This window comes from Glycomyces sp. NPDC050141, from assembly GCF_055586545.1.
Genome location: NZ_JBVJHZ010000022.1, coordinates 1 through 56,006 on the forward strand (window position 1 = coordinate 1; position 56,006 = coordinate 56,006).

Annotated in this window: 51 protein-coding genes, 1 pseudogene and 1 riboswitch (1 of these 53 running past the window's edge); of the genes and pseudogenes, 14 read left to right on the plus strand and 38 right to left on the minus strand. The window is 70.6% G+C overall.

Annotated elements, in window-relative coordinates; translation table 11 throughout:
• Positions 1 to 154: 154 nt before the first annotated feature.
• From ACZ60M_RS14510 to ACZ60M_RS14525, 4 genes are all read right to left on the minus strand, one after another.
• Entirely contained in the window at positions 155 to 913 is a 759-nt protein-coding gene (locus ACZ60M_RS14510) for a MerR family transcriptional regulator (RefSeq protein WP_465418203.1), read from the minus strand.
• A gap of 251 nt (positions 914 to 1,164) precedes the next feature.
• A complete protein-coding gene (locus ACZ60M_RS14515) occupies positions 1,165 to 1,911 on the minus strand; it encodes a succinate dehydrogenase/fumarate reductase iron-sulfur subunit (RefSeq protein ID WP_465418205.1) in 747 nt (248 codons plus the stop codon).
• Entirely contained in the window at positions 1,908 to 3,845 is a 1,938-nt protein-coding gene (locus ACZ60M_RS14520) for a fumarate reductase/succinate dehydrogenase flavoprotein subunit (RefSeq protein ID WP_465418207.1), read from the minus strand. The genes ACZ60M_RS14515 and ACZ60M_RS14520 overlap by 4 nt, the downstream gene beginning before the upstream one ends.
• Before the next feature lies 1 nt (position 3,846).
• Positions 3,847 to 4,584, minus strand: a complete 738-nt coding sequence (locus ACZ60M_RS14525; protein ID WP_465418209.1) for a succinate dehydrogenase cytochrome b subunit — start codon at positions 4,582 to 4,584, stop codon at positions 3,847 to 3,849.
• A gap of 77 nt (positions 4,585 to 4,661) precedes the next feature.
• On the opposite strand from ACZ60M_RS14525, the gene ACZ60M_RS14530 reads away from it, so the two are divergent.
• On the plus strand, positions 4,662 to 5,588 hold the full coding sequence (locus ACZ60M_RS14530; RefSeq protein WP_465418211.1) for a LysR family transcriptional regulator: 927 nt from the start codon (positions 4,662 to 4,664) through the stop codon (positions 5,586 to 5,588).
• On the opposite strand, the gene ACZ60M_RS14535 is transcribed toward ACZ60M_RS14530, so the two are convergent.
• A complete protein-coding gene (locus ACZ60M_RS14535; RefSeq protein WP_465418213.1) occupies positions 5,589 to 5,957 on the minus strand; it encodes an ankyrin repeat domain-containing protein in 369 nt (122 codons plus the stop codon).
• A gap of 256 nt (positions 5,958 to 6,213) precedes the next feature.
• On the opposite strand from ACZ60M_RS14535, the gene ACZ60M_RS14540 reads away from it, so the two are divergent.
• Positions 6,214 to 6,432 carry a hypothetical protein gene (locus ACZ60M_RS14540; protein WP_465418214.1) on the plus strand — a complete coding sequence of 73 codons (219 nt, stop codon included), beginning with the start codon at positions 6,214 to 6,216 and terminating at the stop codon, positions 6,430 to 6,432.
• On the opposite strand, the gene ACZ60M_RS14545 is transcribed toward ACZ60M_RS14540, so the two are convergent.
• The 16 genes and pseudogenes from ACZ60M_RS14545 to ACZ60M_RS14620 form a co-directional block, all read right to left on the minus strand.
• Positions 6,418 to 7,569 (minus strand): chorismate-binding protein, encoded by a 1,152-nt coding sequence (locus ACZ60M_RS14545; RefSeq protein WP_465418216.1) that lies wholly within the window; start codon positions 7,567 to 7,569, stop codon positions 6,418 to 6,420. The genes ACZ60M_RS14540 and ACZ60M_RS14545 overlap by 15 nt on opposite strands.
• 71 nt (positions 7,570 to 7,640) lie before the next feature.
• On the minus strand, positions 7,641 to 9,302 hold the full coding sequence (locus ACZ60M_RS14550; RefSeq protein ID WP_465418218.1) for a VWA domain-containing protein: 1,662 nt from the start codon (positions 9,300 to 9,302) through the stop codon (positions 7,641 to 7,643).
• Between the two features lie 90 nt (positions 9,303 to 9,392).
• Positions 9,393 to 12,245, minus strand: coding sequence for an aminomethyl-transferring glycine dehydrogenase (gene gcvP / locus ACZ60M_RS14555; RefSeq protein ID WP_465418220.1), 2,853 nt, complete (start codon positions 12,243 to 12,245; stop codon positions 9,393 to 9,395).
• Between the two features lie 77 nt (positions 12,246 to 12,322).
• Positions 12,323 to 12,423: riboswitch (glycine riboswitch) on the minus strand.
• 21 nt (positions 12,424 to 12,444) lie between these two features.
• Positions 12,445 to 13,002, minus strand: coding sequence for a MerR family transcriptional regulator (locus ACZ60M_RS14560; protein WP_465418222.1), 558 nt, complete (start codon positions 13,000 to 13,002; stop codon positions 12,445 to 12,447).
• Between the two features lie 113 nt (positions 13,003 to 13,115).
• Positions 13,116 to 13,571 (minus strand): annotated as a pseudogene (locus ACZ60M_RS14565) (bifunctional nuclease family protein); the annotation flags it as partial.
• Between the two features lie 129 nt (positions 13,572 to 13,700).
• Positions 13,701 to 14,138 carry an FHA domain-containing protein gene (locus ACZ60M_RS14570; RefSeq protein WP_270123406.1) on the minus strand — a complete coding sequence of 146 codons (438 nt, stop codon included), beginning with the start codon at positions 14,136 to 14,138 and terminating at the stop codon, positions 13,701 to 13,703.
• Positions 14,139 to 14,172: 34 nt separating this feature from the next.
• Positions 14,173 to 14,550: a glycine cleavage system protein GcvH gene (gene gcvH, locus ACZ60M_RS14575; protein WP_465418224.1), complete on the minus strand. Its 378-nt coding sequence runs from the start codon at positions 14,548 to 14,550 to the stop codon at positions 14,173 to 14,175.
• Positions 14,551 to 14,667: 117 nt separating this feature from the next.
• Entirely contained in the window at positions 14,668 to 15,276 is a 609-nt protein-coding gene (locus ACZ60M_RS14580) for a CDP-alcohol phosphatidyltransferase family protein (protein WP_465418226.1), read from the minus strand.
• A gap of 339 nt (positions 15,277 to 15,615) precedes the next feature.
• Entirely contained in the window at positions 15,616 to 16,227 is a 612-nt protein-coding gene (locus ACZ60M_RS14585; RefSeq protein ID WP_465418228.1) for a hypothetical protein, read from the minus strand.
• A gap of 1 nt (position 16,228) precedes the next feature.
• A complete protein-coding gene (locus tag ACZ60M_RS14590; protein WP_465418230.1) occupies positions 16,229 to 17,149 on the minus strand; it encodes a carbohydrate ABC transporter permease in 921 nt (306 codons plus the stop codon).
• On the minus strand, positions 17,146 to 18,135 hold the full coding sequence (locus ACZ60M_RS14595; RefSeq protein WP_465418231.1) for a carbohydrate ABC transporter permease: 990 nt from the start codon (positions 18,133 to 18,135) through the stop codon (positions 17,146 to 17,148). Before ACZ60M_RS14595 ends, ACZ60M_RS14590 begins: the two co-directional genes overlap by 4 nt.
• 23 nt (positions 18,136 to 18,158) lie before the next feature.
• Entirely contained in the window at positions 18,159 to 19,454 is a 1,296-nt protein-coding gene (locus ACZ60M_RS14600; protein WP_465418233.1) for an ABC transporter substrate-binding protein, read from the minus strand.
• Between the two features lie 78 nt (positions 19,455 to 19,532).
• Positions 19,533 to 20,930, minus strand: a complete 1,398-nt coding sequence (locus ACZ60M_RS14605; protein WP_465418333.1) for a rhamnulokinase — start codon at positions 20,928 to 20,930, stop codon at positions 19,533 to 19,535.
• Positions 20,931 to 20,974: 44 nt separating this feature from the next.
• Positions 20,975 to 22,999, minus strand: a complete 2,025-nt coding sequence (locus ACZ60M_RS14610) for a bifunctional aldolase/short-chain dehydrogenase (protein WP_465418235.1) — start codon at positions 22,997 to 22,999, stop codon at positions 20,975 to 20,977.
• Positions 23,000 to 23,002: 3 nt separating this feature from the next.
• On the minus strand, positions 23,003 to 24,172 hold the full coding sequence (gene rhaI / locus ACZ60M_RS14615; protein ID WP_465418237.1) for an L-rhamnose isomerase: 1,170 nt from the start codon (positions 24,170 to 24,172) through the stop codon (positions 23,003 to 23,005).
• A complete protein-coding gene (locus ACZ60M_RS14620) occupies positions 24,169 to 24,537 on the minus strand; it encodes an L-rhamnose mutarotase (RefSeq protein ID WP_465418335.1) in 369 nt (122 codons plus the stop codon). Before ACZ60M_RS14620 ends, rhaI begins: the two co-directional genes overlap by 4 nt.
• A gap of 308 nt (positions 24,538 to 24,845) precedes the next feature.
• Between ACZ60M_RS14620 and ACZ60M_RS14625 the strand changes: the two genes are divergently transcribed.
• Positions 24,846 to 25,853 carry a LacI family DNA-binding transcriptional regulator gene (locus ACZ60M_RS14625; protein ID WP_465418239.1) on the plus strand — a complete coding sequence of 336 codons (1,008 nt, stop codon included), beginning with the start codon at positions 24,846 to 24,848 and terminating at the stop codon, positions 25,851 to 25,853.
• 123 nt (positions 25,854 to 25,976) lie between these two features.
• Positions 25,977 to 27,482, plus strand: coding sequence for an arabinosylfuranosidase ArfA (arfA, locus tag ACZ60M_RS14630; RefSeq protein WP_465418240.1), 1,506 nt, complete (start codon positions 25,977 to 25,979; stop codon positions 27,480 to 27,482).
• A gap of 54 nt (positions 27,483 to 27,536) precedes the next feature.
• Here arfA and ACZ60M_RS14635 read toward each other — a convergent pair whose 3' ends face one another.
• The 5 genes from ACZ60M_RS14635 to ACZ60M_RS14655 all read right to left on the minus strand — a co-directional run bounded on the left by ACZ60M_RS14635 (position 27,537) and on the right by ACZ60M_RS14655 (position 33,646).
• On the minus strand, positions 27,537 to 28,610 hold the full coding sequence (locus tag ACZ60M_RS14635; RefSeq protein ID WP_465418242.1) for a 3-deoxy-7-phosphoheptulonate synthase: 1,074 nt from the start codon (positions 28,608 to 28,610) through the stop codon (positions 27,537 to 27,539).
• A gap of 256 nt (positions 28,611 to 28,866) precedes the next feature.
• Positions 28,867 to 29,505, minus strand: a complete 639-nt coding sequence (locus ACZ60M_RS14640) for a maleylpyruvate isomerase N-terminal domain-containing protein (RefSeq protein ID WP_465418244.1) — start codon at positions 29,503 to 29,505, stop codon at positions 28,867 to 28,869.
• A gap of 12 nt (positions 29,506 to 29,517) precedes the next feature.
• Complete coding sequence (locus tag ACZ60M_RS14645; RefSeq protein ID WP_465418245.1) at positions 29,518 to 30,483, minus strand: coiled-coil domain-containing protein; 966 nt, start codon at positions 30,481 to 30,483, stop codon at positions 29,518 to 29,520.
• 57 nt (positions 30,484 to 30,540) lie between these two features.
• On the minus strand, positions 30,541 to 31,320 hold the full coding sequence (locus ACZ60M_RS14650; RefSeq protein WP_465418247.1) for an exodeoxyribonuclease III: 780 nt from the start codon (positions 31,318 to 31,320) through the stop codon (positions 30,541 to 30,543).
• A gap of 55 nt (positions 31,321 to 31,375) precedes the next feature.
• Positions 31,376 to 33,646, minus strand: coding sequence for a hypothetical protein (locus ACZ60M_RS14655; protein WP_465418248.1), 2,271 nt, complete (start codon positions 33,644 to 33,646; stop codon positions 31,376 to 31,378).
• Positions 33,647 to 33,760: 114 nt separating this feature from the next.
• On the opposite strand from ACZ60M_RS14655, the gene ACZ60M_RS14660 reads away from it, so the two are divergent.
• From ACZ60M_RS14660 to arfB, 4 genes are read left to right on the plus strand one after another with little or no spacing between them, the layout of a single operon-like run.
• On the plus strand, positions 33,761 to 34,558 hold the full coding sequence (locus tag ACZ60M_RS14660; RefSeq protein ID WP_465418249.1) for an exodeoxyribonuclease III: 798 nt from the start codon (positions 33,761 to 33,763) through the stop codon (positions 34,556 to 34,558).
• Between the two features lie 36 nt (positions 34,559 to 34,594).
• Positions 34,595 to 37,087 carry a DEAD/DEAH box helicase gene (locus ACZ60M_RS14665; protein ID WP_465418250.1) on the plus strand — a complete coding sequence of 831 codons (2,493 nt, stop codon included), beginning with the start codon at positions 34,595 to 34,597 and terminating at the stop codon, positions 37,085 to 37,087.
• A gap of 41 nt (positions 37,088 to 37,128) precedes the next feature.
• On the plus strand, positions 37,129 to 38,172 hold the full coding sequence (locus ACZ60M_RS14670; protein ID WP_465418252.1) for a phosphotransferase: 1,044 nt from the start codon (positions 37,129 to 37,131) through the stop codon (positions 38,170 to 38,172).
• A gap of 9 nt (positions 38,173 to 38,181) precedes the next feature.
• On the plus strand, positions 38,182 to 38,601 hold the full coding sequence (arfB, locus tag ACZ60M_RS14675) for an alternative ribosome rescue aminoacyl-tRNA hydrolase ArfB (RefSeq protein WP_465418254.1): 420 nt from the start codon (positions 38,182 to 38,184) through the stop codon (positions 38,599 to 38,601).
• Here arfB and ACZ60M_RS14680 read toward each other — a convergent pair.
• From ACZ60M_RS14680 to ACZ60M_RS14695, 4 genes are read right to left on the minus strand one after another with little or no spacing between them, the layout of a single operon-like run.
• Positions 38,598 to 39,572 carry a glycoside hydrolase family 43 protein gene (locus ACZ60M_RS14680; protein WP_465418256.1) on the minus strand — a complete coding sequence of 325 codons (975 nt, stop codon included), beginning with the start codon at positions 39,570 to 39,572 and terminating at the stop codon, positions 38,598 to 38,600. The genes arfB and ACZ60M_RS14680 overlap by 4 nt on opposite strands.
• A gap of 10 nt (positions 39,573 to 39,582) precedes the next feature.
• Positions 39,583 to 40,194, minus strand: coding sequence for an IMPACT family protein (locus tag ACZ60M_RS14685; RefSeq protein WP_465418258.1), 612 nt, complete (start codon positions 40,192 to 40,194; stop codon positions 39,583 to 39,585).
• Positions 40,194 to 40,841 (minus strand): response regulator, encoded by a 648-nt coding sequence (locus ACZ60M_RS14690; protein ID WP_465418260.1) that lies wholly within the window; start codon positions 40,839 to 40,841, stop codon positions 40,194 to 40,196. Before ACZ60M_RS14690 ends, ACZ60M_RS14685 begins: the two co-directional genes overlap by 1 nt.
• Before the next feature lie 26 nt (positions 40,842 to 40,867).
• Positions 40,868 to 41,248 carry a CBU_0592 family membrane protein gene (locus tag ACZ60M_RS14695; protein ID WP_465418262.1) on the minus strand — a complete coding sequence of 127 codons (381 nt, stop codon included), beginning with the start codon at positions 41,246 to 41,248 and terminating at the stop codon, positions 40,868 to 40,870.
• A gap of 393 nt (positions 41,249 to 41,641) precedes the next feature.
• Here ACZ60M_RS14695 and ACZ60M_RS14700 point away from each other — a divergent pair, with 393 nt between their 5' ends.
• The 4 genes from ACZ60M_RS14700 (at position 41,642) to ACZ60M_RS14715 (ending at position 45,378) form a co-directional block, all read left to right on the plus strand.
• Positions 41,642 to 42,580, plus strand: a complete 939-nt coding sequence (locus tag ACZ60M_RS14700; RefSeq protein ID WP_465418264.1) for a LysR family transcriptional regulator — start codon at positions 41,642 to 41,644, stop codon at positions 42,578 to 42,580.
• Between the two features lie 93 nt (positions 42,581 to 42,673).
• Complete coding sequence (locus ACZ60M_RS14705; protein WP_465418266.1) at positions 42,674 to 44,017, plus strand: UDP-N-acetylglucosamine 1-carboxyvinyltransferase; 1,344 nt, start codon at positions 42,674 to 42,676, stop codon at positions 44,015 to 44,017.
• A 45-nt stretch (positions 44,018 to 44,062) separates the two neighbouring features.
• Entirely contained in the window at positions 44,063 to 44,626 is a 564-nt protein-coding gene (locus tag ACZ60M_RS14710; RefSeq protein WP_465418268.1) for a hypothetical protein, read from the plus strand.
• 191 nt (positions 44,627 to 44,817) lie between these two features.
• The gene (locus tag ACZ60M_RS14715; RefSeq protein WP_465418270.1) at positions 44,818 to 45,378 is read left to right on the plus strand and encodes a PadR family transcriptional regulator; all 561 of its coding nucleotides are present in this window, start codon (positions 44,818 to 44,820) and stop codon (positions 45,376 to 45,378) included.
• A 3-nt stretch (positions 45,379 to 45,381) separates the two neighbouring features.
• On the opposite strand, the gene ACZ60M_RS14720 is transcribed toward ACZ60M_RS14715, so the two are convergent.
• Positions 45,382 to 46,746 carry an Hsp70 family protein gene (locus ACZ60M_RS14720; RefSeq protein WP_465418272.1) on the minus strand — a complete coding sequence of 455 codons (1,365 nt, stop codon included), beginning with the start codon at positions 46,744 to 46,746 and terminating at the stop codon, positions 45,382 to 45,384.
• Positions 46,747 to 47,260: 514 nt separating this feature from the next.
• Between ACZ60M_RS14720 and ACZ60M_RS14725 the strand changes: the two genes are divergently transcribed.
• A complete protein-coding gene (locus tag ACZ60M_RS14725; RefSeq protein WP_465418273.1) occupies positions 47,261 to 47,602 on the plus strand; it encodes an RNA polymerase-binding protein RbpA in 342 nt (113 codons plus the stop codon).
• 55 nt (positions 47,603 to 47,657) lie between these two features.
• Here ACZ60M_RS14725 and ACZ60M_RS14730 read toward each other — a convergent pair whose 3' ends face one another.
• The 7 genes from ACZ60M_RS14730 to ACZ60M_RS14760 all read right to left on the minus strand — a co-directional run bounded on the left by ACZ60M_RS14730 (position 47,658) and on the right by ACZ60M_RS14760 (position 55,076).
• Entirely contained in the window at positions 47,658 to 48,173 is a 516-nt protein-coding gene (locus ACZ60M_RS14730; RefSeq protein WP_465418275.1) for an FxsA family protein, read from the minus strand.
• Entirely contained in the window at positions 48,170 to 48,961 is a 792-nt protein-coding gene (locus tag ACZ60M_RS14735; RefSeq protein ID WP_465418277.1) for a polyprenol monophosphomannose synthase, read from the minus strand. Before ACZ60M_RS14735 ends, ACZ60M_RS14730 begins: the two co-directional genes overlap by 4 nt.
• 13 nt (positions 48,962 to 48,974) lie before the next feature.
• Entirely contained in the window at positions 48,975 to 50,627 is a 1,653-nt protein-coding gene (gene lnt / locus ACZ60M_RS14740; protein WP_465418337.1) for an apolipoprotein N-acyltransferase, read from the minus strand.
• Between the two features lie 499 nt (positions 50,628 to 51,126).
• Positions 51,127 to 52,710 (minus strand): amidohydrolase, encoded by a 1,584-nt coding sequence (locus ACZ60M_RS14745; RefSeq protein WP_465418279.1) that lies wholly within the window; start codon positions 52,708 to 52,710, stop codon positions 51,127 to 51,129.
• Positions 52,711 to 52,723: 13 nt separating this feature from the next.
• Positions 52,724 to 53,479: an amino acid ABC transporter ATP-binding protein gene (locus tag ACZ60M_RS14750; RefSeq protein WP_465418281.1), complete on the minus strand. Its 756-nt coding sequence runs from the start codon at positions 53,477 to 53,479 to the stop codon at positions 52,724 to 52,726.
• Positions 53,476 to 54,258 carry an amino acid ABC transporter permease gene (locus ACZ60M_RS14755; protein ID WP_465418339.1) on the minus strand — a complete coding sequence of 261 codons (783 nt, stop codon included), beginning with the start codon at positions 54,256 to 54,258 and terminating at the stop codon, positions 53,476 to 53,478. Before ACZ60M_RS14755 ends, ACZ60M_RS14750 begins: the two co-directional genes overlap by 4 nt.
• Before the next feature lie 32 nt (positions 54,259 to 54,290).
• Positions 54,291 to 55,076: a transporter substrate-binding domain-containing protein gene (locus ACZ60M_RS14760; protein ID WP_465418283.1), complete on the minus strand. Its 786-nt coding sequence runs from the start codon at positions 55,074 to 55,076 to the stop codon at positions 54,291 to 54,293.
• A 158-nt stretch (positions 55,077 to 55,234) separates the two neighbouring features.
• On the opposite strand from ACZ60M_RS14760, the gene ACZ60M_RS14765 reads away from it, so the two are divergent.
• Positions 55,235 to 56,006, plus strand: partial view of a 5'-3' exonuclease gene (locus tag ACZ60M_RS14765; RefSeq protein WP_465418284.1) — the 5' portion only. It continues 125 nt past the right edge of the window; the window shows 772 of its 897 coding nt (coding positions 1-772); its start codon is at positions 55,235 to 55,237; its stop codon lies beyond the right edge, outside the window.

A 56,006-nucleotide genomic window follows, 5' to 3' on the forward strand; every position in this document is an offset into this window, starting at 1 on the left:
ACAACGCCGGGGTGCGGGGACAATTCCCCTTGGGGGGGGGTCAGCGCAAGATTTTGAAAACATGGGGGGGGGGTGCTTGTTTCTCCCCCCCCCCCCCCCCCCCCCCCCCCCCCGCGGGGGCCCCCCCCCCCCCCCCCCCCCCCCTCCACGCGGGTTAGAGGTTCGCGGCGGCGTAGGCGTCCATTGCCGCTCGCATGTAGGCGGCGAAGCCGTCGGCGACCTGGTCGTAGGTGTCTTTGAAGCGGGGGTCGTCGGTGTAGAGGGCACCGAGTCCCTTGTAGGCCTCGGCGGTGGGTTCTGAGCCCCAGTGCTTGGCGATGAGCCAGTAGTGGTCGACGACGACCTCTTGGACGGCGTCGTCGTCGGCGGCGCGGCCTGCGTCGCGAAGCGCGTTGAGGCGGGTGTTGATGTCGTTGAACCGCTCGGGGATCGCACGGCGCTCTTCAGGGGTGAGTTCCTGGAGGGCGGTCCAGGCGCGTTCGACGACGGCCTGGCCCCAGCGGCGGCGGGCCTCGTCGCGGTACTGGGCCTCGGTGGCGGGGTCGAGTCCGCCGAACCAGGTTTCGGGCGCCATGGGCTGGCCTCCTTCGAGTTGTCGGATGGTCGCCTCGAGGGTGGCCGCGAGGCGGTCGAGGCGGGAGCGTTCGGTGTCGATCTCGGCGGCGTGGCGTTTGAGCGCGTCGACGGGTTCGAGGCCGCCGCCGAGGATCTCCCCTACGGTGTCCAGGCGCAGGCCGAGGCGTTTGAGCAGGAGGATCTGCTGCAGGCGCAGCAGTTCGGGCCTGCCGTAGCGGCGCTGTGCGCCCCGGTCGTGGTCGGCCGGGGCGAGCAGGCCGATGGCGTCGTAGTGGCGCAGGGTGCGCGCCGAGACGCCGGCCAGGCGGGCGACCTCGGCGGTCGTCCAAGTGTCCATGCCGCTCCTTCGTTCGCAGTGCGGTTACGACGGTATTGGCTGACGCTGCGTCAACCGCAAGGTTTCTGAAGAGAGACGCGGGTCACGCGTGCGTGCCGCGACTTGGGCGCGCCCGGGTCGTTGTTTACATGGGGCGGCATTACCCATTCACGTGGGGCGTATTTCCCCCTGGGGTCTCCCCGCTCACGCGGGGCAGGAGAAACGGGAAGCCCCCCGGCGCATGCGCCGGGGGGCTTCTTTCGCGTCTGGTGCTAGGCGGCGCGGATGGCGGCCTTGCGGAAGTCGCGGTTGAGCTTGCCGATGACGTCGAGCCCGATCTCCTTGGGGCACGCGGCGGCGCATTCGCCGGTGTTGGTGCACCCGCCGAAGCCGGCCTCGTCGTGGGCGGCGACCATGCCGAGGACGCGCGTGGCGCGTTCGGGCTGGCCTTGGGGCATGAGGCCCAGGTGGGTGACCTTGGCGCCCATGAAGAGCATGCCCGAGCCGTTGGGGCAGGCGGCGACGCACGCGCCGCAGCCGATGCACGCGGCGGCGGAGAACGCGGCGTCGGCGTCCTGCTTGGCGATCGGGACGGCGTGGGCGTCCGGGGCGGTCCCGGTCGGCGCGGAGATGTACCCGCCGGCCTGGATGATCCGGTCGAACGCGCTGCGGTCGACGACGAGGTCCTTGATGACCGGGAACGCCCCGGCCCGCCAGGGCTCGACGTCGATGGAGTCGCCGTCCTTGAACTTGCGCATGTGCAGCTGGCAGGTGGTGGTGGCGGCCTGCGGGCCGTGCGGCTGGCCGTCGATCACGAGCGAGCAGGCGCCGCAGATGCCTTCGCGGCAGTCGTGGTCGAACGCGACCGGGTCTTCGCCCTCGGTGATGAGGCGCTCGTTGAGCACGTCGAGCATCTCCAGGAAGGACGCGTCCTCGGAGACCTCGTCGATCTCGTAGGACACCATCTTGCCCTCGGCTTGGGCGTCGCTCTGGCGCCAGATTCGCAGAGACAGCTTCACTTGTAGCTCCGTTGGGTGGGCTTGACGTATTCGAATGCGAGGGCTTCCTTGTGGAGGACGGGCGCGTCCTCCCCGAACTCCCAGGCGGCGACGTAGGAGAAGTTGTCGTCGTCGCGCTTGGCTTCGCCGTCCTCGGTCTGGGACTCGGCGCGGAAGTGCCCGCCGCACGACTCGGTGCGGTGGAGGGCGTCGATGCACATGAGCTCGCCGAGCTCGATGAAGTCGGCGACGCGGCCGGCCTTCTCGAGTTCCTGGTTGAGCTGCTCGTTCGTGCCGGTGACCTTGACGCGGCGCCAGAACTCGTCCTTGAGGCCGCGGATGAGGCCGATGGCCTTGCGCAGGCCCTCGTCGGTGCGCTCCATGCCGCAGTACTCCCACATGATCTTGCCGAGCTCGCGGTGGAAGGAGTCGACGGTGCGGTCGCCGTCGTTGTTCAGGAAGAACTCGATGCGGTCGTCGACGGCCTTGCGGGCGGCGACGACTTCCTCGTGGGACTCGTCGACCTTCGCGAACGGGCCGTCGGCGAGGTAGTCGGAGATCGTGTTCGGCAGGACGAAGTAGCCGTCGGAGAGGCCCTGCATGAGCGCCGAGGCGCCCAGGCGGTTGGCGCCGTGGTCGGAGAAGTTCGCCTCGCCGGTCACGAACAGGCCGGGGATGTTCGAGGAGAGGTCGTAGTCGACCCACAGGCCGCCCATCGTGTAGTGCACGGCCGGGTAGATGCGCATGGGCCGCTCGTACGGGTTCTCCCCGGTGATGCGCTCGTACATGTCGAACAGGTTGCCGTACTTGGCTTCCACGGCCTTGCGGCCGAGGCGCTCGATCGCGGCGGCGAAGTCGAGGTAGACGCCGAGGCCGCCGGGGCCGACCCCGTGGCCCTCGTCGCACACGATCTTCGCGGCGCGGGAGGCGATGTCGCGGGGCACGAGGTTGCCGAAGGCCGGGTAGCGGCGCTCCAGGTAGTAGTCGCGCTCGTCCTCGGGGATGTCGGCGGGGTGGCGGTCGTCGCCCTTCTTCTTCGGCACCCACACGCGGCCGTCGTTGCGCAGCGACTCGGACATGAGCGTCAGCTTCGACTGGTGCTCGCCGGACTGCGGGATGCAGGTCGGGTGGATCTGCGTGTAGCAGGGGTTGGCGAAGTAGGCGCCCTTGCGGTGTGCGCGCCACCCGGCGGTGACGTTGCAGCCCATGGCGTTCGTCGACAGGAAGTAGACGTTGCCGTACCCGCCGGTGGCCAGGACGACCGCGTCGGCCAGCTCGGTGGAGATCTCGCCGGTGACGAGGTCGCGCACGACGATGCCGCGGGCCTTGCCGTCGACGATGACCAGTTCGAGCATCTCGTGGCGGGTGTGCAGGTCCACCGTCCCGGCCGCGACCTGGCGCTGCAGGGCCTGGTAGGCGCCCAGCAGCAGCTGCTGGCCGGTCTGGCCGCGCGCGTAGAACGTGCGCGAGACCTGCGCGCCGCCGAAGGAGCGGTTGTCGAGCAGGCCGCCGTACTCGCGGGCGAACGGGACGCCCTGGGCGACGCACTGGTCGATGATCTCGGTGGAGACCTCGGCGAGGCGGTGCACGTTCGACTCGCGGGAGCGGAAGTCGCCGCCCTTGACGGTGTCGTAGAACAGGCGGTGGACGCTGTCGCCGTCGTTGCGGTAGTTCTTGGCGGCGTTGATGCCGCCCTGCGCGGCGATGGAGTGCGCGCGGCGCGAGGAGTCCTGGAAGCAGTAGTTCGCGACCCGGTAGCCGAGCTCGCCGAGGGTCGCGGCCGCCGAGGCGCCGGCGAGGCCGGTGCCGACGACGATGACGCGCAGCTTGCGGCGGTTGGCCGGGTTCACCAGGCGCCCGGAGAAGCGGCGCTGCTCCCAGCGGTCGGCGATGGGCCCGGCGGGGGCCTTGGCGTCCGCGACGGGTTCGCCGTCGCGGTAGAAGTCAGTGCTCATATCAGCTCACCAGTCCGAACGTGACCGACAGGGGAACGATGGCGAACCCCAGGACGATAATGAGGGCGACGGCGAGGCCGACCGCCTGGGTGCGCTTGCGCCACTTCGAGTCCGGGCCCGCGATGGTCTGCACGGCCGACCAGATGCCGTGGCGCAGGTGGAAGAAGAGCGCGAACAGCGCCAGCAGGTAGAACACGGTGACCGGCCAGCGCTCGGGGCTGAACGTGGCGACGACCGCGCCGTAGGCGTCGGGGACGTCCTTGACGGGGTTGACCGTGCGGAACGTCAGGTCGAGGAGGTGCCAGATGATGAAGAAGAAGACGACGACGGCGCCCCAGCGCATGGTGGCGACCGCGTGGCGGGACTCGCCCTTGGCGGGCTTCTTCGACTTGTAGCGCACGGGGCGGGCGGCCAGGGCGCGGCGGGTGAGCACGACGGCCGACCAGATGTGGACGACGGCGCAGACGATGAGGCCGATGCGCAGGACCCACAGGATGCTCTCCTCGGGCACCAGCGGCTGGCCGAGGGTGCGCAGGCCGTGCGCGTACTCGTTCATCTCCTCGCGGCCCTCGAAGACGTGCAGGTTCCCGGCCATGTGGACGCCGAGGAAGAGCACGAGGAGGATGCCGGAGACGGCCATGGCGATCTTGAGGCCGATGTTGGAGCGCCAGGGGGCCTGGGGCGCTCGGGGGCGTTTGACCGGCCTCGCGGCGGGTCGGTTCTGCAGATCCGTAGACACGTCCAGAGGCTAGACGCGATACGGGTCACGGGTCCAATTCATGGCGTGGCCCTGTTTGATGCCGTTAGGTTATGGAGATGCGCCCGCAGCAACTCCAGGCCTTCCTCGCTGTCGCACAAACACGACATTTCACTCATGCGGCCGAAGAACTCGGTGTGACACAACCGTCATTGAGCAAGCAGATCCAAGCGCTCGAAACCGAACTCGGCGCGCCGCTGTTCACCCGCGCGCGCGGCCGCATCGAACTGACCGACGCGGGCCAGACGCTCCTGCCGCACGCACGCCGCATCACGGCGGCGGTGACGGCGGCCCGCTCGGACATCGACGACGTGCTCGCCGTCCGCGCCGGGCACCTGCGTCTGGGCGCGACCCCGTCCCTGTGCTCGTGGCTGATCGCGCCACTATTGACGCGGTATCTGGAGGCGCACCCGGGGGTGACGGTGACGCTCACCGAGGACGGGTCCGGGCCGCTCACGGACCGCCTGACGGCCGGGGACCTCGACCTGGCGTTCACGGTCGGCGGCACCGCCACCGACGCCGGACTCAGCGTGCAGCCGCTGCTGTCGGAAGCGCTCGTGGTGGCCTCGGCCGCGCACCTGCCGCCGTTGACACGGCAGGGCTTCATCGGGCTCCCGCAGTTGCGGGAGCAGGCGTTCGTGCTGCCCGCGCACGGCTACGACCTGCGGGACCTGACGATCGCGACCTGCGAGAAGGCGGGGTTCACGCCGCGCACCGGCGTGGACGGCGGCGCGACCGACGCGGTCGCGTCGCTCGTGGAGGCGGGGCTGGGGATCGCGCTGCTCCCGGCGATGATCGCGGCCGGGCGCCCGGGCCTGCGGGCCACGCCGATCGCGCCGCCGGGCGCGAGCCGCACGATCGCGCTGGCGGCGCGGCGGGAGGCGCCGCTGACGAAGGCGGCGGGGGCGTTCGCGGCGTCGCTGGAGGCGCACCTGACGGACCTGCACGCCTGGGGGCGTCTGCCGCAGGGCATGCAGGCCCTCTGATTACTTGAAGGTGTCCCGGTCGAACATGGCGGCGATCTGGCGGGCCGAGGGGGTCCCGGCGTCGGGGTCGGCTCCGGCGTCCAGGAGCACGGTGACGACGTCCTTGTAGTCCTTGAAGACCGCTCCGGCGAGCGGGGACTGCTCGCGGTCGTTGCGTTTCTCGGCGTCGGCGCCCGCTTTGAGCAGGGCGCGGGCGGTGTCGGCGTGGCCGTGGTAGGCGGCCAGCATCAGCAGGGAGTCGCCCGAGCCGTTCACCAGGTCGACCGGGAGCCCGGTTTCGACGAAGCGGAGCAGGCGTTCGGTCTCGCCGGTGCGGGCCAGGTCGAAGGCGGCTTCGGCTATGTCGTTGAATTCCTCGTCATCGCTCACGCCGCACAGTTTTTCACACCCGGACGGGTGACGTTCGGGTTCGGCCGGGGGCCTCCGCAATGGACCGCTCCCAGTGGAGTTCACCCGGGCAGGTGTCGGGTCGGGTATTGACACGGCTGCGCGGGCGTGGGAAAGATTGATGCGGGCCCGCGCGGGCGCTTCGCTGACACGAGTCCGCCGCGGTTCCTTCTAACGGTGGGACACAAACGGTGAGGACTCGGGCATGAACGAGCCGAAAATCCTAGGGCAGTTCCAATTGGAACATCGCACTATCCAAGTGAGCGGCGACGAGGGCAATGCCGGGACCGTGTGGCTGCGCCGCGTCCATCCCGATCCTCCGATGGCGCTGGGCTGCGTGGTCGAGCTGGACTCCTCGACGCCGCGGCTGCGCCTGTACCGGGCCGAGTGGCCCGATGCGCTCAGGGAGCAGGCGAAGGAGCAGACGCTCGCGATCTGGCGTTCAGTGCACGACTGAGCGCAGGGCCGCGGCGACGCCGGCGGCTTTCGCTTCGGCTTCGGCCACTTCGGCTTCGGGTTCGGAGCGCCAGGTGATGCCGCCGCCGGACCACACGTGGGCGTGTTCAGCGTCGAGCGCGACGGTGCGGATGGTGACGCCCAGGCGCGTCTCGTGCCCGGTGAGGTAGCCGAAGGCGCCCATGGCGGGGCCGCGGCCGACCGGTTCGAGGGCGCCGACGAGGTCGAGCATCGCGAGTTTCGGTGTGCCGGTGACCGACCCGGGCGGGCAGGTCGCGCGCAGCAGGTCGGCGAAGCCGGTACCGGGGTCGAGGTCGGCGGTGACAGTGGACTCGGCGTGCCACGTGTCGGCCCACCGGCCGATGTGGAAGAGGTCTTTGACCGCGACGGTGCCCGGGACGGCGATCTGGGCGAGGTCGTTGCGTTCGAGGTCGACGATCATGACGTGCTCGGCGCGTTCTTTGACGGAGGCGAGCAGCGCGGCCCGTCCCTCTGCTGTGGCCGGTGCGGTGCCTTTGATCGGGTGGGTCGCGGCCGTGGCCCGGTCGGCGGTGAGGAAGCACTCGGGAGACCCGGAGGCGATGAGCCAGTCGTCGCCGGAGAGGACGCCGCCCCAGACCGCGCCGGTCACGGTGGACGCCGCGTGCGCGAGCGCGGCCGGGTCGCCCGACCATGGCGCGCGGCGGTGCCCGACGACGTTGGCGACGTACACGTCGCCGCGGCCGATCGCGTCCTGCACCGAGGTGACGGCCTCCGCGTGGTCGGCCCGCGACCACGACGGCGCCCAGGCCCCGACGTGGAACGGCCCGAACGGTTCCGGTTCGCGTGCGGGGCCGTGGACGTAGGCGACGAGCGCGAGGTCCGGCACGGCCGGGACCGGCGTGGGTGCACCGTGGGCGCCGCCGACCATGACCGCACCGGCGGCGGCCGAGATCAGGACCGCGATACCGCAGACCGCGCCGTCGTCGTCGGCGTGCTCGCTGCCGTCGAGGTGGCGGGCCCGGAACGCGGCCGCGAGCTCGGCGGGGTCGCCGCCGTCGCCGATGCGCCATTCGAGCCGGTCGACCTCGACGAGCCGATCCCGGCACGCCGCGGGCACGCCCGGCGGGGCGGGGCGGACGGCGCGGAAGTTCGGCATGATCCAAGTATCGCCGCGCCCGGGCCCGCCGAACCCGACCGTGTGGCTCACCTCACCAGGCAGCGCGCGGTCTAGCCGCCGATGGCGTCCAGGACGCCGCCCGCGTCCGGCCCGGTGATGAACGCGCCCCCGGTCGCCTCCGCGAGCACGGTGAGGTTCACCGGGTCGGTCTGGCCGAACCCGACCGTGTACACCACCGTCGGCGCCGCCAGCTCGGCCGCGGTCTCCTCGGCGGTCCCGTCGCTCACCTCGTCCTGCGACGCGTTGGTCAACACGACGATCACGCTCAGCGCCCCGTCGGTCGCCTCGCCGTTCATGTACGCGCTCGCCGCCACGAGGGTGTCGTACAGCGGCGACCCGCCGTCGTAGTTGTTCTCCGAGACGTCGTACAGGTCGGTCTCGACGCTCTCGCGCCCCTCGGCGGACAGCTCGGTCAACCCCGTCACCTCGCGGTACGGCGCGTCGTCGCCGGCGCCGACCCCGTACTCCCACACCCCGACCCGGTACGTCGACTCCATCGCGCCCACGGTCGCCACGGCCGCGCGCACCGCCGCGTCCCCGGCCGTCAGGTCCTCACCGTCATACGTGACGCTCTCCTGGACGGTCGAAGAGGAACGATCGACCAGGAACAGCACGTGCAGGTCCTCGCGACCGACCTGCCAGGTCCGGACCGCCTCACCGACGGTCTCCGGGCTCGTCTGCGCCAGCGCCGCGGCCGGGTCGTCCACCGAACCGAGCTGGGCGTCCTCGAACTCCCCCGACTCGACCATGCCTGCCAGGTAGTCGCCGAACTGCCCGGCGATCGCGGCATCGGACTCGGAGACCCACCCGCCGCCGAGCACCTGATAGGTCGCCACCGCGCTCACACCCGACCCGGCCACCGTGACCGGGACGAGCGGATCGGCCGGGGCGTTCATGCCGTTGAAATCATCGACCTGGTAGCCCAGAGCGGTCACAACACGGGTCGGGTCCGGCGCTTCGACCAGCGCGCTCAACTGCTCGTCCGCGGAGTCCGTGAGCGCACCTGAACCGGTCGCGGCCTTCCACGCGGCCATCGCCTCTTCGGAGAACCCGCCCGAGCCGTCACCGGCCGCGTTCAGCATCGCCACCAGGCCCTCGGTCGACGTCCGCGGGTTCGCCGCCCCCAGCGTCACGTCCCCGGACTCGGCCGCAGCCAGGACATCGGCCCACGTCGGCGGCTCACCGCCGACCCAGCCCAGCTCCGTCGCCTTCGAGTTCGCGACCGCCAGCACCGACGACGCCTGACCGAGCACCAGCGGCTCCGCCGCCACGAACCCGGCCGTCGTCTCGTTCGACGCCAGCCACGACACCCACGCCTGCGAATCAGGCACCCACGCGATCGGCCGCGGCCCCAGCGTCACCGTGTCCCACTCCCCGCTGATCCCCCGCGACGCACTCGCCGCGGACACCTCGCGGACATCGGCGCCGATGCACTGCCCCGTGGAAGCCTCCGGCTGCGTCGCCTCCCACGCCTGCGCCGCGTCCTGCAGCGTCCCGGCCAGGCTCGGCGCGGCCGCGATCGTCACCCGGTACATCGGCCCGTCGCAACCCGACCGCATCAGCGCCACGAAACCCCACGTCAACCCCGAAGCGACGAGCACCGACACCAGCGTGATCACGATCCAGGGGGCCACCACCATGCGGTTGCCGCCCTTCTTGCGCCGCCGCCCGAGCCGGTGCGACTTCACCTTGTGCGTAGAACCGAAAACCATCTGCGTCACTCCTGGGGGGAATCGTCGGCGCCCAGTGTAAAGCCCCTGCCTCAGGCCCCGCCCACTGTGGTGAGCGGGGCCCGCGTTCGACTACTCCCCGAACGCCTCGACAGGCGGGCACGTGCACGCCAGGTTGCGGTCCCCCCACGCATTGTCGATACGCCCGACCGGCGGCCAGTACTTCGCCCCACCCGCACCGGCGGGCCACGCCGCCTCCGAACGCGAATACGCCCGACCCCACTCGTCAGCGGTCACGACCGCGGCCGTGTGCGGGGCCGCACGCAGCGCCGACGCCTCCACCGCCACGGCACCGGACGCGACCGCGTCGATCTCCGCGCGGATCGCGATCATCGCCTCGCAGAACCGGTCCAGCTCGGCCAGGTCCTCAGACTCCGTCGGCTCCACCATCAACGTCCCCGCCACCGGGAACGACATCGTCGGCGCATGGAACCCGTAATCGATCAACCGCTTCGCCACGTCCTCCACCGTCACGCCCGAGGCCTTCGTCAGCTCCCGCAGATCGAGGATGCACTCATGCGCCACCAGACCGTGCTTCCCCGCGTACAGCACCGGGTAGTGCTCCCGCAGCCGCGCCGCCACATAGTTCGCCGCCAGCACCGCCGCAGCCGTCGCCGCCGTGACCCCGTCCGGGCCCATCATCCGCAGATACATCCACGGGATCTGCAGAATCCCCGCCGAACCCCACCGCGCCTGCGACACCGGACCCACCGGCCCCGCCACCTCCGCCATCGGATCAGAAGGCAGGAACGGCACCAGGTGCTCCGCGACCGCGACCGGACCCACACCCGGACCACCGCCGCCGTGCGGAATGCAGAACGTCTTGTGCAGGTTCAGATGCGACACGTCCGCCCCGAACCGGCCCGGCTTCGCCCACCCCAGCAGCGCGTTCAGGTTCGCGCCGTCCACGTACACCTGCCCGCCCGCATCGTGGACTTTCGCGCACACCTCAACGATCGTCTCCTCGTACACGCCGTGCGTCGACGGGTACGTCACCATCAACGCCGAGAGCCGGTCCGCGTGCTGGACGAGTTTCGCGTCCAAGTCGGCGAGGTCGACGTTCCCGGCCTCGTCGCACGCGACCACGACCACGCGCATCCCCGCCAGGATCGCCGACGCCGCATTCGTGCCGTGGGCGCTGGCAGGGATGAGGCACAGGTCCCGGCCGGTGTCGCCGCGGTCGTGGTGCCAGGCACGGATGGCGAGGAGCCCGGCGAGCTCGCCCTGCGATCCGGCGTTGGGCTGGACGGAGACGGCGGCGTACCCGCACACGTCGGCCAGCCACCCCTCCAGCTGCGTGATGAGGGTCTGCCAGCCGCGGGTCTGGTCGGCGGGGGCGAGGGGGTGGACGTCGGCGAACTCGGGCCAGGTGATCGGCTCCATCTCGGCGGCGGCGTTCAGCTTCATCGTGCACGACCCGAGGGGGATCATGCCGCGGTCGAGCCCGTAGTCCTTGTCCGCCAGGCGCTTCAGGTACCGCATCATGGCGGTCTCGGAGTGGTGGGCGGTGAACACCGGGTGGGTCAGGTACGCCGATTCGCGCCGCAGCCCGGCCGGGATGCCGTCAGCGCTGGCAGTTTGGAGTGCGGCGCCGAAGGCGTCGCAGACGGTGCGCAGGTCGGTGTCGGTGGTGGTCTCGTCGCAGGCGACGGTGACCGTGTCGGCGTCGGCGCGGTAGAGGTCGACGCCGTTCGCGGCGGCCGCCGCGACGATGGCGTCGGCGCGGCCGGGCACCGTGGCGGTGACGGTGTCGAAGTAGGCGCCGGTGCGGGCGATGCCTGCGGCGTCGAGTGCGGCGGCGAGGCGCCCGGCCGAGCGGGCGGCGTGCCCCGCGATCGCTTTGAGGCCTTCGGGGCCGTGCCAGACGGCGTAGGACGCGGCGATGACGGCCGGGAGGACCTGGGCGGTGCAGATGTTGCTGGTGGCCTTCTCGCGGCGGATGTGCTGTTCGCGGGCTTGGAGGGCGAGGCGCAGCGCGGGGGCGTCGGCGGTGTCGCGGGAGACGCCGACGAGGCGGCCGGGGAGCTGGCGCTGGAGGGTGTCGCGGACGGCCATGTACCCGGCGTGGGGGCCGCCGAAGCCCATGGGCATGCCCAGGCGCTGGGTGGAGCCGACGGCGATGTCGGCGCCGAGTTCGCCGGGGGCTTTGAGGAGGGTGAGGGCGAGGAGGTCGGCGGCGACGGTGACGAGCGCGCCCTTCCCGTGGGCGGCTTCGATGACGGGGGTCCAGTCGTGGACGGTGCCGTCGGCACCGGGGTATTGGAGGAGGACGCCGAAGGCGCCGTCGGGGATCGCGGCGGGGTCGGTGAGGTCGGCGACTGCGAGGTCGATGCCGACCGGTTCGGCGCGGGTGCGCAGGACGGCGAGGGTCTGCGGGAGGACGCGGTGGTCGACGGCGAAGACGTTCCCGGCGGCCTGCCCTGCCAATTTACGGCTCGCAAGCTTCGCCGAGGGTGCGGACCGGCGGGCGAGGAGCATCGCTTCGGCGGCGGCGGTGGCTTCGTCGAGGAGGCTGGCTCCGGCGATGTCGAGGCCGGTGAGGTCGGTGCACATGGTCTGGAAGTTCAGGAGCGCTTCGAGGCGGCCTTGGGAGATCTCGGCCTGGTAGGGCGTGTACGCGGTGTACCAGGAGGGGTTCTCCAGGACGTTGCGGCGGATGACGGCGGGGGTGTGGGTGCCGTAGTAGCCCAGGCCGATCATGGCGCGGGCGGGTGTGTTCTGGGCGGCGAGTGCGGCGAGTTCGGCCTGGGCTTCGGTCTCGCTGATCGCGGCGGGGAGGTCGAGGCCGTCGCGGGAGCGGATGAGTGCGGGCATGCACGCGTCCATGAGGGCGTCGAGGCTGGGTTGGCCGACGGCCTTGAGCATGGCGTCCTGGTCGGCGGTGCTGGTGCCGATGTGGCGGGCGGCGAATGAACGGTCGGTCACGGTTCCTCCGGTGACATGGGACGACACTGGCATCCCCTCGTCTGTCACCGACCGGCTCGCGTCAGCTCCAGAGCGGCCTGACCTGGGCGGTCCTGGTACCTGAGAGTTTGAAGCGAGGGACTTGCCCCTTCGGTGCCGTGTAGCTGGTGTGGCCCACGGTCTCTCCCGCCCGGTTTTGCGGCTCTGCGGCCATGGTAGGTCAGGAGGCGGTGCGTCGGCGACCGGGCACGGTCCCGGTGTGGTGCCCCTGGGTCTGCTCGGGCGGGTGGAGGCGGGTCGGGGTCTTGACGGGGGCTTCGCCGGGGAGGGTGGCGAGGCGGCCCATGACCTCGGTGACGGTGGTGCGGACGGCGATGCCGAAGACGCCCTGGCCGCCGCGGAGGAGGTCGATGACCTCGCCTGCGGAGCGGCATTCGTAGACGGTGGAGCCGTCGGACATGAGGGTGATCTCGGCGAGGTCTTTCACGCCGCGGGAGCGCAGGGCCTCGACGGCTTTGCGGATGTTCTGGAGGGAGACGCCGGCGTCGAGGAGGCGTTTGATGACTTTGAGGACGATGATGTCGCGGAAGGAGTAGAGGCGGTTGGAGCCGGAGCCGGAGGCGCGGCGGATGGAGGGTTCGACGAGTCCGGTGCGGGCCCAGTAGTCGAGCTGGCGGTAGGAGATGCCGACGACGCGGCATGCGGCGGTGCCCCTCCAGCCGCGGATCTGGTTGGGGGGGACCGCCGTGCGGCCTGCGGGTTCACTGTGGGCGTCCATGGCTTCCTCCCCTGGATGAGTTCATCGAGGTGAGCGTAGCCGCCGGACCCTCCACCATGGGCTGAACGAGAGAAAACCTCGAACAGGTGGGGCAGGGGTAACTGGCTTTCGCCGAAGTCCTCGGGCGTGACCTCTTCGAGGAATTCGCGGAACTTCTCCACTTCGTCCTCCTGCGTGTCGGGCAGGACGACGCCGGCTTCGTCGAGGACGGCGTCGGCGCACCAGATCGGGGCCTCGGCGCGCAGGGCGAGCGCGATGGCGTCGGAGGAGCGGGAGGAGACGCGGGTGCGGCCGTCGAGGACGAGTTCGGCGAAGTAGACGGTGTCGCGCAGTTCGGTGATCTCGACGGCGGTGAGGGTGACGTCGAGGGCGTCGAGGACGTCGCGCATGAGGTCGTGGGTGAGCGGGCGCGCCAGCTGGACGTCCTGCTGCTGGTAGGCGATCGCGGCGGCCTCGACGGTGCCTATCCAGATCGGCAGGTACCGGTGGCCTTCGGCTTCCTTGAGCAGGACTACCGGTTGGTTGCTCGGGAGTTCCACGCGGACCCCGACTACGGTCATCATCCGCACCGGTTCGCCTCCATGAGGTGCCGTGTTCTGGAAAAAGGTCGGACCCGCTCCGGGGTGGCCCCGGGGCGGGTCCTCGAGACTGTCAGCCTACTCGCGGTCGGCGTCCTTGGGGCGCCGCCGGGGGCCTTGTCAGGCCGCGGTGAGTTTGGGGCCGGAGACGAACACGAGGCGGAACTTGCCGATCTGGACTTCGTCGCCGTTGCCCAGGCCTGCGGTCTCCACGCGTTCGCGGTTGACGTACGTGCCGTTCAGGGAGCCGACGTCGCGGACGGTGAATCCGGCCGCGTCGCGGTGGAACTCGGCGTGGCGCCGCGAGACGGTCACGTCGTCGAGGAAGATATCGGAGTCGGGGTGCCGCCCGGAGGTGGTCACCTCCTGGTTGAGCAGGAAGCGGGCGCCCGCGTTCGGTCCGCGGCGGACGAGCAGCAAAGCGGTTCCCGCGGGAAGCGAGCTCGCCAGGTTCGCGGCGTTCGTCTCCGCGTCGACCTCGCCGCTCTCCTGGAGCGCGGACAGGTTCATCGTGGCCGTAACATCCGGCGGAGGGAACTCGTCATTCGAACGCGTCATGGATTGCCACCTTCTACAAGTCTGGACCCTCTGGTCACTCAGTAAGCTTCGCATACGCACCGGCGTCGAGCAAAGCAGTGAGCGAGCCGGCATCCTCGACCTCGATGTCGAACATCCAGCCCGCCGCATAGGGGTCGCTGTTCACCAATTCCGGGGATTCCGACAATTCGCTATTGCACGAAAGAATCTTACCGGTCAACGGAGCGTACACGTCAGAGACGCTCTTGGTCGACTCGACTTCGCCGACCACGTCACCTGCCCGAACCTCGGTGCCTGCCTCCGGGAGCTGGACGAATACGACGTCGCCGAGCGCGTTCTGCGCGAACTCGGTGATGCCGATGCGGACGATGTTCGCATCGCGCTCCTCGACCCACTCGTGCTCCGCGGTGTAACGCAGTTGCTCCGGAATCACCTGGCGCTCCCCTCATGGAAACCCCGCCGTGCGGCGGGTCGGACGATCATGACCGTATCGCCCGGGCGCGGGCGCGCTGCGGCGGGGCCGCGGCTCGTGATCATGGGCTCGCGGTCCCTAGGCGGCGACGCTCGGCTGGGGGCGTCCGGTCTTCAGGAGCCCGGCGGCCTGGCGCAGGTAGACGATGGCGGCGAGCCAGTACAGGGCCAGGCCCCACCAGCCGAGGGCCCAGCCGAGGGGGGCGGCCCAGGCGTGGGCGTCGGCGACGAGTCCGGCGACGACGAGCACGGGGAAGGACATGAACAGCATCGCGGTGGCGCATTTGCCGAGGAAGTGGACTTGCGGGGGGGCGAAGCCGTGCCAGCGCAGGACGATGACGATGGAGACGAGGAGTGCTTCGCGGGCGAGGACGGCGACGGTGAACGGCCACGGCAGCAGGCCCAGGAAGGTGAGCATGAGCAGCGAGGAGAGGATGTAGAGCCGGTCGACGAACGGGTCGAGGAGCCGACCGAGTTTGGAGACCTGGCCCAGGCGCCGGGCGAGCTGGCCGTCGACCCAGTCGGTGCCGCCGCCGACGGCGAGGATGATCGCGGCCTGCCAGTAGTACTGGGTGGCCAGCAGGAGGTAGCAGACCAGCGGGATGCCGAGGAGGCGCACGGCGGTGACGAGGTTGGGCCACGTCCATACGCCCCAACCGGGGAGCGGCGCTGCTGCTGGTCTGTTCAAGGCGGTCCTCTCGGCGGGGCCCGCGGTCGTAGCGTCGACTGCGCGCCCTGGGTCGGTCTCCTCTCGCCCGTCGCTGCGGCGGGCGGTGTTTTGTCGTCGGTCCGGTTCGGTGGGTGTATCTGGATTCTAACCGGAGGGTCCGACACCTGTATCCCGGAATTTAGGGCCCGCCGCAAGGGCCGGGACGGGTGCGGGGAGTGGAGCGGCCGAGTTGGGGCCGGGCGCCGCTTGTCTATTGAGGATGGATTCGGGGTGCGGGCGGCCGGGAAAACGTGACAGGAAACAACCCCGGGCCGGTCCTCGCGGACCGGCTCGGGGTGTCGGGGCGTTCGCGGGCGCCTACCGGGCGTCGCGTTCGGCTTCCTGTTCGCGGGCGGTGCGGCGGCGCCGGACGGCGACGGCGGCGCCGATGAGGCAGCCGCTCATGGGCACGATGAGGAGCCACAGCGCCCAGGTGGTGGCGGCCAGGACGGCGACGCCGCCGAGGAGGATGCCGGTCCCGGACGGGTCGCTCCTAGTGTCGTCGAGGGCGCGGGTGAACAGTTGCCGCCACTGCTCCCCCGGGGTCCATGCGGCGGCGGCGCGCAGCAGGACGGTGGCGGCCAGGCCCGCGACTATGAACGTCGCGAGGGCGAATCCGGGGCGGCCGGGGACGCCTTCCTGCGCCAGCACGAGGAGGTTGAGCGCCAGGAGCAGGCCGGCGCCGACGACCGCGAGGCCGACCTGCCACGACTGGCGCCATGCGGTCCGGAAGTCCGCCCAGTAGCCGGTCCAGCCGCGCGTCTCGCCGTCGGTGTAGGCCCCGAGGTGCCGGGCCCCGGCGGCCAGCGCCGCCGGGAGCGTCACGACCGGCAGTGCCGCCAGGACCAGCCAGACGCCGGTGAGCAGGCATTCGGCCAGGAGCGCGAACCCCTCGCCGAACGCCTGCCTTCTGCGTGCCGCGGCGGCCACGCTAGCCCTTCACGCCTGAGGTCGCGATGCCCTTGATGAGGAACTTCTGGAACACCAGGAAGAACAGCACCACCGGCAGGAGCGACAGGAGGGTCATGGCCATCATGCCGCCGTAGTTGGAGACGGCCTCGGTGTTGTTGTAGGACTGCAGCAGTCGCGGCATGGGGAACTTCTCGATCTCGTGGAGGTAGATCAGGGGTCCCATGAAGTCGTTCCACGACCAGATGAACGTGAAGATCGAGGACGTCACGATCGCCGGGCGCAGCAGCGGCAGCATGATGGAGAAGAAGATCCGGAAGTGCCCGGCGCCGTCGATGGTCGCGGCCTGGTCGAGTTCGCGCGGGATGCCGCGCAGGAACTGGACGTACATGAACACGAAGAACGCGTCCAGGCCGAGGAACTTGCCGATCACGAGGGGGAAGATCGTGTTGACGACGTCCATCTCGGAGAAGATCAGGTACTGCGGGATGAGCATGACCTGGCCGGGCAGCAGGAGCGTCGCGATGACCACCGCGAACATCGCCTTGCGGCCGGGGAACTCCAGGCGGCCCAGGGCGTACGCGGTGATCGAGCACGAGGCGACGATGCCGACCACCGACATCGCGGCGATGACGAACGAGTTCCAGAAGAACCGCCACAGCGGGACCCCGGCCATGCCGTCGAACGCGGACGCGAAGTGCTCCCACGTGATGGAGGTCGGGATCGGCGAGATGCTGGTGAGGATCTCGGCGTTGGGTTTGACCGCGGCGGTCAGGACCCAGAACGCGGGGTAGAGGACGACCACGAGGACCGCCAGGAGGGCGACGTGCCAGATCACGGATCTGGCTTTGGCGCCCGCGGTGCGCTTCTTGCGCGGGATCACGCGCCCCTTCGGCGACGCTTGCGAGCCGTCAATTGGCTCAGTGGCGGTAACGGCGCTCATTTGTTGTCCTCCCCCGCGTAGTAGACGAGGTTCTTGGCGGCGCGGAACATGACGAGGGTGACCACGCCGACGGCGAGCACGAGCATCCACGCCCAAGCCGACGCGTAGCCCATGCGCAGGTCCACGAACGCCAGGGCGTAGATGCGGACGGTGTAGAACAGGGTCGACCAGGCCGGTCCGCCGGCGGTGCCGCCGATGATGAACGCGGGACCGAACAGCTGGAACGCGTGCACGGTCTCCATGAGCACGTTGAAGAAGATGACCGGCGACAGCATCGGGATCGTGATGTGCACGAACCGGTGCCATCTGCCGGCGCCGTCGACTTCGGCGGCTTCGTGGAGCTCGCCGGGTACCTGCAGGAGCCCGGCCATGAAGATGACCATCGGTGCGCCGAACGTCCACACGCTCAACAGGACGAGCATGAGGATGGACACGGACGGGTTGCCGATGAACCCGCCGCCGTCCCACCCGAACCAGGACATGATCTGGTCCTGGGGGCCGCCTCCGGCGAACAGGGCCTTCCACACGATCGCGATGCCGACGCTCATGGCGATGAGCGAGGGCATGTAGAACGCGGCCCGGTAGAAGCCGATGCCGCGCCGCGACTGCGTCAGGAGCATCGCGACCGCCAGGGACGCGATGAGCTTGAGCGGCACGGCCAGCAGCACGTACAGGAGGGTCACTTTGACGGCCCGGCCGAACATCGGGTCGTCGAACATCGCCGTGTAGTTCTCCAGGCCGATGAACTCCCCGCCCAGCAGCAGGTGGTAGTCGGTGAACGAGAGGTACAGCGACCACAGCATCGGACCGACGGTGAAGACGAGCGACCCGATGATCCAGGGGGTCATGAAGGTGTAGCCGACGAGCCGCTCGCCGCGGCGGGACACCGGGGTGCGGCGCTTGGCCGCCCCCCGGTTCCCGCGCGCGGGCGGCGCTCCGGCCTCTTCGGCCGCGGGTGGCGCGGTCGTGGAGGGAGAAGCTGACACGGTGAGGATTCCTTAAATGGGTGTTACTGCTCGTTGGCGAGGAGGGTCTCGGCCTCGGTGAAGAACAGCGCGGCGGCGTCGGCCGGGGTCATCTCGGCGTACTGGACCTGCTGGTACAGCTCGCCGAACTTGACCTCGATCGCGCCGGTCGCGGCCGGCGGGGCGGGCGGGGGCGTGGTCAGGTACTGCTCGACCGACGCCTCGTAGTCGATGACGGCCTGCGAGGCCGCGTCCAGCTCGACGTTCGCGAGCCCGGCGTTGGTGGCCGGGATGCCGCGGCTGGTGCCCAGGATCGCGATCGCCTCGGGGTCGCCGAGGAGGAAGTCGATGAGCTTCGCGGAGGCCTCGGCCTGCTCGGTCGCGGCCGAGATCACGAACTGCATGGAGGGCTTGAGGTACAGGCCCAGGTTGTTCGGGTCCAGCGACGGGGGCGCCGACAGCGCCAGCGCGCCGCCGTTCGCCTCGACGGTGGGGGCCATGCCGGGCAGGAAGTTGTCCCACCCGATCTCGGAGGCGAGCAGGTCCTGGACGAGGCCGCCCTCGACCCATTCAACGGTGGTCGCGACCGGCGGGACGTCCCCGGCGGCGTACAGGGCCGCCGTGGTCTGCCACCACTCGGCGAGCTTGGCCTGGTCGAAGTTGAGGGCCTTGCCGTCCTCGGTGTAGAACGAGCCGCCCTGCTGGCGCAGCCACAGCTCCATGAAGTGGTACTGCCCGGCCCAGTCGCCGCCGCCCCACTTGCCGTCGCCCAGACCTGCGGTCACGGTGGCGATGTCGGCCGCGTAGTTGTCCCACGAGTAGCCGGGCGCGGGCGCGGTCACGCCGTGCTGCTCGAACCAGTCCGAGCGGTAGATCAGGCCGAGGGTGTTGCCCGCGGCCGGGACGGCGACGAGCTTGCCGTCGAGCTTCGCGGTCTCCAGGAAGCCCTCGCGGAAGTCGTCGGTCTTGACGACCCCGTCCAGGGGCAGCAGCAGACCGGTCTGCCCGAACTGGCGCAGCCGCGAGTAGTCCATCTGGAACACGTCCGGAAGGTCCTTCGAGGCCATGCGGCCGGCCATCGACTCCCAGTACGCGGGGAAGTCGGCGAAGTTCGGCTTCACCTTGATGCCGGTGTTCTTCTGCTCGAACAGCGCGATCGCCTCTTTGGTGATCGTCGCGCGGGTCTCGTCGCCCCACCATTCGAAGCTGATCTCGATCGGGTCGTCGGCGGTGCCGGCCGGGCCGTCTTCACCGCAGGCGGCGGCAGCGGCGAGGACCGCGGCGGCCGAGGCGCCGGTGAGGACGGACCTGCGGCGGAGGCCGTGAGGGTTGCGCATCATCGTTGATTGCTCCTTCTTATTAGAGGGGTCCCGCCCCGGGGGGCGGGCCTTCGGGATCTATTGAGTTCGCTGCCCGCGTCAGGGGACGCGGGCGGGTTCGAGCCGCGCGGCCGCACCCGCCCAGGGCTGTTGCGGCCCTTGGGGTTCGTATCGGCGCGGACGTGCAGAATCGCGGGCGACAGCCCGCCGGGCCGCAGGCCCGGGTGCGATCAGACCCAGCGCCTGGGCCTGCACGAGGGCGTTGCCCAGGGCGGTGGCCTCGTCGGGCCCGGCCAGGACCGGACGGCCGACGGCGTCGGCCGTCAACTGGCACAGCAGCGCGTTGTTCGCGCCGCCGCCGACGATGTGGACGGTCTCGACCGGCTCCCCGGTGAGGGTTTCGAGCGAGGCGACCGCGCGGCGGTGGGCCAGCGCGAGCGAGTCGAGCACACACGCGGCCACCTCCGCGGGGGTCTCGGGAACCGGCTGCCCGGTTTCGGCGCAGTAGGCGCGGAGGCGACCGGGCATGTCGCCGGGGTCGGCGAACCGGGCGTCGTCGGGATCGACGACCGACCTGAGCCGCTCGGCCTTCGCGGCTTCGGCGAGCAGGCCCGCGAGGTCGACGTCGAGGCCCTGCGACCGCCACGTGCGGATCGACTCGTTGAGCAGCCACAGCCCGGCGACGTTGCGCAGGAACCGGATCGACCCGTCCGCGCCGCGCTCGTTCGTGAAACCCGCCTCGAGCGCTTCGGGGCCCGTGACCGGGGTGTCGCGTTCGACGCCGACGAGCGACCACGTGCCGCACGAGATGTACGCGGCGCGTTCGCCCTCGTAGGGGACGGCGGCGACGGCCGCGGCGGTGTCGTGGCTGGCGGTCGCGATCACCTGCGTGGACGCGGCGAGCCCGGTCGCTGCGGCGACCTCGGGCAGGACCGGGCCCAGGACCGTGCCCGTGGGCGTGACCGGGCCGAGCAGGCCGAGGTCGATGCCGAGCCGGTCGGCAAGGCCCTGCGACCAGTCGCCGGTGGCGAGATCGACCAGGCCCGTGGTGGACGCGTTCGTCGCCTCCCATGCAGGGACACCGGAGAGCCAGTACCCGATGAGGTCGGGGATCAGCAGCGCCTGGTGGGCATCGGTGGTTTCGGCGGTGAGCTGGAAGATCGTGTTGAACGGCTGCGGCTGGATACCGGTGGCGGCGAACAGGTCCGCGGCACCGACCTCTTCGAGCACTGCGGCTTTGGCGGCGGCGCCGCGCGGGTCCCGATAGCAGACCGGGTTCCCCGCGAGATGCCCGTCAGCGCCGATCAGGCCGTAGTCGACCGCCCACGAGTCCACACCGACCGCGACCGCACCCGGTACGGCGCGCAGGCCGTCGAGGATGCCCGACCACAGGCCCAGCACGTCCCAGTACAGGCGCCCGCGGACATTGACCGCACGGTTGGGGAACCGGGCGGCCTCGACAAGGTCGATCCGGTCGGCGCGGACACGGGCGGCCATGACGCGCCCCGAGGACGCGCCGAGGTCGACGGCGGCAAGGAGCGTCACCGCAGGAACCCCTGCGGATTGCCCGAGTCCACGGGGATGTGGACGCCGGTGGTGAGCCCGAGATCGGGGCCGACCAGCGCATAGACCGCGTCGGCTACCGAAGACGGCAGCACCTCTTTCTTCAGGAGGGTGCGCCCGGCGTAGTACTTGCCGAGTTCGGACTCCTCGACGCCGTACACGGCGGCGCGGTTGGCGCCCCACCCGGAGGCGAAGATCCCGGAGCCGCGCACCACGCCGTCGGGGTTGATCCCGTTGACGCGGATGCCGTGCTCCCCGAGCTCGGCGGCGAGCAACCGGACCTGGTGGGCCTGGTCGGCTTTTGTGGCGGAGTACGCGATGTTGTTGGGGCCCGCGAACACCGAGTTCTTCGACGCGATGTAGACGATGTCCCCGCCCAAACCCTGCGCGATCATCAACCGCGCGGCCTCGCGGCTGACCAGGAAAGAGCCCTTCGCCATCACGTCGTGCTGCAGGTCCCAGTCCGCGCCGGTCGTCTCCAGCAGCGGCTTCGACAGCGACAGCCCGGCATTGTTCACGACCAGGTCCACACCGCCGAACGCCACCGCCGCCGCACCGATCGCAGCGGCCACGGCCGCCTCGTCGGTCACGTTGCAGGCCACACCGACCGCGACATCCGCGTTCCCGATCCCGGCAGCGGCCTCCTCGGCCTTCGCCAGGTCGAGATCGGCGATCACGACACAGGCACCTTCGGCGGCGAGCCGTTCAGCGGTGGCCTTGCCGATACCCCCGGCCGCGCCGGTCACGAACGCGACCCGCCCGGCGAGCGGCTTCGGCTTCGGCAGCCGCCGGAGCTTCGCCTCCTCAAGGTCCCAGTACTCGATACGGAACTTCTCGGACTCGTCGATCGGTGCATACTGGGAGATCGCCTCCGCACCGCGCATCACGTTGATCGCGTTGACGTAGAACTCCCCCGCCACCCGAGCGGTCTTCTTGTCCGGCCCGAACGAGAACATGCCCACACCCGGCACGAGCACGATCGCCGGGTCCGCCCCGCGCATCGCGGGCGAACCCTCCACAGCGAACCGCTCATAGTAGGCGGCGTAATCCGCACGGTAGGCCGCATGCCGCTCCTGCAGGTGAGCGATAACCTCCGCAAACGGCTGCCCCGCAGCAGTTTCCAGCACGAGCGGCCGCACCTTGGTACGCAAGAAATGGTCAGGGCACGACGTACCGAGCGCCGCGAGCTCCGGCATCCGCTCCGAGGCCAGGAAATCGAGGACCACGGCGTCGTCGGTGAAATGCCCGACCTGACGCCGGTCGGTCGACACCAGACCCCGGACCACCGGAGCCAGAGCGGCCGCACGCGCAGCGCGCGCCTCAGCATCGAGGGGTTCGGTCACGCGCTGGCCGAAGGGGTCTTTGCGGCCGCGTTCGGCGATGAACGCCTCGCAGCCGGAGATGATCTCGAGGGAGTTCGCCTCGCACGCTTCGGAGGTGTCGCCCCAGGCGGTGATGCCGTGCCCGCCGAGGATGCACCCGATGGCCTGCGGGTTCGCGGCCTTGATCGCCGCGATGTCCAGGCCCAGCTGGAAACCGGGGCGCCGCCAATCGACCCACACGACGCGGTCGCCGAAGCACTCCTTGGTGAGGGCGGGGCCGTCAGCGGACGTGGCGAACGCGATCCCCGAATCCGGGTGCAGGTGGTCGACGTGCGCGGCGTCGACAAGGCCGTGCATCGCCGTGTCGATACTGGGTGCGGCACCGCCGCGGCCGTGCAGGCAGTAGTCGAACCGCGCGACCATCGCGTCCTCGGCATCGACACCCGGATAGGTGTCCACCATGGCCCGCATCCGGTCCAGCCGCAGCACCGCCAGACCGGACTCGGTCAACGTGCCGAGGTCGCCGCCGGAGCCCTTGACCCACAGCAACTCCACCGGCTCGCCCGTGACCGGGTCGGTCTCGGTGCCCTTCGCGGAGGTGTTGCCGCCCGCGAAGTTCGTGTTCCGCTTGTCCGCGCCCAGCCGGTTCGACCGGCCGATCAGCTCCTGCTTCGCGCTCATCGGCTACGCGCCCCACCCGGCGGCCTGGCCGCCCTGGCGGTCGGCCCGGATCTTCTCCGCATAGCCGGAAGCCGCGTAGGCGGCCATCGGGTCGGCGTCCAGGCCCTGCTCAGCGCGCAGTTCGGCCAGCAGCGGGCGCACGTCGGTGTTGTACGCGTCCATCAGAACCGCGTTCGCACCGAGCACATCCCCCGCGCGCTGCGCGGCGGCCAGCGCGTCGGTGTCGACCAGGAGCGCCTTCGCGGTCGCCTCCTGCACGTTCATGACCGAGCGGATCTGGCCGGGGATCTTCGGCTCGATGTTGTGGCACTGGTCGAGCATGTACGCGATGCCCGAGTCCGGGCCCACCACGCCTTGCAGCGCGAGCTCGTGCATGATCCGGAACAGCTGGAACGGGTCCGCCGAGCCGACCATGAGGTCGTCGTCGGCGTAGAACCGCGAGTTGAAGTCGAACCCGCCGAGCTTCCCTTCCCGCAGGAGCATCGCGACGATGAACTCGATGTTCGTGCCCGGCGCGTGGTGGCCGGTGTCGATGACGACCTGCGCCTTCGCACCGAGCTTGAGGCAGTGCGCGTAGGCGGTGCCCCAGTCGGGGACGTCCATCGTGTAGAACGACGGCTCGAACAGCTTGTATTCGAGGAGGAGGCGCTGGCCTGCGCCGAGGCGTGCGTAGACCTCGGCGAGGACGTCGGCGAGGCGGGCCTGGCGGTCGGCGATGGAGTCCTGGCCGGGGTAGTTGGTGCCGTCGGCGAACCAGAGCTTGAGGTCGGCCGAGCCGGTGGCGTCCATGATGTCGACGCATTCGAGGAGGTGGTCGGTGGCCTTGCGGCGCACGGCCGCGTCGGGGTGGCAGACCGATCCGAGCATGTAGTCGTCGTCTTGGAAGGTGTTGGAGTTGATGGTGCCGATCTTGACGCCGAGGTCGGCGGCGTGGGCGGCGAGCGCCTCGTAGTCGTCCACTTTGTCCCAGGGGATGTGGAGGGCGACGGACCCGGCGGCGCCGGTGTACTGGTTGACCTGGGCGGCGTCGGCGAGCTTCTCGAAGGGGTCGCGGGGGACGCCGTGCTGGGCGAAGACCTTGAAGCGGGTGCCGGAGTTGCCGAAGGCCCAGGAGGGCAGTTCGATGGTCTGGGTCGCGAGGACCTGCTTCGCGTGCTGCTTGCGGTCGCTCATTCGCCGGTTCCTTCGGTCTGCGCCAGTTGGGTTTCGAGGTTGAACACTTCGGGGAGGACGGTGAAGGCGTCGTCGGCGTTGGCGCCTCCGGTGCCTTCGAAGAAGGGGGCCATCTCGGCCTGCCAGCGGGCGTTGACCTCGGTTGCGGCCATGCCGGTGCGGGCGGCGTCGAAGTCGTCGGTCTCGAGGTAGCCGACGAGGAGGCCGTCGTCGCCGAGGAAGAGGGAGTAGTTGGTCCAGCCGGTGGCGGCGAGGGCGGCGAGCATGTCGGGCCAGACGGCGGCGTGGCGTTCGCGGTACTCGTCCAGGCGGTCGGGCCGGACGCGGAGCGTGAAGCACACGCGCGCCTTGGAAGGCGCTTGCAAGCCGTTGGTCGGGGCTGCCAAGGGGTTCCTCCTCGGAAGTGGAGCGGGAATCGGCCGCAAGATATTGAATCGATTCATGAAGGGATTTCGATAAGTTAAAACCCTCGGGCCTCAGGTTGTCAAGGCGTGACCGGCAAGAAATTCGAACACGGTTCGGTATATGCTCCTCAAGCTCCGGGTCCGCCGTTGAACCGTTTCAAAGGCGCCGCGATCGTTCGGCCCCGGAACCGCCCGCAGCGACGAGCGTCGATCCTTCGGCGCGCACCCCCGCACTACCCTGGGCTCCCGATAGCATTCGTGAGGTGACGATGACCACTACCAGCATGAAGGACGTCGCGCGCGCCGCGGGCGTGTCGGTCGGGACGGTCTCCAACGTGCTCAACCGGCCCGAGGCCGTCGCCGAGGAGACCCGCTCGCGGGTGCAGGCCGCCATCGCCGAACTCGGGTACGTCCGCAACGACTCCGCCAGGCAGCTGCGGGCCGGGCGCTCGCGCACCGTCGCCGTCGTCGTGCTGGACGTCGCCAACCCGTTCTTCACCGACGTCGTGCGCGGCGCCGAGCCGCTCATCGAGTCCGCGGGCGGCGTCGTCACGGTCTGCGACTCCGGCGAGGACGTCCGCCGCGAACGCCGCCACCTCGAGATCCTCGAGGAGCAGCGGGTCCTGGGCCTGCTCATCACCCCCGTCGACGACACCTCCGCGTCCTGGATCGAGCGGCTCTCGGGACACGACATCCCGCTGGTCCTGGTCGACCGCGGCGCCGGGCGGCACCCGCACTGCTCGGTCGCGGTCGACGACGTCCACGGCGGCCGCCTCGCCGCCCGCCACCTCGCCGACCGGGGCCACGCGCGCATCGCGTTCGTCGGAGGCCCGGCCTCGATCCCGCAGGTCGCCGACCGCCTCGCCGGGTGCCGCGAGGTGTGCGAGGAGCGCGGCGTCGCCCTGGAGGTGTTCACGACCGCCGGGCTCAACTTCGCCGCGGGCCGCGAGGCCGTCGAGCAGATGCTGGCCCTCGAGGAGCGGCCCACGGCCATGTTCTGCGCCAACGACCTCGTCGCGCTCGGCGCGCTGCAGGCGCTGACGATGCACGGCATCAAGGTCCCGCAGGAGTGCGCGATCATCGGCTACGACGACATCGACTTCGCCGCGGCCGCCGCGGTGCCGCTCTCCTCGGTCCGCCAGCCGCGCTCGCAGCTGGGCCGCACGGCCGCGCAGCTCTTGTTCGACGAGATCGCCGAGGGCGCGGGGCACACCCACCGCAACGTGGTGTTCCAGCCCGAGCTGGTCGCGCGGGCCTCGACCGCGCAGGAGCTGTGACCAGCCCCCACCCGCTCCTGTAACGGTAAAGTTCGGGTCTGGTAGCGTCTGCGCAACCGGCCCGGTGGCGTGTCGCTCCCGGCGTCGGCGTGCGAACAACCGACCCCCCGCCAGGAGGCGAACATGGCCGAGCACCACTCCGCGCGCATCGAGTTCGATCCGCGCTTCACCGTCGCCGACGTGCCCGAGCGGCTGTTCGGCTCGTTCGTCGAGCACCTGGGCCGGTGCGTCTACACCGGTATCTACGAGCCCGGGCATGCGACCGCGGACGCCGACGGCCTGCGCCAGGACGTGCTCGACCTCATCAGCGAGCTGGGCCCGACGATGGTCCGCTACCCCGGCGGGAACTTCGTCTCCGGCTACCGGTGGGAGGACGGCACGGGCCCGAAGGAGGAGCGGCCGCGCCGCCTCGACCTCGCCTGGGGCACCACCGAGACCAACCAGTTCGGGCTCGGCGAGTTCATGAAGTTCTGCCGCACCGTCGGTGTCGAGCCGAACATGGCCGTGAACCTCGGCACCCGCGGCCTGCAGGAGGCCCTGGACCTGCTCGAATACGCGAACCACCCGGGCGGGACGTACTGGTCGGACCTGCGCCGCTCGCACGGCGACGAAGAGCCGTACGGCATCAAGCTGTGGTGCCTGGGCAACGAGATGGACGGCCCCTGGCAGATCGGGCAGAAGACCGCCCACGAGTACGGCCGCACCGCCGACCAGGTCGCGCGGTCGATGCGGTACATCGACCCCGAGCTCGACCTCGTCGCGTGCGGCTCCTCGTCGCGAGGCATGCCGGAGTTCGGCGCGTGGGAGGCCGAGGTCCTGGCCCAGTCGTACGAGTCGGTGGACTACATCTCCGCGCACGCCTACTACCAGCCGCGCGACGGCGACTTCAAGTCGTTCATGGCCTCGGCGCAGGACATGGAGCTGTTCATCGACGGCGTCACCGCCACGGCGGACGCGGTCGGCGCGAAGCTGAAGACCGACAAGAAGATCAACATCTCCTTCGACGAGTGGAACGTCTGGTACCAGGACGCCCCCACGGGCGAGCGGGACGAGCCGTGGGCGGTCGCGCCGCGCCAGCTCGAGGACGTGTACTCGGCGATGGACGCGGTCGTGTTCGGGTCGCTGATGATCACGCTGCTGCGCCGCTGCGACCGCGTCACGGCCGCGTGCCTGGCGCAGCTGGTGAACGTGATCGCGCCGATCATGACCGAGCCGGACGGGCCGGCGTGGCGCCAGACCACGTTCTTCCCGTTCGCCGAGGCCTCGAAGTTCGGTCGCGGGAAGGTCCTGCGGGTCAACGCCGCGTCGCCATCGATCAGCACCGAGAAGTACGGGGACGTCGCCGCGCTCCACTCGGTGGCCGTGGCGAACGAGGACGGCACCTACACGGTGTTCGCCGTCAACCGCGACCTTGAGGCGCCGATGACGCTCGAGGTCGACCTCGGTTCGCTCGGCGGTCTCACCGATGTGTCGTGCTCGACGTTGACGGACGAGGACCCGAACGCGAAGAACACCCTGGCCGACCAGACCCGCGTGGCCCCGGTCGCCAACGGCGCGATCACGGTCAAGGACGGTGTCGCGTTCATCGAGCTGCCCGCAATGAGCTGGAACACCATCCGCATCGCCTAGGCGCGCAACGCGAAACGGGCCCGCAGCTGCAAGCTGCGGGCCCGTTGTTCGTTGTCAGGCGCGGGAGGCGCGGACGGCTGCGGCGAGCTCGTTCAGGAGCGCCTCGGTCTCGTCCCAGCCGACGCAGGCGTCGGTCACGGACTTGCCGTATTCGAGCGTGTCGAGGGGCGCGGGCTCCTGGCGGCCGGCTTCGATGAAGCTCTCGATCATGAGCCCGGCGATGCCCTGCTCCCCTGCGGCGATGCGCTCGGCGAGTTCGCGGACGACCTCGGCCTGGCGGACGTGGTCCTTCCCGGAGTTGGCGTGGCTCGCGTCCACGACCAGGCGCTGCGGCATGCCGTGCTTGGCGAGCAGCGCGAGGCCGTCGCGGACGTCCTCGGGGCTGTAGTTGGGTCCGCTGCGGCCGCCGCGCAGGATGATGTGGCAGTCGGGGTTGCCGGAGGTGGAGACGATCGAGGCGCGGCCGTCCTCGTCGACGCCGAAGAACACGTGGTCTCCGGCGGCGGCCCGGCAGCCGTCGATAGCGGAGGTCAGGTCGCCGTCGGTGGTGTTCTTGAAGCCGATGGGCATGGACAGGCCGGACGCGAGCTGGCGGTGGACCTGCGATTCGGTGGTGCGGGCGCCGATCGCGCCCCAGGAGACGGCGTCGGCGATGTGCTGGGGGCTGGTGGGTTCGAGGAACTCGCAGCCGACCGGGAGGCCGGTGTCGAGGACGTCGAGGAGGACGCGGCGGGCCAGGCGCAGGCCGAGTTCGACGTCGTGGGTACCGTCGAGGTGCGGGTCGTTGATGAGGCCCTTCCAGCCGACGGTGGTGCGGGGCTTCTCGAAGTAGACGCGCATGACGACCATGAGGGCGTCGCCGAGGTCGGCCGTGGCGGCGGCGAGGCGCTGCGCGTAGTCCTTGGCGGCGGCCGGGTCGTGCACGGAGCAGGGGCCGACGACGACGAGGAGGCGGTCGTCGGTCCCGGTGAGGACGTGCTCGACCTCGCGGCGGCTGCGCTCGACCAGGGCGGCACGCTTGTCGCCGAGCGGCAGTTCGGCGCGCAGGGCGGCGGGGGCGACGAGGGGCTGGAAGGCGGTGACGCGCAGGTCGTTGGTCTGCGGCGGCAGATCAGTGGGCGTGCTCATCGGGTGCGGTTCCCATCTCTGGTTGCGAGGCGGGTCCTGTCCACTCGTGGTCTCCCCCGGTGCCGGCCCGCCTGACGACGAAAGGCAGCGACTGGTGTCGCTGCCTTGTTGGCTCCGGGTGTGTTCTGCGGTCAGCGCGTGCGCCGCCGGGCTCCACCCGGAGCCGGCGTAAAGCGCCAATAACCACGAACAACCGTAGACATGCGCCGAACCGTAGCACACCCGCGCGGGGGCCCGCCACGGCCCGGGGCGGGTGTCACAGGCCGCTGATCGTCTCGGGGGCGCGCTCGGCGCGGGCGAGGGCGCGCACCAGGTCGGCTTGGCCGTGGCGTTTGGCGGCGAGGCGGGTGAGCATCCACGCGGCGGTGTCGAACGCGTCCTGGTCGCATTCGGGGGTGTCGATCCCGGCGGAGTAGGCGAGGTCGTCGCCGTGGACGACGAGTTCCATGATGCGGGTGCGCAGGAAGTCGTCGAGGGTCATCGCGTAGGGCCAGCGGGTGTTGCCGCTGGTCTCGGTGCCGTCCATGGCCGCCAGCGCAGTCTCCAGAGTGCTCAACGCGCTCGAGGCGTCGGCGATGACCGTTTCGGGACCGGCTGCGGCGGCTTTCTCGCCGCCGTCGCGGATGCCGGTGTTGTAGTCGTTGTCGATGTCGGCGGCGAGCCAGGCGGCGCGGTCGTAGTGGCCGAAGAGGGTCACGGTGTCCTTGCCGGCGTGGTCGGCGGCGAGTCCGGCGGTGACCGAGGTGATCTGCTGCAGCAGGTGGGTGGCGAGGCCGCCGACGGTGAAGCCCGCCAGCGCGGACGGGCCGGTCCAGGCGTTCGTGACGGCGTCGTCCCCGGCGAGGTCCAGGGCGGTGCGGGCGGCGGCGAGGTACTGGTCGCGGATGCTCGACATTCGGTTCGCTTTCTAGCGCATGGAGACGTGGACGTGGTTGGTGTGGTCGGAGGCGGGGTCGCCTCCGGCGCCGGAGTAGGAGCGCCAACCGGAGGACGGGGACCAGAACTCGCGGTACCAGATCACGTATTCGACGCCGAGGGCGTCGGCGTTGTTGACGTACCAGGAGGCGAGCTGGTCGCCGTAGGTCTTGTCGTCGCCGGAGGCGTCCTCGTTCTGGAACCCGGATTCGTCGGCGGCCCAGTCGCAGGCGCGGCCCAGCGGGTGCTCGCCGGAGCCGCCGGAGCGGTAGCAGGAGACGTAGTGGTCGAACCCGGCTTCTTTGGTCTCGTTGTACATGTGGAGGGTGCGCGGGGTGAGGCAGCCGTCGGTGGTGGGGTCGTCCTCGGTGCAGCCGGAGCTGTCGCCGCCGTAGCCTTCGGCGGCGGGGGCGCCGCCGTCGGAGCCGGGCCCGGAGGCTTCCTCGGCGCGGAGGTCTTCGAGCTGCTCTTCGAGTTCGTCGGCGGCCTTCTCGGCGTCGTTCAAGGCGTCTTCGGCGGCTTTGACCTCGTCGGCGTGCGCGGCCTGCTCGGCTTCGAGCTGGTCGAGGAGCGCCCCGGCCTCGTTCATGAGCGCGGCCCGCTCGCCGCCGAGGAACCCGGTGTAGGTCATGGCGTCGACGAGGTCGCGGGAGTTCTCGGAGGAGAGGACCGCGTTGGTGGTCTGGAGTTCGCCCTCGGTGTGGAGGTAGACCGCGTACTCGTTGAGGTCGGTGGTGAGCTCGTTGAACAGGGCCTGCGTGTCGGCGATCTGCGTTTCGAGTTCGGCGGCGCGCGCGTTGGCGGCGTCGACGGCCTCCTCGGCGTCGGCGACCTTGTCGATGGCCTCGGCCAGGTCGGCTTCGAGGGTCTTCTCGTCGGGTTCGGCCGAGGCCGGGACGGGGAAGAACGCCACGAGGGCGGCGAGGAGCACTACGGGGAGGATCTGCTTGCTGCGCACGGGTGGAGGTCTGCTTCCGGAGGGTCGGGTCGCCGCCCCGGCTGGGCGGCGGCCGGTTTACAAATCGAGGTCGACCACGAGGGGGGCGTGGTCGGAGGCGCCTTTGCCTTTGCGTTCGTTGCGGTCGACGTAGGCGTCGGTGACGGCCGCCTTGAAGGCGGGGTTGGCCAGGACGAGGTCGATGCGCAGGCCGCGGTTCTTGGGGAAGTCGAGGTTGCGGTAGTCCCAGAACGTGAACGGCTGGTCGTATTTGAGGGCCCGGGGGTAGACCTCGGCGAGCCCGGCGGCCTGCACGGCGGCGAGCGCGTCGCGTTCGTCCTGGGTGATGTGGGTGGTGCCGGTCCATTCGGCGACGTCCCAGAGGTCGTCGTCGGTGGGGCAGATGTTGTAGTCGCCGAGGGCGGCGAAGGGGAGGGCCCCGGCGGCGTCCGCGGCGGCGTCGGCGGCGAGGGCCTTGAGGAACGCGAGCTTGTACGGGAAGTGCGGGTCGGCCGTGTCGCGGCCGTTGGGGATGTACAGGGACTGGACGCGGACGGGACCGCACGTGGCGGTGATCGCCCGCGGTTCGGCCGCGTCCCCGAACTCGGGCTGGTCGGCGATGCCGCGGCGCACGTCCGCGATGCCGACGCGCGAGAGGATCGCGACGCCGTTCCAGCGGCCGGTGCCCCACGAGGCGATCTCGTACCCGGCGGCGCTGATCGCGTCGACGGGCACGTCCGCGTCGGCGCATTTGAGTTCTTGGAGGCAGACCACGTCCGGCTCGGCGGTCTCGAGCCAGCCGGTGAGCCGGTCGAGGCGGGCTTTGAGCGAGTTGATGTTCCACGTGGCCACGCGCATGGGCCTCACCCTACCCGCCGCCGGGTCCGCGGTGAGCGGACCCGGGGTGCGCGGGTCAGTTTCCGCTGGTCGGGGCCGCTTCCACAGGGTCCGGTGTGGCCGGTTCGGCACGTTCGGTGCGGGGTCCGACGGCGACGGCGAGGAGCCCGAACCCGATCGCGGTGGTGAACCCGGTGACGGCGATGCCGGAGTCGTTGACGACCGCGCCGAGGACGGCGATGGTGGCCAGGCCGATCGCGGCGGCCGCGACTTCATTCGAGCGGATCGGGGCGCGTTTGCGCCAGATGACGATCGCGCCGACGAGCGCGGCGACCGAGATCCACGTCAACGGGCGCCCGATGGTGCCGATCGCGGCGTCGGCTTTGCGGATGAGGATGTTCATGGCGGTGCCGTCCAGGACAGACCCGACGAACCGGCCCAGGTGCGTCTGGTCCTCCTGCGGGCGCAGGTAGTCCAGGAACCCGCCGATCGCGAACACCGCGAACGCGATCCCCCCGGCGAGGGCGAGCGCGCCGAGCGAGAGCCTGCGGCCCCACAGTTTCAGGCAGCAGAGGATGCCGGCGGCGACGAGCGTGAGCGTCCCGCCCATGTCGCGCCCGAGGTTCGGGGCGCCGACGATGACGACCGCGCACACCCCGATCGCGATGGGGCCCCACACGCGGGCGCGGCCCTTCCACGGCAGGAACGCCACGAGGAGGATCACGGCGGCCGCGAACACGCTGAACGCGTAGTTGCCCAGGCCCGTGAACCGCGCGCCCGCCTGGGCGGTGTACCCCATGGGGGTGTGCAGCGGCCATGTCGCACCGGAGACCTGGTCGACGGCGATGAGCAGCGCGGCGGTCCCGGCGATCACCCAGACCGGGCGCGCGCCGCTCCTAGTCCACGGCAGCGAGGCGGCAATGGTGAGGACCGCGATGCCAGCGGCGATGATCAGCCAGAACGCCAGCTGCGGGTTGCCCGCGCGCCACCAGTGCGGGATACCGGCCGCGACACCGGCCACCGGCATCGCCGCGACCGCCAGGCACACCGTGCGCGCCAGGGGGCGGAACCGGTCCTTGCCGCACAGCAGCCACACCGCCGCGGCCACGCCGATCACGCCGACACCGGACAGGACCGAATAGAAGACGAAGCTCACCGAGATGACCGACTGCGACGCGGCCGTCTCATCAATACCTTGCGCGACCGCTTCACCGCTCGTGCGGTCCGGGTCCGGCAGGACCTGGATCGGCGCGCCCGCCACCGTCGCCGGGACGTCCGCGCCCACGACCGCCAGCGCGGTCGCCGTCAGGTCCACCAGCTGCACGTACCCGTCGCGGCCAGTAGTCGCCGAGGTCAGGTCGCCCGGTTCGACACCCGCACCGGAGTACAGGACCGGGTGCAGCGCCGACGGCGCCGAAGCGTCCGCGACACCGGCGACCAGCAGCCGCCAGTCGTCCGGCAGCGCCGCCTCGACCGCGCCGACGGCGGCGTCGGCCTCGGCCGCCGCCCGGGCCCGCACCGAGTCGGGCTCCGGTTCGATCTCCCCCGCGTCGGCAGGGCCGGTCTCCTCGTCGGAGCCGACCCCGATGTCGTCCTCGCCGAGCTGGTCGTAGTCCGTGCTCGTGTCCGGGGCGTTGTCGGCAGTGTCGCCGACGACCACACCCGGGTCGACGATCACCACGTCGCACGCGGCCATCGCCTCAGGCAGCGCACTGATCTCCGGCGCCCAGAACGCGATCCGGCCCTCAGTGTCCGCAGCGGACAGCGCCGCCCCGTCCCCGATCGCCGCCACGCACGCACCCGGGTCGGGCTCCACAACCGGCTCACCGGCCGCCTCGGCCTCGGCAGCCGCGGTCTCCTGCTCGACCGCCATCTCCGCGACCGCGTCCGCGAGCGAACCGAGCCGCGCCCCGTAGTTGAACGACTCGTTCGCCTCGACCAGGGCGTCCCAGCCCTCCACCGACCAGCCGTCACCGGTGTCCACCGGCGCCTGCAGCTGCGACTGCGCCGCACACTGCGCATCCCGGGGCGCCGCACCGCCCGCGCGCTCACCGGCGCCCAGGCTCAACCAGCCCGCCTCCGGGCACGTCCACGACCCGATCGTGCGCACGCTCATCGACGCCGACGCACCCGACCCGGCCATCGCCCACAGGTTCGGCGTCACCGACTCGTCGATATCCGTCCACGCCAGACCCGGCACACCGAACACGATGACCCCGGCAGCCTCGTCCTCCTCAGCCGCCGCAGCCGCCGGAGGCAGCGCCAACGCACCGCAGACCACCGCCAGCACGGCCGCGAAACCCCGCACCCACGCACCGCGCACCCGCACGCCCGCCTCCCAAGTCATGCCAGCAGTCTATGGGGTCCCCGCGCCGTCCCCGGCCGCCTGGCCGCCTGACCTTCACCACACCCCGCCGCGCCGAAACCGCCCGACGTCACACCCCCGCGTTAGGCTGGCCCGATGCGCACCATCGCCACCGCCAACGTCAACGGAATCCGGGCCGCCGCCAAGAAAGGCATCGTCCCCTGGCTCGAACAGACCCAAGCGGACGTGGTGCTCCTCCAAGAAGTCCGCGCCGCCCACGACCAGGTCCCCGCCGAAGCCCTCGAAGCAGGCGGCTGGCACTGGCACGTCGCCCCCTCCACCGTCGCCAAAGGACGCGCCGGCGTCGCCGTCCTCACCCGGGGCGAACCCGAAGCCGTCCGCACCGGATTCGACACGGAATTCGCCGACCACGGCCGCTACGCCGAAGTCGACCTCCCCGGCCTCACCGTCGCCAGCCTCTACCTCCCCTCCGGCGAGACCGACACCCCCCGCCAGGTCGAGAAGGAACGCTTCATGACCGTCTTCGCCGAATACCTCGCCGAAGCCGCCAAGAAAGCCCAGGAAGGCGGCCGCGAACTCCTCGTCTGCGGCGACTGGAACATCGCCCACGCCGAAGCCGACCTCAAGAACTGGAAAGCCAACAAGAAGACCGCCGGATTCCTCCCGGGCGAACGCGCCTGGCTCACCGACCTCTACGGCACCGGCACCTTCGTCGACGTCGTCCGCGCCCTCCACCCCGGCACCGAAGGCCCCTACTCCTGGTGGTCCTACCGCGGCCGCGCCTTCGACAACGACGCCGGCTGGCGCATCGACCTCCACGTCGCCACCACCGGCCTCGCCGCCAAAGCCACCAAAGCCTGGGTCGACCGCGCCCCCGCCCACGACCAGCGCTGGTCCGACCACGCCCCCGTCCTGGTGACGTACGACCACTAGACCCGGCTGGCCGCCCGGCAGGGCGAAAGGGCACCATTGAACCCCGTGAGCCTCATCGACTACCTGCCGTCCTCGAACACGCCCGAACCCGACGACGTCTACACGGCCTTCGCGCAATGGGCCGAAGACTCCGGGATCGTCCTCTACGAGCACCAGGAAGAGGCCCTCCTGGCCATCTGCACCGGCCAGAACACCATCATCGCCACCCCCACCGGGTCCGGCAAGTCCCTCATCGCCGCCGCCGCGCACTTCAACGCACTCGCGAACCAGCGCACCTCGTTCTACACCGCACCGATCAAAGCGCTCGTCTCCGAGAAGTTCTTCGAACTGTGCGAGCAGTTCGGGCACGAGAACGTCGGCATGCTCACCGGCGACGCGTCCGTCAACCCCGACGCGCCCCTGATCTGCTGCACCGCAGAAATCCTCGCCAACCTCGCCCTGCGCGAAGGCGCGGCCCTGGACTGCGACTCGGTAGTAGCCGACGAGTTCCACTTCTACGCCGAACCCGACCGCGGCTGGGCCTGGCAGGTCCCGCTCCTAGAACTCCACCGCGCCCAGTTCACCCTCATGTCCGCGACGCTCGGCGACACCGAGTTCTTCCAAACCGACCTGACCCGCCGCACCGGACGCGAGACCGCGCTCATCGCCTCCGCCACCAGGCCCGTCCCACTGCACTACGAGTACCGCAAGACCCCGCTGCACGAAACCGTCGAGAACCTCGTCGACAACAACCGCGCCCCCGCCTACATCGTGCACTTCACACAGGCCGCCGCCCTCGACACCGCCCAGTCGCTGTCGAGCCTCAACCTCGTCGACAAGGACGCCAAGGCCGCCATCAGTACCGCACTCGGCGGATTCCGGTTCACCACCAAATTCGGCCAGACCCTCGCCCGGCTCGTCCGCTCCGGCATCGGCGTCCACCACGCCGGGATGCTCCCCAAATACCGGCGCCTGGTCGAACGCCTCGCCCAGCAGGGCCTGCTCAAGATCATCTGCGGCACCGACACCCTCGGCGTCGGCATCAACGTGCCGATCCGCACCGTCGTCTTCACCGGCCTCTCCAAATACGACGGCCGCCGCACCCGCCGCCTGCGCTCCCGCGAGTTCCACCAGATCGCCGGACGCGCCGGCCGCGCCGGATTCGACACCGAGGGCTTCGTCGTCTGCGAAGCCCCCGACCACGTCATCGAGAACGAGAAGGCCATGCAGAAATTCGGGCTCGACCCGAAGAAACGCAAGAAGATGGCGAAGAAGAAAGCCCCTGAGGGGTTCGTCGGCTGGTCCGACGAGACCTTCGCCGCCCTCTCCGAGGCCCCGCCCGAACCGCTGCAGTCGCGCATGCGCATGACCCACGCGATGCTCATCAACCTGCTCGCCCGCCCCGGCAACACCTTCGAACACGTCCGCACCCTCATCGAGGACTCGCACGCCGACCGCGCCACGCAGCTGAAGATGGCCCGCACCGCGCTCACCATCGCCCGCACCCTCCGCGACGCCGGGATCGTCGTCATCGAGGACGGCAAAGTCCGCCTCACTGTCGACATGCCCGACCACTTCGCGCTCAACCAGCCGCTCGCGCCGTTCGCACTGGCGGCCTTGGAACTGCTCGACACCGAGTCGGACACGTACGCGATGGACGTGGTCTCGATCGTCGAGGCGACCCTCGAAGGCCCCGGCCAGATCCTCGCCGCCCAGCGCAGCAAGGCCAAGGGCGCCGCGATCGAGGCGATGAAGGCCGACGGCCTCGACTACTACGACCGCATGAACCAGCTCGAAGACACCGAAGTGGACTATCCGAAGCCGCTCGCCGACCTCCTCGACGAGGCGTTCGGGGTCTACCGGACCAGCCACCCGTGGGCCGCGGACTACCAGCTCGAACCCAAGTCGATCCTCCGCGAGATCTGGGAGGGCCGCATGAGCTTCGGCGAGTACATCGGCCTGTACGGGCTCCCGCGCGCCGAGGGCCTGCTGCTGCGGTACCTCTCCAGCGCGTACAAGGCGCTCGTCCAGACGCTCCCGGAGGACACCGGCGGGGCCGAGCTCGACGACCTCACCGCGTGGCTCGGCGAGACGATCCGCCAGACCGACTCCTCGCTGATCAACGAGTGGGAGCAGCTGACCAACCCCGGCGAGGAAGAGGACATCGACACCGGCCGCCCCGCCCGGGCGTTCACCGACAACGAGCGTGCGTTCACCATCGCCGTGCGCAACGCCGCGTTCCGCCACGTCGAGCTCGCGGCCGCCGACCGCGTCGACGCCTTGGCGGCGTTGGAGACCGGCTGGCCCGTGTCCAAATGGGACGCGGTCCTGGAGCGGTACTTCCAGGCCCACGACGACATCGGCACCGCCGGTGCGGCGCGCGGCAGCGAGTACCTCGACATCGCCAAGGACGGCCGCACCTGGACCGTCCGCCAGACCATCGACGACCCGGCGGGCGACAAGGACTGGGCGATGGTCTTCAAGGTCGACCTCGACGCCTCGGACGAGACCGGCACCGTCGTCATGGCCGTCGAGGACTTCACGGACTAGACGGATCGCGCCCCCGGCGGGGCGGGTGGCAGAATCGGCCGGTGCTCACCGACCCGCTCCACTCCCCCGTCGGCGGCCCGCTCCACACGGTCGCCGCCCTCCAGCACAACACCGGCAACCAGGCCACCGGCGGCATCTGGCGCGTCTCCGGGCCCGGCGGCGACGCGATCCTCAAGCACCTCACGCCGAACGGCGGCGGCTTCGACCACTGGAAAGCCTCCGAGGACCCCCGGCACTGGAACTACTGGCGGCGCGAATACCTCGCCTACACGAGCGGGTTCGCCGCCTCGTACGGTGCGGCGGCAGGGATCGGGGCGCCCGCGCTGCTCGCCTCGGGCGAGCGTCCCGACGGGAGCCTGGAGCTGTGGCTCGAAGCGGTCGACGGCGTCCACGGCCGCCACTGGACCGTCCCGATGCTCGCCGACTTCGCCCGCAGGCTCGGCGTCGTGCAAGCGCTGCAACAGGACGGCATCGAAATGCCCTGGTATACGCGGGGTTTCCTGCGCCAGTACGCGGGCCGCCTTGAATACAGCGATATTCCCTGGGACCACCCGGCGGCGGCCGACCACTGGCCCGCCGGCACCCGCGAGGGCCTGCGCCTGATCTGGGAGCGCCGCGCCGACCTCTTCACGGTCGCCGAGCAACTGCCGCAGACGATCTGCCACCTCGACGTATGGCCGATGAACCTCGTCCAGCGCGACGGCGAACCGGTCCTGCTCGACTGGTCGTTCACCGGGCGCGGCGCGATCGGCGAGGACATCGCCAACCTCATCGCCGACACCTTCTTCGACGGCCTCCAGCCCGTGGACCGCCTCGCCGAGACCGAAGCGCTCGTCACCGACGCCTACGTGGCCGGGCTCGCCGAGGCCGGGTACGAAAACGGGACGGCCACTCGAAAAGCCATCGCCGCCAGTGGGGCCGCCAAGTACTGTTGGCTCGCCCCCGCGATGCTCACCCGCCTCGCCGCGGGCAAGCCGATCGCCAGCGCCGACTACGACGCCGCCGAGGACGCGGCGGTGCTCCAGCGGCGCCGCCCGATCTTCGACATGCTCGTCCGCTGGGCCCGCAACGCCCTCGACACCTGAGAGACCGCCATGCCCGTCCAAGTCACCGAGTCCATCGCCATTCCCGACAGTGAACTGCGGTGGCGCTTCTCGCGGTCCTCCGGCCCCGGCGGGCAGGGCGTCAACACCACCGACTCGCGCGTGGAGCTCGTGTTCGACCTGGCCGGGACGAGAGCACTGCCGCCCGCGCTCATCGAACGGGCGCTCGCGCGCCTCGGGGACCGGGCGGTCGACGGGACGGTCGTCATCGCCGCGTCCGAGTTCCGCTCGCAGCTGCGCAACCGTGAAGCGGCGCAGGAGCGGCTCGCTGAGCTCATGCGGCGGGCGATCGCCGCGCCGCCGCCCCCGCGTGTGGCCAGGAAGCCGTCGAAGGGCGCGAAACGGCGGCGCCTGGAGGACAAGCGCCGCCGTTCGGACGTCAAGAAGCTGCGCCGCAGCACCGACGACTAGTTCTCGGGGAGGGGCTTCCCGAAGTCGGGGGTGCCGTCCTCGTTCCAGCCGAAGGGCTGGACGCGGCAGTGCCGGTCGGGGTTGTCGAGCGGGTCGCCGACGATCTCCTCGTAGGCGCGGGCGTGGAAGACCAGGAGGTCGTTCCCGTCCTCGTCGACGGTGAAGGCGTTGTGGCCGGTGCCGTAGATGCCGTTGGCCTCGCTGGTGGTGAAGACCGGCTCGGGGTGCTTGGTCCACGAGGCCGGGTCGAGGAGGTCCGCGTCCGCGTCGGCGGTGAGCAAGCCCATGCAGTACTCGGCGCCGGTGCCGGACGCGGAGTAGGTGATGAAGACCTTCCCGTTGCGAACGACCGCGTAGGGGCCTTCGTTGACGGCGAAGCGGATGGTCTCCCAGGGCAGTTCGGGGCGGGAGAGCTCCACGGGCGCGCTCTTGAGAGTCCAGGGGTTGGCGAGTTCGGCGAGGTACAGGCTGGTGTTGGAGCCTTCGAGGCCCGGGTCGTGCTGGGCCCAGCACAGGTAGCGGGTCCCGTTGTGGGCGAAGGTGGTCGCGTCGAGGGAGAACGAGTCGATAGGGGTCTCGATCTGGCCCTTCTCGGTCCATTCGCCGGTGAGGGGGTCGGCGTTGCGGTTCTCCAGGACGTACATGCGGATGCGCCAGACGTCGGCGGTGGCCGATTCGGCCTCACCGGCGGCGAAGTAGACGTACCAGGCGCCGTCGATCCAGTGCAGCTCCGGGGCCCAGATGTGGGAGCCCATGGGCCCCTCGGGGTGCTGGGTCCAGATGGTGGTCTCTTCGGCGTCGCGCAGGCCCAGGAGGGTGTCGGCGCCGCGGATCACGATGCGGTCGTAGGCCGGCACCGTGGCGGTGAAGTAGTACCGTCCGTCGGTGTGCCGGGTGATCTGCGGGTCGGCGCGTTCGAGGATGAAGGGGTTCGGCAGAGCCTGCTCGGAAGCAACACTGTTATCGGTCACAACGGTGATGCTACAACTCCACGCGGAGCGTCCCGGAAGGCTCCACCTCCGCCGCGCCCGCGGACTGGGACGCGAGCCAGTCCACCAGCAGTTCGGCATCGGAACAGGCCAGGTCGAAGACCACTTCGGCGCCGAAGTCGACCCCGGCGAGCCGCACGTCCTCGCGCAGCCGCAGCAGCCCTTCGAGGCTCCCGGCCAGGCCGTAGTCGACGCGCACGGTGAGCCGCTGCCAGTGCGCGAGCTCGACGGTGCCCGCCGCGTCGAGCGCGGCCGAGACCGAGGCGCCGTAGGCGCGCACGAGGCCGCCGGCGCCGAGCTTCACGCCGCCGAAGTGGCGGGTGACGACGGCGAGCACGTCGGTCATGTCGCGCCCGCGCAGCACTTCGAGCATCGGGACCCCGGCGGTCCCGGCCGGTTCGCCGTCGTCGTTGGAGCGGGCCGACTGGCCGTCGTCGAGGACGTAGGCGGTGCAGTTGTGCGTGGCATCCCAGTTCGCTTTCCGGTGCGCGCTGATGCGTTCGCGCGCTTCGGCATCGGAGGCGACCCGGTAGAGCGTGCAGATGAACCGGGACCGGTTGACCACGGTCTCGGTCGCCGACTGCGCGACGGCGATGGTGCGCATCAGCCGACGACGCCGTGCTCCCAGGCCCACGCCGCGATGCCCACGCGGTTGCGGACCCCGAGCTTGGCGCGCACGGCCTCCAGGTGCGTCTTCACCGTGGAGACGGAGACGAACAGGGACTCGGCGATCTCGGCGTTGGTCTTGCCGCGCGCGACGAGTTCGACGACGTCGAGTTCGCGTTCGGTCAGCACGTGCGAGGCCTTCGGGCCCTCGGGGACGGGCTCGGTGAGCCGTTCCAGGAGGCGCACGGTGACGGACGGGGAGATCAGCGACTCGCCGCTCGCGGCGGCGCGGACCGCCTCGACGAGCAGGGTGGGGCCCGAGTCCTTGAGCAGGAACCCGGTCGCGCCCGAACGCAGAGCGCCGTACACGTACTCGTCGGTGTCGAAGGTGGTGACGACGACGATGCGCGGGCCGGTGCCGTTCGCTCCGGCGAGGAGCGTGCGGGTGGCTTCGAGGCCGTCCAGGCGCGGCATGCGGATGTCGAACAGGCACACGTCGGGTTTGTGCCGCCGGGCCTCCGAAACCGCGATCACCCCGTCGGGGGCGTCGGCCACCACTTCCATGTCGGGCTGGGCGTCGATGATGGCCCGGAACCCTGCCCGGACCATCTCCTGGTCGTCTGCGATCAGCACTCGGATTGCCACGCCCCGAGCCTAACCGGCGCGGGCCGCTAGGCGGCGGCGCCCGCCAGTTCCCGCTCGCGCGCCACAGGCGCCGGCACCGGCTCGGCGACCGGCGTGCTGCGCCTGTGCAGGTTCCCCACGGCCGAGGCCTCGGCCTCGCGCTTCAGGACGGCCTGGCGGCGCGCCGACCGCTGCCGGATCGCGAACGTCGTGGTCACCAGGAACAGCCAGGTGCCCTCGAGGAGGATCAGACCCCAGTCGTGGCCGATGATCGCGGCCGTCAGCAGGATCGAGCAGGCCGAGATGACCAGCAGCAGCGAGGCGGGCTTCGTCGCGTGGATGCGGTGGGTCTGCAGCAGCAGGAAGTTGGTGATGTACAGCAGCGCGCCGATGATCTGGAACAGGATGCGGATGTCGAACTCGTGCATGGGAAGACCTCGAAAGAACGTGAAGCAGGCAGGAAGGCGCCCCGCGCATGCGTCGGCGCGGCGGCAAGGAGGGAGAGGAGAGGGAGACCGAGGGGTTACAGGGTCGCGGCCGGGTGGCCGCTCGGTCTGCTCCGCTCGGACACGGTCGTCACCGGATCATCGTCGGGCCAACCGCAAAACGGGCAGCACTGCATAACCGTGTCCTCCTTACAAGGCTTCGGGTTTCGTTCTCAGGGACGAGCGCCGGCCGAAAACCGCCCCTGGCAGCCTCCGCGCACTGTTCTCACGCTCGATACGAGGTTAAGGTCCCAATCGTCCGGGCTACAACACCTTGGTGACGCTAGTTTGCGAAACTCATCGTGAAGCGAACGCTAAAGGGATTGGGGCCACACCGTGATCGACCTGAGGAGACTGCACGTGCTGCGGGCGATCGCCCACCACGGCACCGTCTCCGGCGCCGCGAAAGCCCTGCACATGTCCACTTCCGCAGCGTCGCAGCAGATCCGGCTGCTCGCCAAGGACCTCGGCGTGCCGCTCCTCGAGCCGGTCGGGCGCGGCGTCAGGCTCTCCTCGGCCGCTCAGGTCCTCATCGCCCACATCGACGCGATCGAGGCCATGTGGCGCCTGGCCGAGGCCGAACTCCAGGCCACCGAGGGCGAACCGTCCGGGATGCTGCGCCTGTGCGGATTCCCCACGGCCATCGCGACACTGCTCGCGCCCCTGGTCGGCGCCGCCCGCACCCGCCACCCCGCGCTGGAGGTGCGGCTGCGCGAGGCCGAGGCCTCCGAGAGCTTCGACCTGCTGTTCGCCGGGGAGGCCGACCTCGCGCTCGTCGAGGCGACCCCGGACAACCCGCCGCCCGAGGACATCCGCTTCGACGCGCAGACGGTCTTCAACGACCCGTTCGACCTCGTCGTTCCCGGCGGGCACTGGTGCGCGAAGCAGGACGCGGTCGACCTGCGCGAACTCGAACGCGAGCCGTGGATCATCGGCGTGCCCGGGTCCATGCACCGCCGCCACGTCCTCACCGCCTGCTCCAACGCCGGGTTCCGGCCCACCGTCACCGGCGAGGCCCGCGAATGGAACGTCATCGCCGTCATGACCGCCCACAAGATGGGCGTCGCGCTCATCCCCCGCCTGGTGGACCTCCCCCACCACCTCGACCTCGTGCGCGTGCCGGTCTCCGGGCCGTTCACGCCGTTCCGGCACTTCCAGGCCGTGACGCTGCGCGGCGGCGCCCGGCGGCCCTCCGTCGCGGCAGTCATGGAACTGCTGAACGAGCAGGTGCGCGCCGCAGAAGGCATCGGGCCGCTCCCCGAAACACGATCCTGAACCGCCCCGAAACCGCATACAACAGCGCTGAGCTGGGCGAACCAGTGAACGTGATTGACCCTACTGGACACTGGATTCCGTTACGCTGACCGCATGTTCGACTACGGCGGCGAGCCCGCGCCCACCGGCCCCCGGCACCTGCGCGTGCGCGGCGGCACCGCCCTGACCGGGTCGATCGACGTCAAGACCTCCAAGAACGCCGGGGTGGCGCTGCTGTGCGCGAGCCTGCTCAACCGCGGCCCCACCGTGCTGCGCCGCGTCGCCCGCATCGAGGAGGTCAACCGCATCCTGCGGGTCCTGGACTCGATGGGCGTGGAGCACGAATGGCTCAGCCCCGAAGGCGACCTGCGCCTCCAGCCGCCCGAACGCCTCGACCTCACCCGCATCGACGCCGACGCCGCCCGCCGGACCCGTTCGATCATCATGTTCCTCGGCCCGCTCCTGCACGACTACCCCGAGTTCGAACTGCCGTTCGCGGGCGGCTGCGAACTCGGCGACCGCACCGTCGAACCGCACCTGACGGCCCTGCGCCGCTTCGGCCTCTCCGTCGAACGCTCGCACGGCTGCTACCGCGCCACCGTCAAGGAGCACGTGGAGCCGCCGGGCGCGATCGTCCTGACCGAACGCGGCGACACCGTGACCGCCAACGCGATCATGGCAGCCGCCCGCTTCCCCGACGTCACGGTCATCCGCAACGCCTCCTGCAACTACCAGGTGCAGGACCTGTGCTGGTACCTCGAGCGGCTCGGCGTTCGCATCGACGGCGTCGGCACCACCACCCTCACCGTGTACGGCCGCGAGCACATCGACGAGGCCGTCGACTACGCGCCCGCCGAGGACCCCATCGAGGCCTGGAGCCTCGTCACGGCCGCGATCGTCACCGAATCCGAGATCACCGTACGCCGCACCCCGATCGAGTTCGTCGAGATCGAACTGGCCCTGGCCGAGGAGATGGGCCTGGCCTACTCCAGGAGCGCCGAGTACCTGGCCGCCAACGGCCGCACCCGCCTGGTCGACCTCACCGTCCACCCCTCGCCGCTGCGCGCGGCCGCCGACAAGATCCACCCGATGCCCTTCCCCGGGCTCAACATCGACAACCTGCCGTTCTTCGCGCTCATCGCCTCCTGCGCCGAGGGCGGGACGATGATCCACGACTGGGTCTACGAGAACCGCGCGATCTACCTGACCGAGCTCAACCGGCTCGGCGCCCGTGTGAAGCTGCTCGACCCGCACCGGCTCCAGGTCGAGGGCCCGGTGCAGTGGAGCGGCGCCGAAGTCGTGTGCCCGCCCGCGCTGCGCCCGGCCGTCGTCCTCCTGCTCGCGATGCTCCGCGCGCAGGGCACCTCCGAGCTGCGGCACATCGACGTCATCCACCGCGGCTACGAGCAGCTCGCCGAACGGCTCCAGCTGCTCGGGGCCGAGATCGAGCCGTTCTGAACCACGGCCGCGAGCAGCACGCGACCGTATGTGACACTTCCATTCATGAACATGCCGCCCGATGTGCCGCCCCAGACCTTCGCGCTCCTGAGCCTCGTCCAGGCCCACCTCAAGCACCTCGACAAGGTCGAAGGCCACGTCATCGGCAGCCCGCAGTGGGAGGCGACCGTCGAGTCCACGAAAGCCGTGGTCGCCGCCAAGTCCCCCGGGCTGGAGATCACCGCCGAGGACGTGCCGATGATCGTGGGCACCGGCTCCCCCGACCGCAAGCGGCGCCTGTACGCCACGATGCCGGTGAGCCCCGAGATCGCAGCCCTCGCCGACGAGTCCGAAGTGGCCCTGTTCTCCTACAACCGGCGCGGGCGCCTCCAGCCCGCCAACCGCACCGCGGCCAAGTCGCAGTCCCGCGCCTGGTACCCGCCCGCGAAGGCCCTGGCCCCCATGCGGATCATCGACGACGCAGTGTGGGAGCCCGTCGCCGCCGCGACCGGCGACGACGGCAGACCGGGCATCATGGAGGCCGCCGCCGGATGGCTCGTCCTCCTCGCGGTCATCGCCTGCCTCGCCGCTGCAGGCTATCTTCTCGTCTGGTTCTTCGACCTCCTCTGACGCCCCTCGACTGGCACCGCCCGAGCCTCCCGATCCGCTTGCTGAACAGCGGAAACGGGAGGCTCTGTCTTTTTTGGTGAGTGCGCGGGCGCAGCCCGTGCGCGTTGTTCAGAGGGCCGATTCCGTTGACTGACAACGAGGTTTTTTACCTCGGAGTCGATATATCTTGTGAGAACTGCCATAATGGACGCATGCTGAAGATGGCCATTCTCGGATTCCTGCGGGACTTCCCGCTCCACGGCTACGACCTCAAGAACCGGGTCGCGAGCCTCGCCGGGCACGTCCGTCCCGTCGCCGACGGGACGCTCTACCCGACCATCAAGAAACTCGAGGACGCGCAGTGCCTCACGCGGCGCACCGCGCCGGGCTCGGTCGCGGCGCCGCGGCACATGCTCGAGATCACCCAGACCGGCACCGACCAGCTGCGCCGGTGGCTGCGGGACCCCGAACCGGGGTTCATCACCGACGACAACAAGTGGTACGTGCTGCTGGCGTTCCTCCACCACCTGGAGAACCCGCGCGAGCAGGCGCTCGTGCTCGCGCGGCGGCGCGAGTTCCTCGACCAGCCCGCGCAGCTGTTCTTCGACGAGCAGGGCGTGCCGATCCCGCCCGAACGGCTCGAATCGCCGTTCCGCAAGGGCCTCATGCAGATCCACCGGTCGGTGAACCTCACCGAGATCGACTGGCTCGACCGCCAGGTCGCCGACCTGAACCGCCGCGCCGGGTTCACGGTCCAGCAGCGCGGCGGTTAGGGCCTAGCCGTTGCTCAGGATCGTCGAGAGCAGCACGAAGAAGATGACGATCAGGATGATGACGGCCGCGCCGGTCACCAGCACCGCGGGCTCCTGCGTGAGCGGGCGCTTCCCGGGGTGCTGCTGCTGCGGCTGCTGGTACGCCTGCTGCGGGGCCGGGGCGGGCTGCTGGTAGCTCGTCTGGGGCGGCAGCATCTGCGGGGCCTGGACGGGCGCCTGGACCGGCGGGCGGGGCGCGGACATGTGCCCGGGCGAGACCGGCCCGCCCGAGGTCGGGCGCGTCATCGGCTGCTCGGACGGGGCCGGGCCGGACGCGGCGCGCACCGCGCCTTCGACGACGACGGTCTCGGGCTGCTCGAACGTCTGCGGCGGCACCCCCAGCTTGGAGTGGATGAGCTGCGAGATCGCCGGGATGCGCGAGGAGCCGCCGACGAGGAAGATCCCCACGAGGTCGGCGGGGTTCATGCGCGCGGACTGGATGGCCCGCTGCAGGCAGTCGACGGTGCGCTCCAGCGGCGGGCGGGCGATCTCCTCGAACTCCGCGCGCGTCAGGTGCGCGTCGACCTCCAGCGCGGGCAGGTGGATGTCGGCGCTCGCGGTGCGCGACAGGGTCTCCTTGGCGCCGCGCACGTCCTCGTAGAGCATGCGGCGGTAGCGGCGGTCGCGGTCGTCGGCGGGGGTGAGCAGCCGCTGCCACTCGGCCGGGTGGGACTTGCCGTAGGTCTTGCCGAGGTGCTCGACGATGCCGTGGTCGAAGTCGAGGCCGCCGATGTCGCCGACGCCTTCCTCGGCGAGGACTTCGAAGCCGGTCTGGGTGCGGCGCACCACGGTGGCGTCGAACGTGCCGCCGCCGAGGTCGTAGATCGCGAGGGAGCGCCCGGGCGGGACGGCCGTGCCGAGCACGGACGTGAAGTAGGAGGCCGCGGCGACCGGTTCGGGGATGAGCTGCGGGGTCGGGAGCCCGGCGAGGCGGGCGGCGTCGACGAGGATGGCGCGGCGGCGCTCGCCCCAGCGCGCGGGGTGGGTCAGGCGCACCTGGCCGGGCATCTGGCCGGCCTGGCGCTGGGCCTCCAGGGCCACCTGCTGCAGCACGTACGCGAAGACCTGCGGCACCGGGATCTCGGAGGTGCCGAGGAACAGCGAGCCGTCGTCGATGCGGCGCTTGGGGTTCGGCTCGAACCGGGCGGGGTCCATGCGGGCGTTGCGCTCGGCGTCGCGGCCGACGAGCATGCGGCCGTCCGAGTTGTAGTACACCGCCGAAGGCAGGATCGGGGCGCCGTCGAACAGCAGGGGGCGTACGCGTCCGTCGGCCGAACGCAGCACCGCGACGGTGTTCGAGGTTCCGAAGTCGATGCCTAGCACGTGCATGTGAATACTCCCTCTCGGCGAAGCCGATTTATGGCTTGCAAGCTTCGCCGAGTCCGCTTGCGAGCCGTAGACGCGTCTTGCCTGAAGGACACCTTACTGGGCGCGTCCACGCCTGATGCGACCCGATCGGCGTTCACCGGTAGTCCACGCCCCGTTAGGACCCGGCTGGCCGGAAGGTGCCTGACGGCGTTTGCCTCCGGGGATGTCCGGCACGGAACGGGACGAGCGGCATCTCACGTGCTCGGCCGCGCGGATACGGGCCGGTGTTGTGTCACACTTCAAGGGGACGTCCGTGGGCGGCCGCAGGAGCGCCGGGCCACACTTGGGGGTCCGCATCGCGAACGCGGCGCCTGGGAACGGTGGTACCGGGAAGTATCCGGCCGCGTCCCGGCGTTGTACGAAGCGAAAACCCCAGGAATCGGCGTGATCGGCTGGGGAAGAGTGCGCCGGCCCAGGGCTGACCGGGTCGGCCGCGTGTGGCAAAGCGAATGCTCCAGAGGAAGTGCAGGGGAACATGGGCGACAGAATGCTGAGGGGCTCCCGTCTCGGCGCCGTCAGCTACGAGTCTGACCGCAACACGGAGCTGGCCCCGCGCCAGACCCGCGACTACGTCTGCCCGCAGGGGCACCGCTTCGAGGTGCCGTTCGCGGTGGAGGCGGAGATCCCGCTGACGTGGGAGTGCCGTCTCGACGGCACCGTGGCCAAGCTGGTGGACGGCGAGGAGCCGGAGACCAAGAAGGTCAAGCCGCCGCGCACCCACTGGGACATGCTGCTGGAGCGCCGCTCGATGGAGGAGCTCGAGGAGATCCTCGACGAGCGCCTGCAGGAGATGCGCGCCCGCCGCGGCGAGCGCTAGCGAGCCGCCAGGAAGCGCAGGCGAGCGCTAGCAAGCGCTAGAAGCTAAGCGAGCCTCACGGGCCCGGGTCGATCGACCGGGGCCCGTTTTTCGTGTCCCCGTACTTGACCGGCGCGTCGGCGTCCCTCTCAGCGACGACCTCGCCGTCGACGATGTCGGCGCCGCCGAAGTTCATCACGGGGGCGCTGCGGGCGACCCAGCGGCCCAGGCCGCGGAAGAGCAGCCGGGTGGGCGGGAAGAGCAGCAGCAGGCCGAGGAAGTCGGTGACGAACCCGGGGACGATGAGGCACACGGCCCCGGCAAGCGCGTACCCGTTCGGGAGCTCCCGCGTGGGGTCGCCGCCGGAGTTGAGGTAGTCCCGGGCGGACGCGAAGGACTTGCGGCCCAGGTAGCTCGCCAGGAAGACGCCGAGGACGGTGGTGCCCACGAAGATCAGGAGCGTGAAGAACAGGCCGATCAGGTACACGAGGCCGATGAACGCGGCGGCCTCGGCGATGACCCAGATGGCCAGCGCGAGCCGGAAGGCGAACGGTGCGCGTTTGGGCGCCGCGGGCGGCTGCTGGTACGTCACCCTTCGATTCTGCCACGCCGCAGGGCGTTCTTGAGTTGGCGCGTGCGATGGGCCAGGCCCCAGCGGCTGACGTTCCACAGTGCTTCGACGGTGATGGCGCCGCTCATCTTGGAGGCGCCGGCGCGGCGCTCGGTGAAGACGATGGGGACTTCGCGGATGTCGAATCCGGCTTTGACGGCGCGCCAGGTGAGGTCGATCTGGAAGCAGTAGCCGACGGAGTTGACGGTGTCGAGCTGGAGCTTGTGGAGGCCGTCGAGGCGGTAGGCGCGGTATCCGGCGGTGACGTCTTTGACGTTGAGGCCGAGCATGGCGCGGGTGAAGACGCCGGCGCCGCGGGAGAGGGCGAGGCGGTGGAGGGCCCAGTTGCGGACGGCGCCGCCGGGGATGTAGCGGGAGCCGATGGCGACGTCGGCGCCGTCGTCGAGGGCTTCGAGGAGGCGGGGCAGGTCGGCGGGGTCGTGGGAGCCGTCGGCGTCCATCTCGACGACGGTCCGGTAGCCGTGCCGGGTGGCCCAGTCGAAGGCGGCGAGGTAGGCGGCGCCGAGGCCCTGCTTCTCGGCGCGGTGGAGGACGTGGACGCGTTCGTTGGCGGCGGCGAGGGTGTCGGCGATGTCGCCGGTGCCGTCGGGTGAGGAGTCGTCGACGATGAGGATGTCGATGCGGTCGCATCCGGCGAGGGCGGCGGCGACGGTGGTCTCGATGTTGTCGCGCTCATTGTAGGTGGGAATGGCCACAATGGCCGGACTGGTGTCGTAGCCGGTGTGGCGCCGGTCCGGTGTCTGGCTCATGGCGTTCGGCTTCCTAGGTCTGGCTGCGGCGGTGCTTGAGGTTGGTCAAGATGGCGCAGGCCAGGGCCACCAGTGCCGCTCCGGTGAGGACCGCTTCAGGAAGGATACCCACTGTGGAGGCCGGAGTCGAGCGGTCGGACAGGGTCAGGTCCGATTGGATGACGGCTGCGGTGTTGAACTCGGTGGCCTGGGAGACCTCGCCGGTGTGGTCGGTGAAGCCGGAGACGCCGACGGTGGAGGCCATGAGGCCGTCGCGGCCGTGCTCGAGGGAGCGCAGCTGGACCATGGCGAGCTGCTGCTGGGCCTCGTTGGTGTCGAAGGTGGCGTTGTTGGTGCCGACGGCCATGAGCTGGGCGCCGTCGAGGACGGAGGCGCGGGTCTCGGCGTCGAAGGCGATCTCGAAGCAGATGAGGCCGGTGAGGGTGTAGTCGCCGACTTCGACGATGCCGGGGTTCTGGCCGTGCTCGAATCCGGCGACGTTGTCGAGGCCTTCGGACATGCGCGGGTCGATCCATCCGGCGACGGTGCTGAAGAAGCCCTTGTAGGGGACGTATTCGGCGAAGGGCACGGGGTGGCGCTTGGAGTACATGTAGACCGGGCCGTCCTGGGGGTCCCAGACGATGGTCATGTTGGAGCGGGTGCCGTCGTCGTTGTGGACGATGCCGCCGAGGACGATGGGCGCGCCGATGGCGGCTGCGGCCCCGCTGATCGCGATGTAGGCGTCCTCGTTCTGGAACGGGTCGATGTCGGAGGCGTTCTCGGGCCACACGACGAGGTCGGGGCGCTCGGCGGTGCCTTCGTTGACGGCGTCGGCGAGGTCGTGGGTGGCCTGGACGTGGTTGTCGAGGACGGCCATGCGCTGCTCGTTGAAGCCGAGTCCGAGGCGGGGGACGTTGCCTTGGACGACGGCGACGTTGATGGTGTCGCCGTCGGGCGCGGTCGAGTTGATCGGCAGGGCGAGGGGCGCCAGCGCGGTCAGTGCGGCGGCTGCGGTGAAGGCGGCGGCTTTCTTGACCCCTGCGGTGCGCTGTGCCGCCAAGGCGAACCCGGCGGCGAGGAGGAACCCGCCCGAGAGGGCGACGAGGAAGCTCAGGAATGGGGCGCCGCCGAGCCAGATGGCGGCGGCGGTGGGCGATTCGGCTTGGCTGAAGGCGAGGTTGCCCCAGGGGAAGCCGCCGAAGGGCTGGCGGGAGCGCAGGGCCTCTTCGGCGACCCAGGCGACGCCGGTGAGGGGCGCCCAGGTCCAGCGGTGGGTGTCGATGAGGCGCGAGCAGGCGGCCAGGCCCATGCCGAGCAGGCCCATGCCGAGGGCTTCGAGCGCGCACAGGAACAGCCAGGGCCACTGGCCGACCTGCGTGGAGGACCAGGCCAGCAGGGGCAGGAAGAACGCCAGCCCAAAGACGAAGCCGACGCCGAGGCCGCCGCGCAGGCGCCTGCGGTGGACGGCGGCGCCGAGTCCGGCGACGGAGACGGCCGCGAGGGGCCAGGCGCCGTAGGGCGGGAACGCGAGGACGGCGAGCAGGCCGGAGGCGATGGCGACCAGGAGCGCGGCGGGGAGGGTGAGGCGGCGTCCGAGCGGGGAGCCGGTCAGCACGAGCGGGCGGCGCTTCGTCGCCGGGGGTGCCTGCTCGGGCGCCGGGGCGGCGTCGCGGTCGTCGTCGATCACGGTGCTCAAGTAGGGCGCTCCTCGCTGGTACGCGGTAGGCGAGGAGTCCTCGCCCGGCCGGTTGGGGCTCTAGCGTACTGCGGGTATGGCAAAGGGGCGTAGCTGTGTCCGGCTACGCCCCTCGCACGGGTTTCTCCCAGTCCCTGTACGGCCGGTGTCCCCTGCGGCGTCCGCTGGTGATCTTCGGACCAACTCGCACCCGTCTGGCTGAGCGTCTACGAGCTGTTGTCTAGGGATCTCCTGCGTCTGCTGCGGGTCCACCACCGGCGACCGGCTCGCCTTCCTCCGCCGACCCCCGCGATCTGGACCTGGCCGCCGGTAGCAGTGCGGCCGCGCTGCCACCTTGTCCAGTCTGCGTGGGAGCAAAGCAAGTCGAGTCGCCCCCGACGTTCGGCGGGCTTCCGTTTCCGGTCGTCCGCCGAGGACCAGACCACCGTAAGCCAAACTGCGCCGATGGCGTCAACCGGGTCGGAATTTTGGTCCCACAATTTTTCTCGCGTCAGGCTTCCCGCGGAGTCGGCGCTGGCCAGGCGGTCGACCAGATGAGCTGGCCGTCGGCGACGGTCATCGAGCACTTCGGATCCAGGACGCCGGGATCACTCAGGTCGGGGAGTCCCCCTTCCGTGAGCTCCCACACTGTGAAATTCGCGCGCGTGTGCGGGACGAGCGCTCCGGCGTCGTCGATGCCGAGGGCCCTCCAGCCGCCTCTGGTGGCCGCGGTGAAGGCCGCGGCCATCGGGAGGCGGGAGACGGGGTTGCGGTGGCGCACGGCGGCTCTCACGCCGCCCCAGGGGTCGAGTGCGGTCACCGGGGAGTCCGATCCGAAGGCGAGGGGGACGCCGACGCCGGCGAGTTTCGAGAAGGGGTTGGCGGCGAGGGCCCGTTCGCGTCCGAGCCGGGTGGCGTACATGCCGTCGGGGCCGCCCCAGGCGGCGTCGAACGCGGGCTGGACGGAGGCGTGGACGCCGTGGTGGACCATGCGGGCGATGAGGGCGGCGTCGAGCAGTTCGGCGTGCTCGATGCGGTGGCGGGCGTGGCGGATCGCGTCGAGGCCGAGCACGGGTTCGACCCGGTCGAGGCCGTCCAGGACGTTCTGGATCGCGGCGTCGCCGATGGCGTGGAACGCGGCGGGCAGGCCCGTCTCGTGGCAGTCCAGGAGGTGCGCGGCGACGTCGTCGGCGGTCAGGTACTCGGCGCCGAGGGTGTCGGCGTCGCGGTAGGGCTCGCGCAGGAACGCGGTGCGGGCGCCGAGGGAGCCGTCGGCGGAGAGGTCGCCGCCGCAGCCGTGCGCGCCGAGGTCGCGGGCCTTCTGAGCGGCGCGCAGCTCGCCCCACCAGCCGTGCACGGAGGGGTTACCGGGCTGCTGGCCGAGTTCGACGAGGCCTTGGAACTCCTTCTCCCCCAAGGGGTCGGCGGCGACGGGGATGAAGTGCTCGACGACGGCGGCGATGCCGCGCTGCGCTGCTGTGGCGAGCGCGTACTCGGCGAGGGCGAGGCGCTGGGAGACCGGGACGCGGGCGCCGAGGGTGGCGCGGGCGGCCTTGTGGGCGGCGCGGGTGAGCACGCCGGAGGGGTCGTAGCCGTCGTGTGCGGCGAGTTCGGGGTGCTCGGCGAGGAGGCGGGGCGTGGCGATCCCGGTGTGCCCGCAGGCGCGCGAGAGGTAGGCGATGCGGCCGCCTGCGGCGTGTTCGACCTGGTCGCCGGTGGGCAGGGCCGGGTCGTCCCAGGTGGTCTCGTCCCAGCCTCCGGCGAGGATCAGCGCGTCGGCGGGGGCGGTGCGGGCGAACGCGGCGAGGTGGTCGAGCACGGCCGCGGCGGAGCGGTCGGCGGCGAAGTGCAGGCCCGCGAGGGCGTTCCCGGTGGCGGTGAGGTGCACGTGGGAGTCGACGAACGCGGGCGTCGCGAGCCCGCCGCCGAGGTCCTCGGTGCGGTCGGCGGCGGGCGCGTCGGCTTCGGGCCCGACCCACTCGATGCGGTCGCCTGCGGTGAGCAGGGCCGTCGCGTCGGGGCTGGTCGGGCTCAGCACGCGCCCGCCGCGCCACAGGACGCGCTCGGCCGCAGCGGTGTTCTGGAGGAGGCTCATGCCTCCCATGATGTCAGTCGACGGGGTGCAGGACGCGGTGGAGGAACGTGCGGGCCCGCTCGGTCCTGGGGTTGGTCAGGACGTCGGCGGGCGGCCCGGACTCGACGATGACGCCGCCGTCCAGGAACAGGACCCGGTCGGCGACCTCGCGCGCGAACCCCATCTCGTGCGTGACCACGAGCATCGTCATGCCTTCGGCCGCTAGGCCCTTCATGACTTGCAGGACTTCGCCCACGATCTCGGGGTCGAGGGCGCTGGTCGGCTCGTCGAAGAGCATGAGCCGGGGCTTGACTGCCAGCGCGCGGGCGATGGCGACGCGCTGCTGCTGCCCGCCGGAGAGCTGGGAGGGCTTGGCCTGCTCCTTGCCTTCGATGCCGACTTCGGCGAGGAGGCGCCGGGCGGTGGCGACGGCCTCGTCCTTGGGGGTCTTGCACACGCGCCGCTGCGGGATGACGAGGTTGTCGAGGATCGTCATGTGGCTGAACAGGTTGAAGTGCTGGAAGACCATGCCGATGTCGCGGCGGGCGAGGTCGAGGTCGGCGTCGGGGCCGGTCAGGTCGTGCCCGGCGGCGGTGATGGTGCCCTCGGTGGGGGTCTCCAGGAGGTTGACGCAGCGCAGGAGCGTGGACTTGCCGGAGCCGGAGGGGCCGATGAGGCACACGACCTCGCCTTCGGCGATCTCGAGGTCGATGCCTTTGAGGACCTCGTTGTCGCCGAAGCGCTTGTAGAGGCCTTCGATCCGGACGATCGGGTTCGCTTCGGCGGTCATCGGGGTTCTCCTCGCTTCTCCAGGCGGCGGGCCAGCAGACCGAGCGGGATGGTCAGCAGCAGGTAGAGCAGGCCGCCGACGAGCAGCGGCGTGGCGTTGGCCTCGGAGGTCAGCTCGTTGCGGGCGAACTTGGACAGCTCCATGGTCGAGGTGGTGACGCCGAGGACGAACACGAGGCTGGAGTCCTTGGTGAGCATCACGAGCTCGTTCGTCAAGGGCGGGATGACGATCCGCAGGGCCTGCGGCAGGACCACGGTGACCATGGTGCGGGTGTGGCTCATGCCGAGCGACCGGGCCGCCTCGACCTGTCCCTTGGGGACGGCCTGGATGCCCGCGCGGACGCTCTCGGCGATGTAGGCCGAGGAGGTCAGGCCCAGGCCGATGGCGACCTGGCCGTAGACCCCGCCCGGGTACTGGATGCCCGGGAACGCCTGCGGCACGCCGAAGCCGACGAGGAACAGCACGAGCAGGGCGGGCAGGCCGCGGAAGACCTCGACGTACGCGGTGGCGAACCACCGGTAGGGGCCGAAGTCGGAGACGCGCATGAGCGCGATCGGCACGCCGACGACCATGCCGAACACGAACGCGAGGAGGGTGTAGACGATCGTGTTCCAGAACGGCGTCCACACCGCCGGGAACATGGCGGCGGCGATGTCGAGCTGGAAGAACGAGTCGGCGATGCGGCCCCAGTCGGCCACGACCGCCAGCGCGATGACGACGGCGGCGATGACGACGTACTGGATCGTGCGCGACAGCCGCTGCCGCTGCCTCGGCGCCATGCGCCGTACGGGGGTCTCGGTTGCGGCGTCCACTACTGACCGGCGTCCCCGGTGTAGGGCTCGCCGATCCACTTCTCGTACAGCTCGGCGTAGGTGCCGTCGGCGAAGGCCTCGTCGAGCATGGCGTTCACCTCGCCGAGGAGCTCGGTGTCGTCCTTCTGGACCGCGAAGCCGTAGTGCTCCTCGGTCTCGATGGGCGTGACCAAGGTGAGGTCGGTCGAGTCGCCGATCATGGCGCTCCAGGTGGCGAGGTCGGCGATGGAGGCGTCGACGCTGCCGGAGGTGAGCGCGGCGTTGATGTCGCCCATGGTCTCGAAGGCGACGACCTCGTAGCCGTACTGGGCGGCGTTGTCGTTGGCGTAGGTCTCGCCGGTGGTGCCGGACTGGACGGCGACCTGCATGCCGGAGAGGCCGTCGAGGCCGGTCACGGTGGAGCCGGCGGCGACGACGAGGGCCTGGTCGGCCCGGTAGTAGGCCTGGGACATGCCCATGGCCTCCTGGCGCTCCTCGGTGATGGTGAGCCCGGCGGCGGCGATGTCGCAGGTGCCGGCGTTCAGGGCCGAGCCGGAGCCGATGGAGTCGAAGTCGATCTCGACGACCTCGACGGTCTGGTCCAGGCGCTCGGCGAGGAGGTTCATGAGGTCCATGTCGAAGCCGACGTACTCGCTGCCGTCGAGGTACTCGAAGGGTTCGAACGGGACGTTCGTGCAGACGGTGAGCGTGGTGTCGTCGCCGGAGTCCGACGTACAGGCGGCGGCGGCCAGCCCGGTCCCGATCAGGGCCAGTGCGGCGGCGGCGCGGCGGGCGTTGGTGTTCACCTGAGGGCTCCTCATTGTTGACGGATTCGCTGATCATTCCGGTCGGACACTCCCATAGTTGTTCCAGCTGGTGGAAAATGTGGCTGGTTTCGCACTAAAGGGCCCGGTCGAATCGGCGTTCGCACGCTCTGTCACAGCCGCGTGAGAAAGTGGTGGGCATGCTGATGCTCATCGACGCCGCCTCGCTGTGGTACCGCGCCTACTACGGGCTCCCCTCCTCGATCAAGGCCCCGGACGGGCGGCGCTCGGGGGCGGTGCGGGGCTTCTTCGACGGCCTGGCCGTGCTGGCGCGCAAGCACTCCCCCACCGGGATGGTGTGCTGCCTGGAGGGGAACTGGCGGCCGCAGTGGCGGATCGACCTGATGCCCGGGTACAAGGCCGCGCGGGCGCAGGCGGACGGCGCGGAGGACACCCCGGAAGGCTTGGACGACCAGGTCGCGGCGATCGAGGCGCTGCTCCCGGCGCTCGGCGTGGCGACAGCGGTGCACCCGCAGTTCGAGGCGGACGACGTGATCGCGACCCTGGCGGCGCGCACCGCCGAGCCGGTGCTGGTGGTGACCGGCGACCGGGACCTGTTCCAGCTCGTCGACGACGACCGGGACCGCAAAGTCGTATACCTCGCGCGCGGGATATCTAAAGCGGAATTGTTCGATGGTGAGGCGGTCGCGACGAAGTTCGGCGTCGCACCGGAGCACTACGTGGACTTCGCGGTCCTGCGCGGCGACCCCTCCGACGGGCTGCCCGGCGTCAAGGGCATCGGCGCGAAGACGGCCGTGACGCTCGTGAACACGTACGGCGGTATCGCCGGGCTCAAAGCGGCGGCGGCCGAGGACGGCTCCGATCTGCCTGAGCGCCAGCGCAAGGCGATCAGCGAGGCGGGCGACTACCTCGACCGGGCCGTCAAGACCTCCACGGTCGTCGCCGACGTCG

Excerpts from the sequence above, each read along its gene's own strand:
- ACZ60M_RS14510 (WP_465418203.1), bottom strand. The coding sequence starts at position 913 with ATGGACACTTGGACGACCGCCGAGGTCGCCCGCCTGGCCGGCGTCTCG.
- ACZ60M_RS14520 (WP_465418207.1), bottom strand. The coding sequence starts at position 3,845 with ATGAGCACTGACTTCTACCGCGACGGCGAACCCGTCGCGGACGCCAAG.
- ACZ60M_RS14530 (WP_465418211.1), top strand. The coding sequence starts at position 4,662 with ATGCGCCCGCAGCAACTCCAGGCCTTCCTCGCTGTCGCACAAACACGA.
- ACZ60M_RS14545 (WP_465418216.1), bottom strand. The coding sequence starts at position 7,569 with ATGCCGAACTTCCGCGCCGTCCGCCCCGCCCCGCCGGGCGTGCCCGCG.
- ACZ60M_RS14550 (WP_465418218.1), bottom strand. The coding sequence starts at position 9,302 with ATGGTTTTCGGTTCTACGCACAAGGTGAAGTCGCACCGGCTCGGGCGG.
- ACZ60M_RS14560 (WP_465418222.1), bottom strand. The coding sequence starts at position 13,002 with ATGGACGCCCACAGTGAACCCGCAGGCCGCACGGCGGTCCCCCCCAAC.
- ACZ60M_RS14570 (WP_270123406.1), bottom strand. The coding sequence starts at position 14,138 with ATGACGCGTTCGAATGACGAGTTCCCTCCGCCGGATGTTACGGCCACG.
- ACZ60M_RS14590 (WP_465418230.1), bottom strand. The coding sequence starts at position 17,149 with ATGAGCGCCGTTACCGCCACTGAGCCAATTGACGGCTCGCAAGCGTCG.
- ACZ60M_RS14600 (WP_465418233.1), bottom strand. The coding sequence starts at position 19,454 with ATGATGCGCAACCCTCACGGCCTCCGCCGCAGGTCCGTCCTCACCGGC.
- ACZ60M_RS14605 (WP_465418333.1), bottom strand. The coding sequence starts at position 20,930 with ATGGCCGCCCGTGTCCGCGCCGACCGGATCGACCTTGTCGAGGCCGCC.
- ACZ60M_RS14610 (WP_465418235.1), bottom strand. The coding sequence starts at position 22,999 with ATGAGCGCGAAGCAGGAGCTGATCGGCCGGTCGAACCGGCTGGGCGCG.
- rhaI (WP_465418237.1), bottom strand. The coding sequence starts at position 24,172 with ATGAGCGACCGCAAGCAGCACGCGAAGCAGGTCCTCGCGACCCAGACC.
- ACZ60M_RS14625 (WP_465418239.1), top strand. The coding sequence starts at position 24,846 with ATGACCACTACCAGCATGAAGGACGTCGCGCGCGCCGCGGGCGTGTCG.
- arfA (WP_465418240.1), top strand. The coding sequence starts at position 25,977 with ATGGCCGAGCACCACTCCGCGCGCATCGAGTTCGATCCGCGCTTCACC.
- ACZ60M_RS14635 (WP_465418242.1), bottom strand. The coding sequence starts at position 28,610 with ATGAGCACGCCCACTGATCTGCCGCCGCAGACCAACGACCTGCGCGTC.
- ACZ60M_RS14640 (WP_465418244.1), bottom strand. The coding sequence starts at position 29,505 with ATGTCGAGCATCCGCGACCAGTACCTCGCCGCCGCCCGCACCGCCCTG.
- ACZ60M_RS14650 (WP_465418247.1), bottom strand. The coding sequence starts at position 31,320 with ATGCGCGTGGCCACGTGGAACATCAACTCGCTCAAAGCCCGCCTCGAC.
- ACZ60M_RS14655 (WP_465418248.1), bottom strand. The coding sequence starts at position 33,646 with ATGACTTGGGAGGCGGGCGTGCGGGTGCGCGGTGCGTGGGTGCGGGGT.
- ACZ60M_RS14660 (WP_465418249.1), top strand. The coding sequence starts at position 33,761 with ATGCGCACCATCGCCACCGCCAACGTCAACGGAATCCGGGCCGCCGCC.
- arfB (WP_465418254.1), top strand. The coding sequence starts at position 38,182 with ATGCCCGTCCAAGTCACCGAGTCCATCGCCATTCCCGACAGTGAACTG.
- ACZ60M_RS14685 (WP_465418258.1), bottom strand. The coding sequence starts at position 40,194 with ATGCGCACCATCGCCGTCGCGCAGTCGGCGACCGAGACCGTGGTCAAC.
- ACZ60M_RS14695 (WP_465418262.1), bottom strand. The coding sequence starts at position 41,248 with ATGCACGAGTTCGACATCCGCATCCTGTTCCAGATCATCGGCGCGCTG.
- ACZ60M_RS14705 (WP_465418266.1), top strand. The coding sequence starts at position 42,674 with ATGTTCGACTACGGCGGCGAGCCCGCGCCCACCGGCCCCCGGCACCTG.
- ACZ60M_RS14710 (WP_465418268.1), top strand. The coding sequence starts at position 44,063 with ATGAACATGCCGCCCGATGTGCCGCCCCAGACCTTCGCGCTCCTGAGC.
- ACZ60M_RS14715 (WP_465418270.1), top strand. The coding sequence starts at position 44,818 with ATGCTGAAGATGGCCATTCTCGGATTCCTGCGGGACTTCCCGCTCCAC.
- ACZ60M_RS14720 (WP_465418272.1), bottom strand. The coding sequence starts at position 46,746 with ATGCACGTGCTAGGCATCGACTTCGGAACCTCGAACACCGTCGCGGTG.
- ACZ60M_RS14725 (WP_465418273.1), top strand. The coding sequence starts at position 47,261 with ATGGGCGACAGAATGCTGAGGGGCTCCCGTCTCGGCGCCGTCAGCTAC.
- ACZ60M_RS14735 (WP_465418277.1), bottom strand. The coding sequence starts at position 48,961 with ATGAGCCAGACACCGGACCGGCGCCACACCGGCTACGACACCAGTCCG.
- ACZ60M_RS14745 (WP_465418279.1), bottom strand. The coding sequence starts at position 52,710 with ATGAGCCTCCTCCAGAACACCGCTGCGGCCGAGCGCGTCCTGTGGCGC.
- ACZ60M_RS14750 (WP_465418281.1), bottom strand. The coding sequence starts at position 53,479 with ATGACCGCCGAAGCGAACCCGATCGTCCGGATCGAAGGCCTCTACAAG.
- ACZ60M_RS14755 (WP_465418339.1), bottom strand. The coding sequence starts at position 54,258 with ATGGCGCCGAGGCAGCGGCAGCGGCTGTCGCGCACGATCCAGTACGTC.